The following is a 57,671-nucleotide window of genomic DNA, read 5'->3' as shown; positions in this document are numbered from 1 at the left end:
GGAGATGACCGCCGCCCACGTGCGCGCCTGCTATCAGCTGGTAAAGGAGCATGACCGCGTCGGGCGGATGGCGGACACGCAGGAGTTTGAAAACTTCGTGCTGGAGAAACGACAAATCGCGCCAGCGCTGCTGGCGCTGCTGCAGGCGGAAGCGGGGAACAAACTGACCGACCTCGGCGACCGGATTGTCATCAGTCATCTGTATATTGAACGGCGAATGGTGCCGCTCAACCTGTGGCTGGAGCAGGTTAACGGCCAGGCGCTGCGCGATGCGGTAGAAGAGTATGGGAATGCTATCCGCCAGCTGGCCGCCGCCAACATCTTTCCCGGCGATATGCTGTTTAAAAACTTCGGCGTCACCCGCCACGGCCGGGTGGTGTTCTACGACTATGATGAAATCTGCTATATGACGGAGGTGAATTTCCGCCAGATCCCGCCGCCGCGCTATCCCGAGGATGAGCTGGCCAGCGAGCCGTGGTACAGCGTCTCGCCGGGGGATGTGTTTCCGGAGGAGTTCCGCCACTGGCTGTGCGCTGACCCGCGCATCGGGCCGCTGTTTGAGGAGATGCATGCCGACCTGCTGCGTGCCGACTACTGGCGCGAACTGCAGACGCGGATTAAAAACGGTCATGTGGAGGATGTCTATGCTTACCGGCGTAAGCAGCGTTTTAGCGTGCGCTATGGCGCCGACAGTAGGCCGGATAAGGCGTTTACGCCGCCATCCGGCAAGGTGCGCCGATCTGCCTGATGGCGCTACGCTTATCAGGCCTACTTAAAATGCCCCTGCGGGGCATTTTTTTATTTAACCCCGCCGTATGCCAGCGTCACTTCCTTCGCCGCTTTGATCACCAGCGCGCCCAGCTCGGTCACCCGATCATCGGTCATGCGTGAGATGGGACCGGAGATGGAGATTGCCGCGAACGGTTCGCGGTGTTCATCATAAATGCAGGCGGCGACGCAGCGCAGGCCGAGCGCGTGCTCCTCGTCATCGAACGAGTAGCCCCGCTTGCGGGTCTGCGCTAAATCTTCCTTCAGATGCAGCGGCGAGACCAGCGTGGCATGCGTATAGGCATGCAGCCCTTTACGGTGCAGCAGGCTGGTCACCTGCTCTTCGCTTAGCTGCGAGAGGAACGCCTTCCCGGCGCCGGAGGCGTGCATCGGCAGTTTTCCGCCGATTGGCGCCGACATACGCATCAGCTGGGTGCACTGCACCTGGTCGATAATGATCGCCTGGTGGTCGCTCTGGTCAAGCACCGCCAGATTCACCGTTTCACCGGAATCCTCCATCAGCTGGCGCAGGATCGGGTGGACAATCGCCAGCAGATTGCGGCTTTGCAGAAAGCTGCTGCCGACCACGAAGGCATGCGCGCCGACGGCCCAGTGGCCCAGCTCGCCGACCTGGCGAACGAAACCCAGCTGCTGCATGGTGGTCAGCAGGCGGTGAGTGGTTGAGTTGGGCAGACCCGCCTGCTGCGCCAGCTCGGTCAGCGCGACGCTGCTGTGGGACTCGGCAATCCATTCGAGCAATTTCAGGCCGCGGGTCAGCGACTGAACCTGACCGCCAGCCTGCTGGGCGGTGGCAGCCGCGGGTTTTCTGCCGCGTTTCGCGGGAACGGGGGTAGTGGCCATCGCGGACTCCTTTTTCTGTATCGTGGAAATGATTTTCGTTTTATTTGGCGATAATGCAATCACAACCGGACTCATCGGAGGAGTGAAGCTGAACATGTCTCATATTGCCCGTTGTTGTCTTTTCCGCTCCGGTGGTTTATGCCAGTATGGTTTGTTGGCTATTTGGCCTGTGTTGAGCGTTGTCGGGAGCAAGTGTGAGCAGCAAAGTTGAGCAACTGCATCAGCAGTTAAAAGAACGTATTCTGGTTCTGGATGGGGGCATGGGCACCATGATCCAGGGCTACCGTCTGAGTGAGCAGGACTTTCGCGGTGAGCGCTTTGCTGACTGGCCGTGCGACCTGAAAGGCAACAACGACCTGCTGGTGCTCAGCAAGCCCGAGGTGATCCGCGAGATCCACGACGCCTACTTCGAGGCCGGCGCGGATATCATTGAGACCAACACCTTTAACTCGACGACCATTGCGATGGCGGATTACCAGATGGAATCCCTGTCGGCAGAGATCAACTTTGCGGCGGCGAAGCTGGCCCGCGCCAGCGCCGACGCCTGGACGGCCCGCACGCCGGAAAAACCGCGCTACGTCGCGGGCGTGCTTGGCCCAACCAACCGCACCGCCTCTATTTCGCCTGATGTGAACGATCCGGCGTTCCGCAATATTACCTTTGACCAGCTGGTGGCTGCCTATCGCGAATCCACCCGAGCGCTGGTGGAAGGCGGCGTGGATCTGATCCTGATTGAAACGGTATTTGACACCCTGAATGCCAAAGCGGCCATCTATGCGGTGAAAGAGGAGCTGGAGGCGCTGGGCGTTGACCTGCCGCTGATGATCTCCGGGACCATTACCGATGCCTCCGGCCGCACGCTGTCCGGGCAGACCACCGAAGCTTTCTATAACTCGCTGCGTCACGCCGAAGCCTTATCGTTTGGTCTGAACTGCGCCCTCGGGCCGGACGAACTGCGCCAGTACGTCCAGGAGCTGTCGCGTATCGCTGAGTGCTACGTTACCGCGCACCCGAACGCTGGCCTGCCCAATGCCTTCGGCGAATACGATCTGGATGCCGATACCATGGCGGCGCAGATCCGCGAATGGGCGGAAGCCGGTTTCCTCAATATCGTCGGCGGCTGCTGCGGCACCACGCCGGAACATATCGCCGCCATGAGCCGGGCGGTGACCGGCCTGCCGCCGCGCCAGCTGCCGGAGATCCCCGTCGCCTGCCGTCTTTCCGGCCTGGAGCCGCTGAATATCGGCGATGACAGCCTGTTCGTTAACGTCGGCGAACGTACCAACGTTACCGGCTCGGCGAAATTTAAACGCTTAATCAAAGAAGAGAAGTACAGCGAAGCGCTGGACGTCGCGCGTCAGCAGGTGGAAAGCGGCGCGCAGATCATCGATATCAACATGGACGAGGGGATGCTCGACGCCGAAGCGGCGATGGTGCGCTTCCTCAACCTGATTGCCGGCGAGCCGGACATTGCCCGCGTGCCGATCATGATCGACTCCTCCAAATGGGAGGTCATCGAAAAGGGCCTGAAATGCATTCAGGGCAAAGGCATCGTTAACTCCATCTCGATGAAAGAGGGCGTCGAACCCTTTATCCACCATGCGAAACTGGTTCGCCGCTACGGCGCCGCGGTGGTGGTGATGGCCTTTGACGAAGTGGGGCAGGCCGATACCCGCGAACGTAAAATTGAGATTTGCCGTCGCGCCTACAAAATCCTCACCGAAGAGGTCGGCTTCCCGCCAGAAGATATTATCTTTGACCCGAATATCTTCGCGGTGGCGACCGGTATCGAAGAACACAATAACTATGCCCAGGACTTTATCGGCGCCTGCGAAGACATCAAACGCGAGCTGCCGCACGCGCTGATCTCCGGTGGCGTCTCTAACGTGTCGTTCTCCTTCCGCGGCAACGACCCGGTGCGCGAGGCGATCCACGCCGTATTCCTCTACTACGCGATCCGCAACGGCATGGACATGGGCATCGTCAACGCCGGCCAGCTGGCGATTTACGACGACCTTCCCGCCGAGCTGCGCGACGCGGTGGAGGACGTGATCCTCAACCGCCGCGATGACAGCACCGAAAGATTGCTCGAGCTGGCGGAAAAATATCGCGGCAGTAAAGTTGACGACGGCGCCAATGCCCAGCAGGCGGAATGGCGCAGCTGGGAGGTGAAAAAACGCCTCGAATATTCGCTGGTGAAGGGCATTACCGAATTTATTGAACAGGACACCGAAGAAGCGCGTCAGCAGGCCGCTCGCCCGATTGAGGTGATCGAAGGGCCGCTGATGGACGGCATGAACGTGGTCGGCGATCTGTTCGGCGAAGGCAAAATGTTCCTGCCGCAGGTTGTGAAATCCGCCCGCGTCATGAAACAGGCGGTGGCCTACCTGGAGCCGTTTATTGAAGCCAGTAAAGAGCAGGGCTCCAGTAACGGCAAAATGGTGATTGCCACGGTAAAAGGCGACGTTCATGACATCGGCAAAAACATCGTCGGCGTGGTGCTGCAGTGCAATAACTACGAAATAATCGATCTTGGCGTGATGGTCCCGGCGGATAAAATTCTCAAAACCGCCAAAGAGGTGAACGCGGATCTCATCGGCCTTTCCGGGTTGATTACCCCGTCGCTCGACGAAATGGTTAACGTGGCGAAAGAGATGGAGCGCCAGGGCTTTACCATCCCGCTGCTGATCGGCGGCGCGACCACCTCTAAAGCGCATACGGCGGTGAAAATCGAGCAGAACTACAGCGGCCCGACCGTTTACGTACAGAACGCTTCGCGCACCGTCGGGGTGGTGGCTGCGCTGCTCTCGGACACGCAGCGCGATGAGTTTGTCGCCCGTACGCGCAAAGAGTATGAAACCGTGCGTATCCAGCATGGGCGTAAAAAACCGCGCACCCCGCCGGTGACCCTGGCCGCCGCACGGGAAAACGATCTGGCCTTTGACTGGGAGAGCTACACTCCGCCGGTGGCCCATCGCCTGGGGATTCAGGAGGTGGAAGCCAGTATCGAGACGCTACGCAACTACATCGACTGGACGCCGTTCTTTATGACCTGGTCGCTGGCGGGCAAATATCCGCGCATTCTGGAAGATGACGTGGTAGGGGAAGAGGCGCAGCGCCTGTTCAAAGACGCTAACGAGCTGCTGGATAAGCTGAGCGCAGAGAAAACCCTCAACCCGCGCGGCGTGGTGGGCCTGTTCCCGGCCAACCGCGTGGGCGACGATATTGAAATCTATCGCGATGAAACCCGCACCCACGTGCTGACGGTGAGCCATCACCTGCGCCAGCAGACGGAGAAGGTCGGCTTCGCCAACTACTGCCTCGCCGACTTTGTGGCGCCGAAGCTGAGCGGCAAAGCGGACTATATCGGCGCCTTCGCCGTCACCGGCGGCCTGGAAGAGGGCGCGCTGGCGGAAGCCTATGAAGCGCAGCATGATGACTATAACAAGATCATGATCAAGGCCATCGCCGATCGTCTGGCGGAAGCCTTCGCCGAGTATCTGCACGAGAAAGTGCGCAAGGTCTACTGGGGGTATGCGGCCAATGAGAACCTCAGCAATGAGGAGCTTATTCGCGAGAATTACCAGGGGATCCGTCCGGCGCCGGGGTATCCGGCCTGTCCGGAGCACACCGAAAAAGGCACCATCTGGCAGCTGCTGGACGTCGAAGCCCATACCGGCATGAAGCTCACCGAATCGTTCGCCATGTGGCCGGGGGCATCGGTTTCCGGCTGGTACTTCAGCCATCCTGACAGCAAATACTTCGCCGTGGCGCAGATCCAGCGCGACCAGGTCGAAGACTACGCGCTGCGTAAAGGGATGACCCCGGCGGAAGTCGAGCGCTGGTTAGCCCCTAATCTGGGCTATGATGCGGACTAGTCGTCATCTTTCCTTACAACAAACAAGGCGCTCTGTGAGCGCCTTGTCTCTTTATTGAGGTTAACCCCTTATACTGAGATAGGTTCCAGAACGTCGGAACACCTATAACGATAAGGAGAAGCTGATTCCGTGTTAACTCTGCTACACCTGTTGTCCGCGGTCGCTCTGCTGGTGTGGGGCACGCATATCGTGCGTACCGGGGTGATGCGCGTCTATGGCGCTCGCCTGCGTACCGTTCTCAGTAGCAGCGTAGAGAAAAAGCCGCTCGCCTTCTGCGCGGGTCTTGGCGTGACTGCGCTGGTGCAAAGCAGCAATGCCACCACCATGCTGGTGACTTCGTTTGTCGCCCAGGATTTAGTGGGCCTCACGCCGGCGCTGGTGATGGTGCTGGGGGCCGACGTCGGGACGGCGCTGATGGCGAGGGTGCTGACCTTCGACCTGTCGTGGCTGTCGCCGTTGTTGATATTTATCGGGGTGATTTTCTTCCTCGGCCGTAAGCAGACCCGCGCCGGGCAGCTGGGGCGAGTGGGGATTGGCCTTGGGCTGATCCTGTTGGCCCTGGAGCTGATTGTGCAGGCCGTCCACCCCATTACCCAGGCCAACGGCGTGCAGGTGATTTTTGCCTCGCTGACCGGGGATATTATGCTGGATGCCTTGATTGGCGCCGTATTCGCGATCATCAGCTACTCCAGCCTGGCGGCGGTGCTGCTGACCGCGACGCTGACCGCGGCAGGAGCGATCTCTTTCCCGGTGGCGCTGTGCCTGGTGATTGGCGCCAACCTGGGATCGGGGCTGTTGGCGATGCTCAACAACAGCGCGGCGAACGCGGCGGCGCGCCGGGTGGCGCTGGGCAGCCTGCTGTTTAAGCTGGTGGGAAGCCTGATCATTCTGCCGTTCGTCCATCCGCTGGCCGCGGCGATGCATAAGCTGCCGTTGGCCGAGTCCGAGCTGGTTATCTACTTCCACGTTTTTTACAACCTGCTGCGCTGCATCGCGATGGTGCCTTTTGCCGGACCGATGGCGAAGCTGTGCCAGCGCATGATCCGCGATGAACCCGAGCTGGATAACCATCTCAAACCCAAGCATCTCGACCGGTCGGCGCTGGACACCCCGGCGCTGGCGCTGGCCAATGCCGCGCGCGAGACGCTGCGCATTGGTGACGCGATGGAGCAAATGCTGGAGAGCCTGCATAAGGTGATGCATGGCGAACCGCGTCAGGAGAAAGAGCTACGCCGCATGGCGGACGATATCAACGTGCTCTACACCGCCATTAAGCTCTATCTGGCGCGAATGCCAAAGGATGAGCTGGCGGAAGAGGAGTCCCGGCGCTGGGCGGAAATTATTGAGATGTCGTTAAACCTCGAGCAGGCCTCCGATATCGTCGAGCGGATGGGCAGCGAGATCGCTGATAAATCGCTGGCGGCGCGGCGCGCCTTCTCGGTGGAAGGGTTAAAGGAGCTGGACGCCCTGTACGATCTGTTGCTCAGCAACCTGCAGCTGGCGATGTCGGTCTTCTTCTCCAGCGATGTGCCCAGCGCCCGTCGCCTGCGGCGCAGTAAACACCGGTTCCGCATTCTTAACCGCCGCTACTCGCATGCGCACGTTGACCGTCTGCATCAGCAGAACGTGCAGAGTATCGAAACCAGTACGTTGCACCTGGCGCTGCTGGGGGATATGAAGCGTCTGAACAGCCTGTTCTGCTCGGTGGCTTACAGCGTGATGGAGCAGCCGGATGAAGACGACGAAAGGGATGACTACTGAGAACTTCCCCGGCGGCGCTGCGCTAACCGGGGTTATGTGTTAGGACGTTTCGTTGAGGCAGCCCGGATAAGGCGCAACGCGCCGCTATCCGGGAAACGTTAGCCATACCAGCTCAGAAGCGGTGGCCTGCAGGCAGGGTTACCGCTGCTTCCCCCGCTTTGAACAACAGCGTCGGGTTCGGGCCGCCAAGGGTCGCGTGACCATCGGTGACCTGGATCCAGTTTCCTTCCGGTAAACCAATCACCGTTAATTCCGGCGCCACGACCAGCAGTTCGCGGATACGCTGTTCGCGGGTTTCACCCTGATGCCCGGTCGGCAACGCGTTGGTGAAGTGCGGGTTAATCTGGAGCGGGAACAGCCCCAGCGCATCAAATCCCTGCGGATCGACAATCGGCATATCGTTGGTGGTGCGAATGGTCGGGCAGGCGAGGTTTGAACCTGCGCTCCAGCCGATATACAACGCCCCGCGTTTGACGACATCGACAATCGGCGCCAGCAGCCCGCGGCTGCGGCACTCTTTCAACAGCTGGAAGGTGTTCCCGCCGCCGACGATCACCATCTCGGCGCTTTCAATGGCGGCGATAGGGTCGGCGACGCTGTGGATACCGGTTACGCTGACCGCCATCGGCGCCATAACCGCAGCCACTTTGGCCGTGTAATCATCCCAGGTTTGCGTCACGCCAGCGAAGGGGATGAATACCGCCGTCCGGCGGCCTTTGACCTGACCGGCAATCAGCGGCAGGGCGTGTTCCAGCCAGGCTTTCCCCGGCAGCGTGGAGTTACTGAGTAGCAGCAGTTCCATCTTTTCTTCCTGTTTTAAACCTATTATTGAAGCAGAAATTCTAGCATCGCCCCGATACCGGCGCGCTGATATGGCGCATGATGTGGGTAAGCGGAATGTTGTTCATGAGCCCGACGAAGCCGTTGAATAATGAATAACGCAATCCAGGTTTTTTCTCGCCCGCAAGGTAGGGTATATTTCGCTTTTACAGGAGAATCTATGCTGCCCGACTCATCAACCCGATTAAACAAATACATCAGTGAAAGCGGCATCTGCTCGCGTCGCGAAGCGGACCGCTTTATTGAACAAGGCAACGTCTTTATCAATGGCAAGCGCGCCACGATTGGCGATCAGGTGAAGCCTGGCGACCTGGTCAAAGTTAACGGACGGTTGATTGAGCCGCGCGAAGCGGATGATCTGGTGCTGATTGCGCTGAATAAGCCGGTCGGCATTGTGAGCACCACGGAAGACGGCGAGCGCGACAACATTGTCGATTTCGTCAACCACAGCAAGCGTATCTTCCCTATCGGCCGTCTGGATAAAGACTCCCAGGGGCTGATCTTCCTCACCAATCACGGCGACCTGGTGAATAAGATCCTGCGCGCCGGCAACGACCATGAAAAAGAGTATCTGGTTACGGTCGATAAGCCGGTGACCGATGAGTTCATTCGCGGCATGGGCGCGGGGGTACCGATTCTCGGGACCGTGACCAAAAAATGTAAGGTAAAGAAAGAAGCGCCGTTCGTTTTCCGCATCACTCTGGTGCAGGGGCTGAATCGCCAGATCCGTCGCATGTGCGAGCACTTTGGCTATGAAGTGACGAAGCTTGAGCGTACGCGGATTATGAACGTCAGCCTGACGGGGATCCCGCTGGGTGAGTGGCGCGATCTGACCGATGACGAGCTGATCGATCTGTTCAAGCTGATTGAAAACTCTTCTTCCGAAGCGAAGCCGAAAGCTAAGCCGAAGGCCAAAGCGGCGACCCCCGGCATCAAGCGCCCGGTGGTGAAGATGGAAAATAGCAATGATAAGGGCCGCCCGGCTGGCAACGGCAAGCGTTTCACCCAGCCGGGACGTAAAAAGAAAGGGCGTTAACGCCTGCCGCGGGTCGGCGTATTCGCCGACCAGGAAAAGGTCGCTTCCTTATCCGTCTTATAAGCCTGCTGTTTTTTCACCTGGCGGGCTTTCTTCGCTTCCGCTTCACGCTGGGCCATCAGCTTATCGATATATTCCTTTTTTACGCTGTTCGTTTCCGCATTGCTCAGCGGGCGGCCGTGCGCAATGCGCGCGCGGTCAAGCAGCGTTTTCAATTCGCGCTGTTCGCGCTCGGTCATCTCTTTTTGTGTAATACGGGGGAGTGCCATGGTGGTGCCCTCAGTCAGACCAGAGCACCCAGTGTACGGCAATGAATATTTTACTGATAGCCTGTATGGCAACTAAAGCAGGCACACGTCCGGGCCGGCGCCCGGACGTGTCACGCTCAGCGCTTGCTGGTTTTTTTGGCGATGGGCTTCCCTGACCAGTACCCGGCCAGCAGCGAACCGGACAGGTTATGCCAGACGGAGAACAGGGCTCCCGGCAGCGCCGCCAGCGGGCCGAAGTAAATTTTCCCCAGCGCGGCCGCCAGGCCGGAGTTCTGCATCCCCACCTCGATCGCCAGCGTACGGCAGGTGGATTCATCAAAACCAAACAGACGTCCGCCCCAGTAGCCGCCGAGCAGGCCGATGGTGTTATGCAGGATCACTGCGATAATCACCACCAGGCCGACGGACGCGATATGGGCCGCGGAACCCGCCACCACCGCGCTGATGATCGCCAAAATGCACACCATCGAGAAAGCGGGCAGGAACGGCTCCACCGCTTTCACCACCTTCGGCAGCAGATGATGGACAATCAGCCCCAGGGCGATGGGAATGACCACAATCTGCAGAATGCTCAGCAACATCCCCATGACGTCGACCTGAATGTGCGCGTCGACGTACAGACGGGTCAGCAGCGGCGTCGCGATGACGCCGACCAGGGTGGAGACCGAGGAGATGGTCACCGACAGGGCCACATCCCCTTTGGCCAGAAAGATCATCACGTTGGAGGCCGTCCCGCTGGCGACGCTGCCCACCAGCACCATCCCGGCGGAGAGCTCCGGCGGCATATGAAACAGCAGCGCCAGCAGCCAGGCGGCGAGCGGCATCACCAGATAGTGCAGAAATATCCCTGCGGCGACCGGCGCCGGACGCGACAGGACGCGTTTGAAATCCGCCAGCTTCAGATGTACCCCCATACCGAACATAATCAGCATCAGCAGGGTGGTAACCCACGGGCCGATCGGGGTGAAGGTGGTGGGGGTGTAATAGGCCAGAACGGAGAGCAGCAGTGCCCATAACGGGAACAGCCGCGTCAGAGTTGCGAGCATGTTGTGTTCCTTGCGATACGCAAACCGGCCGCGCCGTCCCGGTAGGGCGGCGAGCAGGTCAGCTGGTTGTGTTGATGTTGTTATAAAAAAGCCGGGTTCGAGCCCGGCTATAGGTATTGTTTATCGTGCTAAGGAATTTTATTCAAACAAATTATGATGCAACGTCTGCACCACCTTCTCCGCATCGGCGCCAGGCACCAGGAAGCAGAGGTTGTGGCTGGACGCGCCATAGCAGATCATGCGGATGTTAAACGGATCAAGGACGCCAAACACCTCTTTGCCGACGCCGCAGGCTTTCGACAGCTCGTTGCCGATCAGGGCAACCAGCGCCAGGTCTTCTTCCACTTCCACGCGACACAGCGAGGAGAGCTCGGTCAGCAGCGCCTGGGTCAGCAGGGTATCGCCCGCAGAGGTTGAGCCAGTGGTGTCCATGGTCAGGGCCACGCTCACTTCGGAGGTGGTGATCAAATCGACGGAGATGTTATGGCGCGCCAGAATACCGAACACTTCGGCGAGGAAGCCGCGGGAGTGCAGCATATTCAGGCTGTGCAGCGTCAGCAGCGTCTGGCGGCGACGCAGCGCCAGCGCGCGGAACAGCGGCGGGTTCTCGGTGGTTTTACACACCAGCGTACCGCCCGCTTTAGGTTCTTTACTGGAGCCGACAAATACCGGGATATCGCTGCGCACGGCAGGCAGCAGGGTCGCCGGGTGCAGCACTTTGGCGCCAAAGGTGGCCATTTCCGCCGCCTCTTCAAAGGCGATGACGTCGATGCGTTTCGCCGCAGGCGCGACGCGCGGGTCGGTCGTATAGATCCCGGGCACATCGGTCCAGATATCGACGCGGGTGGCATTCAGCGCTTCGCCGAGCAGAGCGGCGGTATAGTCGCTGCCGCCGCGGCCGAGGGTGGTGGTGCGGCCTTTCGCTTCGCTGCCGATAAAGCCCTGCGTCACCACCAGGCCTTCCGCCAGACGCGGCGTCAGCTGCTGCTGAGTCAGTTCGGCGACGGCGGCGATATCCGGTTCGGCGCGACCAAAGCGATCGTTAGTACGCAGTACTTTACGGGCGTCAAACCACTGCGCCTGAATTCCGCGCTCACGCAGAATCTCCACAAACAGCAGGGTGGACATCAGTTCGCCATGGCTGACCAGTTCGTCAGTCAGCGCGCTAGAGGAGGCGAGCGCGGCGGCTTCCGCCAGCGTGGTGATATTTTCCAGCAGGCGCTCAATCTCTTCGCGGATCACGTTGGGATAGCGCAAACGCTCCAGAATATTGAACTGGATCTGGCGCAGAGCGTCCAGCTGGGAAAAACGTTCGGTGGGTTCCAGCCCTTCCGCTAAGGCCACCAGAATGTTGGTCACGCCGGCAGAGGCGGAGAGCACAACAATACGGGTATTGGCATCGAGCAGCGCCACATCAATGCTGCGGTTCATCGCGTCAAAATCAGCAACGCTGGTGCCGCCAAATTTGGCGACGACTAAATCTGTCATAACAACCTCGTGTCAGGGGGCCTGACTTATTAAAACGATTCCTGAACACCGATCCTGGCAGGGGCTGGATGCCGCCGGATCGCAACAAAATGTCTTAATAAGCCAGGCCAAATTATTCAGCCATGGCACAAGGGAAGAGCGATAAACAGGGTGGCGCAGAATGATAAACAACTACGATGTCACCCAGAAGTGCTCCACCTTGTAGACCCGACTCACCGCTCTGGGCGCTGAAGTGTTCGGGTATGAAACGCCCGACTGCGAACGTTTCTGGTGACAACCCAGGGGATTCAGCCCCTGTGGCCGGTGAGGAGCGTAACCAGACGCTCTTTCACCTCGGCGTTGCTCCCCCTCACGTATTTTCGCCGGACTGGTTCCTCCAATACGGTTACCTGGGCAACGCACCTCTTCTGGCAATTACCGACGTCTTTCACCTGGCCGGGGGAATAAGGACATTATATCCCCCGCGAATACCCTTTCGCTGTAGCGTGAAATGCGCGAGCAATAGATACTTACAATACGTAAGCACTGCGGATATATAAAGGCTTAACGCCAGCTATGTCAACGCTGCGGTTATGCGGATTTTTCATGCCCCTGCGGCTAACAGAAAAAAGCCTTATGATAGCTATACTAATGGGGCTTTTTACTCCGTTTTGACCTGATTCCTGACCGGCGTCAGGGACAAGTCACAAAAATCATCACAATTTTCCGTCACCGGCGCTACAATCGACCGAAGTCACAATCTCAAATCAGAAGAGTATTGCTAATGAAAAACATCAACCCAACGCAGACCTCTGCCTGGCAGGCATTACAGAAACACTTCGACGAAATGAAAGATGTCACTATCAGCGAGCTGTTCGCCAAAGATAGCGACCGTTTTTCTAAGTTTTCCGCGACGTTCGACGATCTGATGCTGGTGGACTTCTCCAAAAACCGCATCACCGAAGAGACGCTGGCTAAACTGCAGGATCTGGCGAAAGAGACCGATCTTGCAGGCGCCATCAAGTCGATGTTCTCCGGTGAAAAGATCAACCGCACCGAAGATCGCGCGGTACTCCACGTCGCGCTGCGCAACCGCAGCAATACGCCGATTGTGGTTGATGGCAAAGATGTGATGCCGGAAGTGAACGCTGTGCTGGAGAAGATGAAAGCCTTCTCTGAAGCGATTATCTCCGGCAGCTGGAAAGGCTACACCGGCAAACCGATCACCGACGTGGTCAACATTGGTATCGGTGGCTCCGACCTCGGTCCGTTCATGGTTACCGAAGCGCTGCGTCCGTATAAAAATCACCTCAACATGCACTTTGTCTCCAACGTCGATGGCACCCACATCGCCGAAGTGCTGAAGAACGTCAACCCGGAAACCACCCTGTTCCTGGTCGCGTCCAAAACCTTCACCACTCAGGAGACCATGACCAACGCCCACAGCGCGCGCGACTGGTTCCTGGCGACCGCGGGCGACGACAAGCATGTGGCTAAACACTTCGCGGCGCTCTCCACCAACGCGAAAGCGGTTGGCGAGTTCGGCATCGACACCGCCAACATGTTCGAATTCTGGGACTGGGTTGGCGGCCGTTACTCCCTGTGGTCGGCGATTGGCCTGTCCATCATTCTCTCCGTGGGCTTCGACAACTTCGTAGAGCTGCTGTCTGGCGCGCATGCGATGGATAAACACTTCTCCACCACTCCGGCGGAGAAAAACCTGCCGGTGCTGCTGGCGCTGATCGGTATCTGGTACAACAACTTCTTCGGTGCGGAAACCGAAGCGATTCTGCCTTACGACCAGTACATGCACCGTTTTGCCGCCTACTTCCAGCAGGGCAACATGGAGTCCAATGGTAAGTATGTCGACCGTAACGGCCACGCCGTGGACTACCAGACTGGCCCGATCATCTGGGGCGAGCCGGGCACCAACGGTCAGCACGCGTTCTACCAGCTGATCCATCAGGGCACCAAAATGGTACCGTGCGATTTCATCGCCCCGGCTATCACCCACAACCCGCTCTCCGATCATCATCCGAAGCTGCTGTCCAACTTCTTCGCCCAGACCGAGGCCCTGGCCTTCGGTAAATCCCGTGAAGTGGTGGAGCAGGAATATCGCGATCAGGGTAAAGATCCGGCGACCCTGGAGCACGTGGTGCCGTTCAAAGTGTTCGAAGGCAACCGCCCGACTAACTCTATCCTGCTGCGTGAGATCACCCCGTTCAGCCTCGGGGCGCTGATTGCTCTGTACGAGCACAAAATCTTCACCCAGGGCGCGATCCTTAACATCTTCACTTTCGACCAGTGGGGCGTTGAGCTGGGCAAACAGCTGGCTAACCGCATCCTGCCGGAGCTGAAAGACGGCAGCGAAGTCAGCAGCCACGACAGCTCCACTAACGGTCTGATTAACCGTTATAAAGCCTGGCGCGCATAACGCTTGCGCCGTTAAGACGAAATGCCGACCTTATGGTCGGCATTTTTTTTACAGCCGCCGCAGCAGGCGGGCTGGATTCCCCGCCCACACGCCTTTCTCGGTGATGGACTTCGTCACCACGCTGCCCGCGCCAATCACCACGCCGTCGCAGATGTTGACGGCCAGAATCGTGGCGCCGCTACCGATCGACACGTCATCGCCAATCTCAATCCGCCCCCAGCTGGCGCGGTCGGCGTTTGGTTTGCCGTCGCGAAACAGGTCGTTGGCGAACATCACCCCGTGACCGATAAAACAGCGCCGGCCAATGGTGACGTACTCGCAGATAAAGGTATGCGACTGGATTTTACTCTCCGCGCCGATGCGGGTATTCCCCTGGATCTCAACGAACGGTCCAACGAAGACGTTATCACCCAGCGTGCAGTCGTACAGGTTGGCGGGCTGGTAAATAACGACATTTTTCCCACAGACGACGTTACGTACGCCGGTATCACGAAGCTCAGGCATAGTTCCTCTCACAGCGGTTTGGCCAGAATATGCAAGGTGCTTTGCTGGCTGGCGGAATGGAAAGTCGTGTCTCTGATGTGCTGCATCCCCTGGCGTTCGTAAAAACGGCGCGCGGCGGGATTCGCGGCGAGTACTTCCAGCCACAGCCAGCGTTCGCCGGCCGTTTTTGCTCGCGTCTCGATGGCGTGAAAAATCTGCTCGCCGTAGCGGTGGCCAGTCTCCCCCGGCATCAGGTAGAGCTTATGCAGCAGCGTACCCATCGTGCCATCTTCAGCCATTCGCTGCTGAAAGCTATATTTAGCGAAACCAACGGGGGAAGCGGCTTCGGCGATGAGCCAATGATGGTTGGCATCGGTAAGACTCCGACGTAGCGCATCTTCGGCATATTCTTGCTTAAGAAATAACGCCAGTTCATCGGCATTGCGCCAGAGATGGGCGAAGTGGTGCTGGTAACTGGCATAACCCATCGCGCTCAGTTGTGGCGCGTCCTCGGGCAATGCCTTTCGGATAGTTAACATGCTGCGTTCCTCGGGTCGTTCAGTGGCTATAGTGCCTGTAATATGAACAACGTGGAACGACAAAAATCGGTGGGGAAGGGGCTGGAGGTTCTTCCTCCAGCCGGAGGGATTAACGGGCGAAAGCGATCGCTTCGATTTCGACGCCAGCGTCTTTCGGTAACCTGGCCACTTCCACGCAGGAGCGCGCCGGAAAGGCCGCCTGATGTTCGGTAAAGAAGGCCTCGTAGGCGGCATTAATGGCGGCAAAATCCGCCAGGTCTTTCACAAACACCGTGGTTTTGACGATCTGACCAACGGTGAGGCCGGCGGCTTCGACGATGGCTTTCACGTTCTCCAGCGACTGGCGCGTCTGTTCGGCAATGTCGTCGGGCATGGTGCCGTCCTGCGGATTAATGGGCAGCTGGCCGGAGGTGAGGGTCATCGCGCCGAGATTGACGCCCTGAACGTACGGAGCAATCGCGGCGGGCGCGTCAGCGGTAGTAATAATCATGTGGTTACCCCTTCAAACAGTTACAGAAAATAATTCAACAGCACCAGCGAGCCGACGCCGCTCACCACCACCCACACCAGACCTAAACGGAAGCTGGCGAGCGTACAGATAATGGCGGCGATCACCTTCGGATTTTTTAAGTCGAACTCCATGCTGGAATTCACGCTCAGGATCTGAATGGTGATGATGGCCGGCAGGACGGTGACCGGCACGAAGCGCAATGTTTTGGTCACCCGCTCAGACATCTGGATCTTGCCGGCCAGGCCGATAAACGAGAAACGAATAAGAAAAGTGACCGCGGCCATGCCCAGCGTCAAGGCGATAAAATAGCTATTACTCATTTTCCAGCGCCTCCACTAACGGCATGTCGGATTCGGTTGTTGCCATCTGCTTGCGCTCTTCCGCCAGGTCGACGCACAGGCCGGCAAGGACGCCGAGCACGGAGGCGACGACGATACCCAGCGAGTAGGGCAGGACCACTAACAGCACGCCGGAAACGGCGGCCACTACCGCGGCGACGGTGCAGGCCTGGCTTTTAATTTGCGGCACCACGATGGCGATAAAGGCGGCGACCATGGCGAAATCGAGACCGTATTTCTCAATGTGGGGAAACGAGGCGCCGACCAGCGCGCCAAGAAAATCGGCCAGCACCCAAATCGCCCAGAAGGTGACCATCGCCGAACCATAAAACAGATATTTTTCCTTTTTATTTCCTTCCATCTCTTTGACGGTAGTGGCATACACCTCGTCGGTGAGCGCATAGGACATAAAGCATTTTTTAAAGAATGAGGCTTCGCGCACGGTGCCGGAAATAGAGGCGCTATACAGCACATGGCGAAGATTAATAATTAATGTGGTGAAAATAATCACGCCGAGCGTGGCCCCGGTTTTTAACATATTCAGTGCCAGCATTTGCGCCGAACCGGCAATCACAATCGCCGACCACGCGGTACTTTGCCAGACGCTCATGCCGGCGCTGACGCTTAATGCGCCAACAATGAACGAGAAAGGAAAGTCCCCGATGCACAGGGGCATAATGGCGCTGGCGCCGCGTAATATGACTTTTTTATTCATCGTAAAATACCTGTTGGTGCAGGCAATAAATCATTATTGCGTAGGGTACAAAAGGGCTGGTCTTATTTGCTGACCATAATGCGAATGATCTCTTTATCGGTTTGCGCCATAGGCTTAATCACGAGGCGGCACAGGTTATTAATCGACTGTTCGACGTCGGCGCAGACAATGCCGTCGTTGGCGCTGGCGCAGCGGTTTTGCATCGCCATCAACACAGATTTAAAGGCGCTGGAAACCACCGAGGAGACCTTCATCGCGCAGCTGTTGGAAGCGCCATCGCAAATCATGCCGGTAACATCGCTAATCATATTGATGATGGCGGTGTTGATGGTTTCGATATTGCGGGTAAACAGCCATGCCATACCGGCGGCGGCGCCCATGGCGGCGGTGGAGGCCGCGCACAGTGCGGACAGGCGGGTATAGCGCGAATGGATGGAAATGGCCGTCAGATGCGAGAGCGCCAGCGCGCGAGCGAGCGTCTCTTCATCGGCATTCAGATGCTCGGCGACGGTAACTACCGGCATGGTCGCTGCGATCCCCTGGTTGCCAGAGCCGAAGTTCGACATGGCGACCACCGGGGCTCCGCCCATACGCGCATCGGAAGCTGCGACGGTGTTGATAATGACCTCGCTCATTAAGTCATTACTTAACAAACCATTTTTAACGGCTTCAGAGAATGTTCCGTTAATATTCAACCCATACTTTTTCGATTTGCCTTCTGCAGCCAGTGCGCTATTGAGGCGGGCGGCTTCCAGAATAAACGTAATATTCTCAACCGGGGTGGAGATAATAAAGTCATACGCTTCCTGGAGAGAGAAAGTTGGCAGTTCAGTCTGCGCTGTGGCGCTATTTTCCCCGGCGTGTAATGGCTGCTGTTCGCCATTAATATATAACTCGACCACATTGGTATGCGTGCCTTTTACCACGACGCGACAGGTCTGGTCACCGGCGCTGAGGGTGAGATCGAGATGAATAAAGTCAGGCGTATCCTGGACGTCAATAGTAACGTGGCCGGCATCCACCAGCGCTTGTGCCTGTTCCACATGCTGTGAAGTAATGCCTGCCAGGGTCTGTAATCCCTTATCGGCATCGCCACCAAAGGCGCCGATGGCGGCGGCCAGCGCGACGCCATTAACTGTCGTGCCGGGAATCGTGACGCCCGTGGCGTTTTTATACAGGTTGGCAGAAATAAAACCGCTAATTTTTTCGCAGGGTGTCGCTAAATGTTTCGCGGCGTAAGCGGTGGTAAATGAAATAGCAACAGGTTCCGTACAACCTAATGCTGGTGCGACTTCTCGCTGTAGCCAGCGAATAAAAAGTGAGGATGCTTGGTCAGACATTATTATGATTCCTGGACGTAAGATGATGAGGAAATATGCTAAGGGAATCGGCAGAAAAAAACTTTCTCAAATAACCCTTTATTTATTAAGGTCTGGAGAAAAATTTTATTTTTAGCCTTATCTAAACATGCAGGCCTGTATGTAAATTAAGTTATTGATTAACAATGACTGTGCAGGGATAGTTTTATACAAAAAAAGGGGATTCAGTTATGTCGATCACACGCCGTTAAGGAGGGTATTTTTCTCTTTTGCCGAAATCCTGTCCTGAGGGCGCAAACGTGTAAAGCCCACGCGGTGAGGGGTAACTGTAGATCTGGATCACACTTTTGCGCTATACCGGACGCAACAAGGACTGATTATGAGGTGTGAATATGTCGTCGGTTTATCGCCCACTGGTGAATTTTATCGCCACTGCGATGCAAACGGTTTTGAATCTGGGGCTGCTGTGCCTGGGGATTATCCTGATCGTCTTCCTCGGTAAAGAGACGCTACATCTGGCCGATGTCCTCTTTACCCCGGAGCCGACCAGTAAGTACCGGCTGGTGGAAGGACTGGTGGTCTACTTTCTCTACTTCGAATTTATCGCGCTGATCGTCAAGTATTTTCAGTCGGGGTTCCACTTCCCGCTGCGCTATTTCGTCTATATCGGCATCACCGCGATTGTGCGTTTGATCATCATCGATCATGAATCGCCGATGGCGGTGCTCATATACTCCGCCGCGATCCTGATCCTGGTGATTACGCTCTGGCTGTGTAACTCCAATCGCCTGAAACGCGAATAAAAAAAAGCGGCCTCCAGGGCCGCTGACCAACAGTCACAAATAGAATTTATGTAGGGTCCAGTTGAGGATAGCAGTGGCATTGGCCTTACTTTTTCAGCTGAGGGCGACGGCGACAATACCCGGTTGGGGTCGTGTATTGCGGCTAGACCGTCGGCCCCCATCTGAAATTTGGGGCCGGTGTTACAAAAAAAACTTAACCTTTCACCCCACCCGCCGTCAGGCCGTTCACCAGCCAGCGCTGCGCCAGCAGGAACACTACCGTGATTGGGATGGCGGAGAGTACCGCCGCGGCGGCAAAATCGCCCCACAGATAGTTCTGCGGGTTGAGATACTGTTGCATGCCTACCGCCAGGGTATAGCTGTTCACATCGCGCAGCAGCAGCGAGGCGACCGGCACTTCGGTGATGGCGGCGATGAACGACAGAATAAAGACCACCGCCAGAATCGGCACCGACAGCGGCAGCAGCACGAGGCGGAACGCCTGCCATGGGGTCGCGCCATCCAGCGCCGCCGCTTCTTCCAGCGAGCCATCGATGGTTTCGAAGTAGCCTTTAATCGTCCAGACGTGCAGGGCGATACCGCCCATGTAGGCAAAGATCACGCCGCCGTGGGTGTTGAGGCCGACGAACGGGATGTACTGGCCCAGGCGGTCAAACAACGCGTACAGGGCAACCAGCGACAGCACCGCCGGGAACATCTGGAAAATCAACATCCCTTTCAGCAGGGTCGCTTTCCCCGGGAAGCGCATACGGGCAAAAGCGTAGGCACAGGTGGTGGAGAGGGCGACGATACCGATCGCGGTAATCCCGGCGACCTTAATCGAGTTCCACAGCCACAGCAGGACCGGGAACGGCGGCGGCGTGACGCGGCCATCCGCGTGTTCGACGCTGAAGCCTAACGCCAGACGCCAGTGTTCCCAGGAGATGGTATCCGGGATCAGGCTGCCGGTGGCGAAGTTGCCTTCGCGCAGCGAGATGGCGATAACCATCAGCAGCGGAAACATAATCGCGGCGATAAAAATCAGTAGCAGGAGATGCGTGGTAAATAAACGTAGCTTCTGCGATTTGGGTTGGACCATAGCCATTATCGTTATCTCCCTTAATCAAACTTCATGCGTGTGGCTTTCAGGTTCACAATCGCTAACGCGCCAACCAGCAGGAAGATAAGCGTTGCGATAGCCGCCGCCAGGCCGAAGTCCTGACCGCCGCCGCCTTCAAAGGCGATACGGTAGGTGTAGCTCACCAGCAGGTCGGTATAACCGGCCGGGGTGGTGGTGCCGAGACGGTCCGGACCGCCGTTGGTCAACAGTTGAATCAGGACGAAGTTGTTAAAGTTAAAGGCGAAGCTGGCGATCATCAGCGGCGTCAGCGGCTTAATCAGCAGCGGGAAGGTAATTTTAAAGAAGTTCTGGAACGGGCCGGCGCCATCCATTGCCGACGCTTCGTACAGATCGTCCGGAATCGCCTTCAGCAGCCCCATGCACAGGATCATCATGTACGGGTAGCCCAGCCAGGTGTTGACGATGATGATCATGGTGCGCGCGGTGGTCGGGTCGCTAAACCACGCCGGTTTAATGCCGAACAGCGCGCTGAGCATCATGTTGATTTCACCAAAGCTCTGGTTGAACAGGCCTTTGAAAATCAGAATCGAAATAAATGACGGTACGGCATACGGCAGAATCAGCAGGACACGGTAAATCGCTTTGCCTTTCAGCGCTTCCCACTGCACCAGGCAGGCGAGGATCATCCCCACCGCGACGGTCAGCACCACGGTCAGAACCGAGAACACCACCGTCCAGACGAAGATGGCGAAGAACGGTTTCTGGATGCCTTCATCGTGGAAGACGCGGGTAAAGTTATCCCAGCCGATAGTCACGGTGTAGCCCGGGCTCAGCTTTTCTGTGCCCCAGCTACCGTCGGCGTTGATTGCCTGGTAGAAACCAACGTCGTTGTTCGGGCGGTATTTGACGTGGGTTTGATTGTTGGTCAGCTCGCCGTTTTCGCCAAGCGTATACAGCGGTTGGGTGCCGGAGAACTGGCGCAGCGAGCTCATGATCACTTTGCTGTCATCAGGCAGTACGGCGGTCAGCTGGTTCAGCGCGGTGCGGTTCTGGGTAATGACGCGCAGGTTGGCGCGCTCGCCTTCCGGCAGGGCGTCAGTTTCTTTTAACGCCAGCTTCTGCTCGCCGCCGAATTTAAAGGCATCGGAAAGGTAGTTTTTACCGCTCTCGCCATCGGTCAGGGCCAGCTTCCACTCGTCGCCTGCCGGGATCAGCGTGAAGTTATAGGCTTTGCCGGCCTGGAAGGAGCGATCCATCAGCACCTGCTGCGCGCGCTCAAAGGTCAGCTGGTTGGTGCTGCTGTAGTTGGTGAACGCGATAGCGATAGTACAGATCAGCGGAAACAGGACAAACAGGCCCATGCCGGCGAGGCCGGGATAGACATAGCGCCAGGCATAGGCCTTGCGATTAGCGAAAATATACAGGCCAACTGAGCTTAAAATCAGCGTCATGATGGCGAACAGGTACTCCCCCTGGGCGTACATCAAAACAACAAGGTAACCCACCAGCAGGCACAGTAAGCCAATCACAGACCATGTGAGTTGCGGACTTTGCCACCAGTGTCTCTTTTTAACGGCATCCATGGGGATCATCCTCTACAGCGTTAAACATCTGTCGGCGTCAGTGCCTGATGGCGCTGCGCTTATCCGGCCTACGGATTGTGTAGGCCGGATAAGGCATTCATGCCGCCATCCGGCACGTACGCTACAGCATTACTTAGTGATACGGCTCTGGGCATCCTTCAGCGCAGCATCGACAGTCTGACGACCGCTGGCGGCGTTGATAACCGCGGTACGAACGGCATACCAGAAGGCAGACATCTGCGGGATGTTAGGCATAATTTCGCCTTTCTGGGCGTTCGCCATGGTGGCAGCGATGCGCGGATCTTTTTCCAGTTTTTCCTGGAAGGATTTCAGCGCCACCGCACCCAGCGGTTTGTCGTTGTTAACGGATTCCAGACCCTGATCGGTCATCAGGTAGTTTTCGAGGAACTCTTTCGCCAGCTCTTTGTTCGGGCTGGCGGCGTTGATCCCCGCGCTCAGCACGCCAACGAACGGTTTCGATGGTTTGCCTTTAAAAGTCGGCAGCAGGGTCACGCCGTAGTTAACCTTGCTCTTATCGATGTTAGACCACGCCCACGGACCGTTGATGGTCATCGCGGTTTCACCTTTGTTGAAGGCCGCTTCCGCGATGGAGTAATCGGTATCGGCATTCATGTGCTTGTTCTTGATCAGGTCAACCAGGAAGGTCAGGCCCGCTTTCGCGCCTGCGCTGTCCACGCCGACGTCTTTCACATCGTACTTGCCGTTTTCAAACTTGAACGCGTATCCGCCGTCGGCAGCGATCAGCGGCCAGGTGAAGTACGGTTCCTGCAGGTTGAACATCAGCGCGCTCTTACCTTTCGCTTTCAGTTCTTTATCCAGCGCCGGGATCTCTTCCCAGGTCTTCGGCGGGTTCGGCACCAGGTCTTTGTTGTAAATCAGGGACAGCGCTTCCACCGCGATCGGGTAGGCGATCAGTTTGCCGTTATAGCGAACGGCATCCCAGGTGAACGGATAGAGTTTGTCCTGGAACGCTTTGTCCGGGGTGATTTCCGCCAGCAGGCCGGACTGCGCGTAGCCGCCGAAACGGTCATGCGCCCAGAAGATGATGTCCGGGCCGTCGCCGGTCGCCGCAACCTGCGGGAATTTCTCTTCCAGCTTGTCCGGGTGTTCTACAGAAACTTTAATGCCGGTGTCTTTTTCAAACTTTTTACCCACTTCAGCGAGGCCGTTGTAGCCTTTGTCGCCGTTAATCCAGATAACCAGCTTACCTTCTTCAATTTTCGCGAGGGCAGAGGCGGAAAACATCATCGTGGTCAGTGCCGACAGCGCGAGGATGCGAGCGCCAGTTTTGATTTTCATATACCCGTCCTTTTTGGTGTTGTACTCGTGGATACACTTCGGTGGCTTAACGATGATGAGTTTCCTTTTTTAACAACCCCTTTCCATCCTCCCCAGGTCTACGCCCCACCCGCTGGTTGTGTGATCTCCATTGCAAAAACGGCCGTATTGCGTCCTAGAGCACAGAAAAAAGCGCCCAATTTTGTCGCCTCCATCACGAAATCACCCGCTGCCCGCCATCCCCCGCGGCGAGAGCCAATCTCTCATCCTCCCATCTCCTCCCCCATAAAAAAGCCGGGGGGTGGAGGATTTGCCCGGCTAATGAATGCCGCATAGTCGACCCATCTTGAATGTGACTGTTAGTGACAGGTTGTAACGAAGGGAGAAGGGCATGGCGAGCGTACAGCTGCGAAATGTAACGAAAGCCTGGGGTGACGTGGTGGTATCGAAAGATATCAATCTCGATATCCACGAAGGGGAATTCGTCGTGTTTGTCGGGCCATCGGGCTGCGGCAAATCTACCCTGCTGCGTATGATTGCCGGGTTAGAAACTATTACCAGCGGGGACCTGTTTATCGGTGACACCCGCATGAACGAGATCCCACCGGCAGAACGCGGCGTTGGGATGGTATTCCAGTCTTATGCGCTCTATCCCCACCTTTCCGTTGCGGAAAATATGTCGTTTGGCCTGAAGCTGGCCGGCGCGAAAAAAGATCTGATTAACCAGCGGGTGACCCAGGTGGCGGAAGTGCTGCAGCTGGCCCATCTGCTGGAGCGTAAACCGAAAGCCCTCTCCGGCGGTCAGCGCCAGCGTGTGGCGATTGGCCGTACGCTGGTGGCTGAGCCGAGCGTCTTCCTGCTGGATGAGCCGCTCTCCAACCTCGATGCCGCCCTGCGCGTTCAGATGCGTATCGAAATCTCCCGTCTGCATAAGCGACTGGGCCGCACCATGATCTATGTGACCCACGATCAGGTGGAAGCGATGACCCTCGCGGACAAGATCGTGGTCCTCGACGCCGGCCGTGTGGCGCAGGTCGGGAAACCGCTGGAACTCTATCACTATCCGGCTGACCGCTTCGTCGCCGGCTTTATCGGTTCACCGAAGATGAACTTCCTGCCGGTCAAAGTCACCGCGACGGCTATCGATCAGGTGCAGGTTGAACTGCCAAACCGTCAGCAAATCTGGCTACCGGTGGACAGCGCCAACGTTCAGGCGGGCGCCAACATGTCCTTAGGTATCCGCCCGGAGCATTTACTGCCCAGCGATATCGCCGATGTGACCCTCGAAGGCGAGGTTCAGGTTGTCGAGCAGTTAGGTCACGAAACGCAAATTCATATCCAGATCCCCGCCATCCGTCAAAACCTGGTCTACCGCCAGAACGACGTGGTGTTGGTAGAAGAGGGAGCCACATTCGCTATCGGTTTGCCGCCAGAACGTTGCCATTTATTCCGTGAGGATGGCACCGCTTGTCGTCGGCTGCATAAAGAGCCGGGCGTGTAAGGCTTCCCATTAAAAAAAGGCGCGAACCCGGCTGGCGGTACACCGGCGAAGCGTGCAAAGAAAAGCAATGATCTCAGGAGATAGAATGATGATTACTCTGCGCAAACTTCCACTGGCGGTCGCCGTCGCGGCAGGCGTTATGTCTGCTCAGGCGCTGGCTGTCGATTTCCATGGCTACGCGCGTTCCGGCATTGGCTGGACCGGCAGCGGCGGCGAGCAACAGTGCTTCAAAGCGACCGGCGCTCAAAGTAAATACCGTCTTGGTAACGAATGTGAAACCTATGCGGAACTGAAGCTGGGCCAGGAGCTGTGGAAGGAAGGAGATAAGAGTTTTTATTTCGATACTAACGTTGCCTATTCCGTGAATCAGGAAGATGACTGGGAAAGCACCTCTCCGGCGTTCCGTGAAGCCAACATCCAGGGTAAAAACCTGATCGACTGGCTGCCGGGCTCCACGCTGTGGGCGGGTAAACGCTTCTATCAGCGTCATGACGTTCACATGATCGACTTCTACTACTGGGATATCTCCGGCCCGGGTGCAGGTCTGGAAAACGTTGACCTTGGCTTCGGTAAGCTCTCTCTGGCCGCTACCCGTAACTCAGAAAGCGGCGGTTCTTATACTTTCTCCAGCGATGACACCAAGAAATATGCTGCGAAAACTGCCAACGACGTCTTTGACATCCGTCTGGCGGGCCTGGAAACCAACCCGGGCGGCGTGCTGGAGTTAGGCGTCGATTACGGCCGTGCGAACCCGCAGGATGACTATCGCCTGGAAGACGGCGCGTCGAAAGACGGCTGGATGTGGACCGGTGAACATACTCAGTCCATCTGGGGCGGCTTCAACAAGTTTGTGGTTCAGTACGCCACTGACGCAATGACCTCCTGGAACAGCGGCCACTCTCAAGGGACCAGCATCGATAACAACGGCAGCATGATCCGCGTTCTGGATCACGGCGCGATGGACTTCAACGATGACTGGGGCCTGATGTACGTTGCGATGTACCAGGACGTGGATCTGGACAGCAAAAACGGCTCCACCTGGTACACCGTGGGTGTTCGTCCGATGTACAAATGGACGCCGATCATGAGCACCCAGCTGGAAATCGGTTACGACAACGTGAAATCCCAGCGTACCAGCGAAAACAACAACCAGTACAAAATCACTCTGGCTCAACAGTGGCAGGCAGGCAACAGCGTCTGGTCTCGTCCGGCTATCCGTATCTTCGCAACCTACGCGAAGTGGGATGAAAACTGGGGCTACAGCAACACCTCTGGTCTGCAGACGAAAGACAGCAGCGGAAGCGGCGCTTTCACCTCCAGCCGCGGTGACGACAGCGAAGTTACCTTCGGTGCCCAGATGGAAGTGTGGTGGTAATACCGTCCGCAGGACGGGTGTAACCTGGGAGGGGCATCGGCCCCTCCTGACTATTCAGGGTTAGCGCGCTATTGCCTGGCTACCGCTAAACCGATGCTATCCAAGGTGAGAAGAATGAAAATGAAGAAAACTCTCGTCGCTCTGTGTTTATCCGCAGGGATGTTGGCATGCGTGCCGGGGATGAGCCTTGCCGATGTTAACTTTGTACCGCAGAACACCAGCGCCGCGCCGTCTATTCCAGCCAGCGCGCTGCAGCAACTGATCTGGACGCCTGCCGATCAATCGAAGACGCAGAGCGTAGATTTAACCACCGGCGGTCAACGCCTGGATGTTCCAGGGATCGTCGGACCGGTCGCCGCCTGGAGCGTGCCGGCCAATATCGGTGAGCTGACCCTGACCCTCGACAGCGAACTGAACAAACATAAGCAGATTTTTGCGCCGAACGTGCTGATTCTCGACCAGAACATGACGCCAGCGGCGTTCTTTCCCAGCAACTACTTTACCTATCAGCAGCCGGGCGTGATGACTGCCGATCGCCTGGGCGGTGTGATGCGCCTGACCCCGGCGCTGGGCCAGCAGAAGCTCTATGTGCTGGTGTTTACCACTGAGAAAGATCTCCAGCAGACCACCACCCTGCTGGATCCGGCGAAGGCCTATGCCAAAGGCGCAGGCAATGCGGCGCCGGACATCCCGGATCCGATCGCCAAACATACCACCGATGGCGTGCTGAAGCTGAAAGTGAAAACCAACAGCACCTCCAGCGTGCTGGTGGGGCCGCTGTTCGGCTCCTCCGGCCCGGGCCCGGTCACCGTCGGTAACACCGCGGCGCCGGTAGCTGCGCCAGCCGCCGCAGCCGCTGCGGCGCCGGCCGCCAAAAGCGAACCGATGCTCAGCGATACCGAGACCTACTTCAACAACGGTATTAAGCAGGCGGTGAAACAAGGTGACATCGACAAAGCCCTGAAATTGATGAACGAAGCTGAGCGCCTCGGCTCCAAATCCGCTCGTTCCACCTTTATCAGCAGTGTAAAAGGCAAGGGGTAATCGTCTCCCCACAATGCTGATGTTTAGGCACAGCCTTTAGGTGCATCCTCCGGGATGCACCTTTTTTTGCACGCGCGGCGGTCTGTTGCATGGCTGTTGCGTGAATGATCGTATATTGACGTTTGCCCGCCACCAACCGCCTATTCTGCGATACAATGCTCTCACGTTATGTACCGGAGAATCAGGCATGTCCCATCCTGCGCTTACGCGACTGCGTGCGCTGCGCTATTTTGCCGTTATGCCGCCCCTGGCGCCGCCCCTGAGTGACTGGCTGCTGCTGGAGGACTCAATGACCCAGCGTTTTGAGCAACAAGGAAAGCAGGTCACCGTCACCCTGGTTAACGAAGGGTATATCGGGCGTGAGGCGCTGGCTGACGAAGCGGCGCTGTTGCCCGACGAGCCGCGCTACTGGCTGCGGGAGATTATACTCAATGCCGATGGCGAGCCCTGGCTGGCCGGACGCACGGTGGTGCCGGAGTCGACGCTGTGTGGGCCGGAGCTGGCGCTACAGCAGCTCGGGCAGACCCCGCTGGGCCGATACCTGTTCACGTCGTCGACGTTAACCCGCGATTTTATTGAAATTGGTCGCGATGCAGCGCTGTGGGGGCGTCGTTCCCGTCTGCGGCTGAGCGGCAAACCCCTGCTGCTGACCGAGCTGTTTTTGCCTGCGTCGCCGTTGTACTAAGAGGAAGAAAAAATGGAGTGGAGTCTGTCGCAGAATAAGCTGTTGGCGTTTCATCGCCTGATGCGCACTGACAAACCGATCGGCGCCTTGCTGCTGCTGTGGCCGACGCTGTGGGCGCTGTGGGTGGCCTCGCCGGGCGTCCCGCCGCTGTGGATCCTGGCGGTGTTCGTCGCCGGCGTCTGGCTGATGCGCGCCGCCGGCTGCGTGGTGAATGACTATGCCGATCGAAAATTTGATGGTCACGTAAAGCGTACCGCCCGCCGTCCGCTGCCGAGCGGCGACGTCACCGAGAAAGAGGCGCGAACGCTGTTTATCGTTCTGGTGCTGCTCTCCTTCCTGCTGGTGCTCACCCTCAACACCATGACGATTTTGCTGTCGGTGGCGGCGCTGGCGCTGGCGTGGGTCTATCCGTTTATGAAGCGCTACACCCATCTGCCGCAGGTGGTGCTGGGGGCGGCCTTTGGCTGGTCGATCCCAATGGCCTTCTCGGCCGTCAGCGAATCGCTGCCGCTGAGCTGCTGGCTGATGTTCCTCGCCAACATTCTGTGGGCGGTGGCCTACGATACCCAGTATGCGATGGTGGATCGCGATGACGACGTCAAGATCGGCATTAAATCGACGGCGATCCTGTTCGGCGAAAACGATCGTCTGATTATCGGTATCCTGCAGGTGGCCGTGCTGGCGCTGATGGGCGCGGTAGGCTGGCTGAACGGGCTGGGCTGGGAATACTACTGGTCGCTGTTCGTAGCGGCGGGTCTGTTTGGCTGGCAGCAGAAGCTTATCTTCAATCGCGACCGCGATAACTGCTTTAAAGCGTTTATGAACAATAACTACGTCGGGCTGGTGCTGTTCCTCGGCCTGGCGATGAGCTACCTGTAAAATCCCTGGCCCCATCCCCCCGGTTTGCCGGGGGGCGAGGAGGACAGCAAACGCCGCGTTACGCGTCGTCCTGCGTGACGCTTTCGATCGTCAGACGTACATCCGACGTAATCAAATCCGCCAGCATCCGATAGACCTTCAGGGTCTCTTCCGGCTCGGCATCGCCCGTATCGCTGATATAGCCTTCATCGCGCAGGGTCAGCACCAGGGTACTGAATACCGCTTTATCGAAGAACTCCGGCGCGTTGATGCCATGCAGCACCGACAGGCGCTGAGCCACGGTACGGCTCTCTTTCTCCAGCGAGCTGCGGTTGATAGACGGGTTAGCGCTCAGCAGCCAGAAGGTAATGGCGTAGCGCTGCAGCGTCTCGCGGGCGCCTGCGGCCAACAGCTGCAGAGAGCGAGAGTGCGACGGGTTGAGGCTCATCACATCGCCATCGATGACGATCAGCTCCTGACGCAGCATCTCGGCAATCAGCGCATCCATCACTCCGGCCAGCTCCGCTTTCTCCCAGCGCAGGAACAGCTCGGCTTTGAGGAACGGATAGAGCGTTTCCACATGGCGCAGCACTTCGGCGCGGCTGAGATGACGATGCTGAGTCACCAGGGCGGCTAACAGCGACGGCATCACCAGCATATGGGCGATGTTGTTGCGATAGTAGGTCATCAGCACCGCCTGCTCGCGCGGCAGAATGATGATGTCGCCAATGGTGTCTTTCTCGACTTCGAACTTGTTCATCTGCAGCGCGTGGTCGATAAGCTCGCTGGCCGAAGCGGACGGCGCGGTGGCATCCGGCGAATAGGGCACATTGCGCAGCAGCGCGAGGTAACACTCCAGCTGCTGGGTGAGCTGCTCACGGGTCAGCGAACGCTGGCGGGAGGCCAGCAGCGCCGTACAGCAGAGGTTCATGGCGTTGGCCGCGCCGGCGTTGTTGATGCGTACCATCAGGTCAGCGGCGATGTTATTCACCGTCGGCGTCAGCCAGGAAGGGCGGACCGCTTCGATCGGGTCAATCGCTTCCCGCCACTCCGGCACATGGTGGTTCAGATAGGTCATCAGCGGCAGCGGTTCGCCGAAGTTAACGTAGCCCTGGCCAAGATTGCGCAGCTTGCTTAAGCCGCGCACCATCTGCGGCAGACTCTCTTTCTCTTTGGTGGCGCCGCGCAGCTCTTTGGCATAGGTCCCTACCTCCATCACGTGCTCGTAGCCGATGTAAATTGGCACCAGGGTGATCGGCCGGGTGCCGCCGCGCAGCATCGCCTGGATGGTCATCGACAGCGTACCGGTCTTCGGATCGAGCAGACGGCCGGTACGGGAGCGGCCGCCTTCGACGAAATACTCTACGGAATAGCCGCGGCTGAACAGTTCGCCAAGGTACTCGCGGAACACCGTGGAGTAGAGCTTATTGCCCTTAAAGGTGCGGCGAATAAAGAACGCGCCGAGGCGGCGGAAGATTGGCCCGGCTGGCCAGAAGTTAAGGTTGATACCCGCCGCGATATGCGGTGGCACCAGCCCCTGGTGGTACAGGACGTAAGAGAGCAGCAGATAGTCCATGTGGCTGCGGTGGCAGGGGACATAGACAATCTCATGGCCATCGTGCGCCAGCTGGCGTACGCGCTCGGCGTTATGCACGTTGATGCCCTGGTACAGGCGGTTCCAGGTGAAGCCGAGAATGCGGTCGGTCAGGCGGATCATCTCGTAAGAGAAGTTCGCGGCAATCTCTTCCATCAGCGCAATCGCGTTCTGCTGGGCCTTCTCGTGGGAAATTTTCTTGCTGCGCGCTTCGTCTTCCACCGCCCGGGCAATGGCCTTCGACGCCAGCAGCTTGTTAAACAGATCCTGGCGGGCCGGCAGACGCGGGCCGACGGCGGCCAGGCGCTGGCGGGCAAAATGCATCCGCGCGACGCGAGCCAGTTTCTGGGCGATGATCTTATCGGTACCGTGCTCATCCGCCATGCGGCGCAGCGATACGGAAGGCGAGAAGCGCACGAAGCTGTCGCGGCCGAGCCAGGAGACGGCGAAAAATTTCTGAATGCCGTTAAGCATCCGCAGCGGCGGATTAACTTCCCCTTTCTCACGACCCGGCGAGCGGCCGAACATCACCGACACCGGCACCATTTGCACATCGAGATCCGGATGGTTGCGGTGCAGATCGAGGTAGTCATGGAACAGCTTGATGGACTCTTCTTTTGGCGTGTAGTAGGTGAATACGCGCGGCCCGCCGTGGATGAATACGTAGCGCGGCAGCAGGGCGCCGTCGATTTCCAGCGGTTCAAGCGGGTCAGGTAAATCATGCGCCAGACATTGGGCGCGCAGCGTCAGCAGGTCCGCCTTGGAGTTATAGGGCAGGACGTACATGACCGGACGCGAGGTATCGAGTCCTAATTCCTGAGCAGGCTCTGCCGGAATAGACTTGCTTTTTACCAGCACCCGTAATGGTAAATTCAGTAATTTATAGTAAATTCGTTGCCAGCCGGACATAAACGATGTGAAGCCTCTGGTTAATCATGCAAATGCGCGGCAAGAATAACAGAAAGCGGGCAAAATTTCCGTTACCGCGCGGCAAACGCGTACACTCATCGACGTCATTTACATAAAAAGGTTTTGTGATGGCCAATAATACCACCGGGTTAACCCGAATCATTAAGGCGGCAGGTTACTCCTGGAAAGGATTTCGCGCGGCGTGGATCAACGAGGCCGCGTTTCGTCAGGAAGGTGTCGCCGCCATCGTGGCCGTCGCGATAGCCTGCTGGCTGGACGTCGACGCCATCACCCGCGTATTGCTGATTGGCTCGGTCCTGCTAGTGATGATAGTCGAAATTCTCAACAGCGCGATTGAGGCGGTCGTGGACCGTATTGGCTCGGATTATCACGAGCTTTCAGGGCGCGCCAAAGACATGGGGTCGGCGGCGGTCCTGCTGGCGATAATCATCGCGCTGATCACCTGGGGAACGCTGCTGTGGAGCCATTATCACTAACGTTCTTCGCTAACCCTCGCAAAATATAAACAATCTGCCGATTTTTGTGTGCCATGTGGTTCCAAAATCACCGTTAGCTGTATATACTCACAGCATAACTGTATATACACCCAGGGGGCGGAATGAAAGCGTTAACGACCAGGCAGCAAGAGGTGTTTGATCTCATTCGGGATCATATCAGCCAGACGGGCATGCCGCCGACGCGTGCGGAGATTGCTCAGCGCTTGGGGTTCCGTTCCCCAAACGCGGCGGAAGAACACCTGAAAGCGCTGGCGCGTAAAGGCGCAATCGAGATCGTCTCCGGCGCCTCGCGCGGTATCCGCCTGCTGACGGAAGAAGAGCACGGCCTGCCGCTGATCGGCCGCGTCGCCGCCGGTGAGCCGTTGCTGGCGCAGCAGCATATTGAAGGCCACTATCAGGTCGACCCGTCGATGTTCAAGCCCAACGCCGATTTTCTGCTGCGCGTCAGCGGGATGTCGATGAAAGACATCGGTATTCTGGATGGCGATCTGCTGGCGGTCCACAAAACCCAGGATGTGCGTAACGGCCAGGTGGTGGTAGCGCGCATTGACGATGAAGTGACGGTGAAGCGCCTGAAAAAGCAGGGCAACGTCGTCGAACTGTTGCCAGAAAACAGCGAATTTACCCCTATCGTTGTCGATCTGCGTCAGCAGAGTTTTACCATTGAGGGTCTGGCCGTTGGCGTGATCCGTAATGGAGAATGGCTGTAACGCCTGCCCCTGCGCAGCGTCATCTGATGCATGACGCTGCGACGTTTGTCCTCAATCAGGTCTCCGAACATGCTGCTCAACGCTGCCGATAAAGCGCTGTGGCGCCTTGCACTCCCCATGATTTTCTCCAATATCACCGTCCCGCTGCTGGGGCTGGTGGATACCGCGGTGATCGGCCACCTTGACAGCCCGGTATACCTCGGCGGCGTCGCGGTCGGAGCGACGGCCACCAGTTTCCTGTTTATGCTGCTGCTGTTTCTTCGCATGAGCACCACCGGGCTGACCGCTCAGGCCTGGGGGGCCAAAGATCCGCTGCGACTGGCGCGGGCGCTGGTGCAGCCGCTGGCTCTGGCGCTGGGCGCCGGGGTGTTGATTATCCTGTTTCGCCTGCCGTTGATTAACCTCGCCCTGCATATCGTCGGCGGCAGCGAGGCGGTTCTCGAGCAGGCGAGACGGTTTCTCGATATCCGCTGGCTCAGCGCTCCCGCGTCGCTGGCCAACCTTGTGCTGCTCGGCTGGCTGCTGGGGGTCCAGTACGCCCGGGCGCCGGTGATTTTGCTGGTGGTCGGTAATCTGTTGAATATTGTGCTCGACCTGTGGCTGGTGATGGGCCTGCGGATGAACGTCCAGGGGGCGGCGCTGGCCACGGTCACCGCGGAGTACGCCACTCTCATTATCGGCCTGATGATGGCGAAGCGGGTGCTAACGCTGCGCGGCGTGTCGCTGGCGATGCTGAAAAACGCCTGGCGCGGCGACATGCGCCGTCTGCTGGCGTTGAATCGCGACATCATGCTGCGCTCCCTGCTGCTGCAGCTGTGCTTTGGCGCGCTGACCGTCTACGGCGCCCGTCTGGGCAGCGATATCGTGGCGGTCAACGCCGTACTAATGACCATGCTGACCTTTACCGCCTACGCGCTGGATGGCTTTGCCTATGCCGTGGAGGCCCACTCCGGCCAGGCCTACGGCGCGCGCGACGGCAGCCAGCTGCTGGAGGTGTGGCGGGCGGCCTGCCGGCAGTCCGGTATGGTGGCGCTGGCGTTTGCCCTGGTTTACAGCCTGGCGGGGGAGTACATCATCGCGCTGTTAACCTCGCTGCCTTCCCTGCAGCAGCTGGCCGATCGCTATCTGATCTGGCAGACCATCCTGCCGGTGGTCGGGGTCTGGTGCTATCTGCTGGACGGCATGTTTATCGGCGCGACGCGCGGCGCGGAGATGCGGAACAGTATGGCGGTCGCCGCGGCCGGCTTCGCCGTGACGCTGCTTACGGTCCCGGCGCTCGGCAATCACGGCCTGTGGCTGGCGCTGGCGGTGTTTCTCGCGCTGCGAGGCCTGTCGCTGGCGCTGATCTGGCGCCGCCACTGGCGACGCGGCACCTGGTTTAGTTAGCCCTTTCTCTAGCTCGCCATTATCGGTGAACGTCCTTCGGTCGCGCCAGGTTTGCCGGAGCGACTCAGTAGCCCGGCGAGCGTAGCGCGTGCCGGGAAAACCACCTTCAGCGTTTCCAATGAGGGCTATGGTTAAAAATTCCGAATAACGAATCGGCGCCAGCATTCTCATCTATAGTTAATACCATGTCCGGCACAAAACGGGCTGTAAACCCACCGAATGATGAGGACGTTATCATGAATAAAGACGAAATCGGCGGTAACTGGAAACAGTTGAAAGGTAAAGCCAAGGAACAGTGGGGCAAACTTACCGATGACGATATGACCGTAATCGAAGGGAAGCGCGACCAGCTGGTCGGCAAAATTCAGGAGCGTTACGGCTATGAGAAAGATCAGGCTGAGAAAGAAGTCTCAGACTGGGAGCATAAGAACGACTATCGCTGGTAGCGTTCCGTGATCCGAAGAATGAAGCATTTGTGTTAGTGCCTGTCTAAATGGCGCAGGGACGCGCCGTTAACCCTTTTTCCCGCTGCGGCTGCCGCTCAGCGGGCTTTCTTTTTGAGTTGAATCGTATGATCGTGCTGGCAGTGTCCCGGCGTGCTGCAGGCTTCCACTTCCACGCAGCTCGCGCAAAGGCCATGAGCTTCAATCACGTTGTGGCGCAGGGCGAAGCCCATTCTGGCCGCCAGCGTGTGCATGATATCTTCCACCCCTTCAGCCGCCTCTTCCTTCACCACGCCGCAGCGGTCGCAGATAAACATGGCCGAGCTGTGGGTTGGCTGGTCAAAGAGATGACACAGCACATAGCTGTTGGTCGATTCCACCTTGTGGACAAAACCCTGCTCGAGTAAAAACTCCAGCGCGCGGTAGACCGTCGGCGGCTTTGCCTGCGGCTCTTTCTCACGCAGCAGATCCAGCAGGTCGTAGGCGCTGATTGCCCCTTGCTGCAGGCTCATCAGGCGCAACACTTCCAGACGCTGTGGGGTCAGGCGTACGCCGCGTTGCGCACACAGCTTTTCAGCATGCGCTAACATCTCTTGCGAAGGGGACTTATCCATGAGCATCCTCAGGTTGCGTGAAATTGAATCTGTTACTTTATCACGTTCCGCGGAAAACGCCGAGACCCGACGGGTGATGCGGGTCATACTTCAGATTGTCGGCGCCAGTCCACTCCCTGGCGCTGGCCGCTGACGCTCGTGGAGGCTGCGCCTTAGCCGGTCGCTAAAACCGTCATGCCCGATTTAATCGCAACACGCCTGACCCAGGGTATGCTATATCTGAAGTGTCTCATTTTCGGGAGAAAACGATGAAACGACCTGATTGCATTCGCCACTGGCGCGAACTGGAAGGGCCCGACGATGCCACTTATCCCGACAGCCCGGAGCGTTTTTCCATTGGCGCGCCGCTGGGGCGCGGTTTACGCCTCAACCGGCTGGGGATCCACCACGAGAGACTGCCGCCCGGGCGGCGCACCTCTTACCCGCACGCGGAGAGCGATGAGGAAGAGTTCATCTATGTGCTGGAGGGCTATCCGGAAGTGTGGATAAACGGCTATCTCTGGAAGCTGGAGCCGGGCGATAGCGTGGGTTTCCCCGCCGGCACCGGCGTTTGCCACACCTTTCTCAATAACACCGGGCAGGAGGTTCGTCTGTTGGTGGTGGGTGAGGCCAACAAAAAGTACAACCGAATTTACTACCCGCTCAATCCCGGCTATGCCGCGACGCGCCAGGATCGCTGGGTTGATCATCCGCCGCAGTTCTTTGGCCCACATGACGGCAAACCGCGGATAAAGTAATCGACACCGGGAAGGGGCGAAGCGCGGCGCACTACGCGCCTGTGGTTTATCTTTATGCTATAGTAGCGCCCCTTTTTACCCGGATGCTTATTTATTCGCCATGATGCCTGAATTAACGTCACCTGTTTTTCCTGCTCACCGCTTCTCCATCGCGCCGATGCTCGACTGGACTGACCGGCATTGCCGCTACTTCCTGCGGCTGCTGTCGCGGCATACGCTGCTGTATACCGAAATGGTGACCACCGGGGCGATTATTCACGGCAAAGGGGACTATCTGGCCTATAGCGAAGAAGAACACCCGGTTGCTCTGCAGCTCGGCGGCAGCGATCCGCAGGCCCTGGCGCAGTGCGCGAAGCTGGCCGAGGCGCGCGGCTATGATGAGATCAATCTCAACGTCGGCTGCCCCTCCGATCGGGTGCAGAACGGGATGTTTGGCGCCTGTCTGATGGGGAATGCCCAGCTGGTGGCCGACTGTATCAAAGCGATACGCGATGTGGTGTCGATCCCGGTCACGGTGAAGACCCGTATCGGCATCGACGACCAGGATAGCTATGAATTCCTTTGCGATTTCATTGAGACGGTCTCCGGCAAGGGCGAATGTGAGATGTTTATTATTCACGCCCGCAAAGCCTGGCTCTCCGGTCTGAGCCCGAAAGAGAACCGCGAGATCCCGCCGCTGGATTACCCCCGCGTCTGGCAGCTGAAGCGCGACTTCCCCCATCTGACGATGGCGATTAACGGCGGCATCAAATCGCTGGATGAAGTCAGAGCACAGCTTGAGCATATGGATGGGGTGATGGTCGGGCGTGAGGCCTATCAGAATCCGGGCATTCTGGCTTCGGTCGACCGGGAGATTTTCGGCGTCGCCGGCGCGGATGCCGATCCCGTGGCCGTCGTGCGGGCCATGTACCCGTATATTGAGCGCGAGCTCAGCAAGGGTACTTATCTGGGCCATATCACCCGTCATATGCTGGGACTGTTTCAAGGTATCCCGGGCGCCCGCCAGTGGCGTCGCTACCTGAGCGAGAATGCGCATAAAGCCGGCGCCGACATTGCGGTGCTGGAGCAGGCCCTGAAGCTGGTGGCCGATAAGCGTTAGTTTCTCACCAAAACCTGGTGAAATTGACCACGCCCCGCACACCATTGCGGGGCGTTTTCTTTTAAATTCAGTTGGTTATTGTTGGCATGTTTTTTGTAATACCTGCAGAGCGACATATTAATGACTGTGGGGAGAGAGCCATGCTGGAACTGTTATTTGTCATCGGATTTTTTGTCATGCTGCTGGTCACCGGCGTATCGCTGTTGGGGATTATCGCCGCCATCGTGGTGGCTACGGCGCTGATGTTCGTCGGCGGTTTGTTTGCTTTAATGATTAAATTGCTGCCGTGGCTGCTGTTGGCTGTGGTGGTGGTGTGGGTTATTCGGGCACTGAAAACCCCGGACGGAAACGCTTTTCGCGACAATAACCGTTGGCGTTACTAAGGTATTGAGGGGTATGTCACAACCTGAACAATTTTGCACAGAACCGCGTAGGCATTACTGCGCAAATCTGTCACTATTAGCGCGTTAACGAATTCATCGCGCTGTACCCTACATACAGCCGAACTAAAAAAAAGTAAGGGCTTCCCAGGTGGAAGCCCTAAACTTTTGTCCCTTTGTCCGCTTACGGCAGCAGCAGACTCGACCCCTGTGTCACCCGGCTCTCCAGAACTTCATGCGCTCGTCGCGCTTCGGTCAGCGGATAGGTCTGACTCTCGGGCACGTCCACTTTAATCACGCCGCTGGCGATCAGCGAAAACAGCTCACTGCAGGCTTCCGCCAGCTCTTCCCGGTTGGTGATATAGCCCTGTAGCGATGGGCGGGTGACATACAGAGAACCTTTCTGGTTCAGGATCCCCAGATTAACGCCGGTTACCGGGCCGGAAGAGTTGCCAAAGCTGACCATCAGGCCGCGGCGTTGCAGACAGTCCAGAGAGGCTTCCCAGGTATCTTTCCCTACCGAGTCATAGACCACGGCGACTTTCTTACCGTCGGTGAGCGCTTTGAGCCGCTCCGCGATAGGTTCTTCGCGATAGTTAATCACCTGCCAGGCGCCCGCCGCTTTGGCGCGCTGCGCCTTCTGCGCGCTGCCGACGGTGCCGATAAGTTTCGCCCCCAGCGCTTTCGCCCACTGACAGGCTATCAGCCCCACGCCGCCGGCGGCCGCGTGAAACAGGAACATCTCATCAGGCTTAATTTCATAGGTTTTGCGCAGCAGATACCAGACCGTTAATCCCTTGAGGAACGACGCGGCGGCCTGTTCGAAAGAGATGGCGTCCGGGAGGACCGCCGCTTTGTCGGCCAGCACATTGTGCACCGTGCTGTAGGCGCCGAGCGCCGACTGGGCGTACACCACCCGATCGCCTACCTTAATGTGCGATACCCCGTGGCCAACTTTACTGACGACGCCGGCCGCTTCGGTGCCGAGGCCGCTCGGCAGCGAGGGCGGCGGATAGAGGCCGCCACGAACATAGGTGTCGATATAATTGATACCGATGGCTTTGTTTTCGACCTGAATTTCATGCTCAGCGGGATCGCGGGGCGTGAATTCAACCGCCTGAAGCACCTCCGGCCCCCCGTGTTTTGAAAATTCGATGCGTGTTGCCATGTTCGCTCCTGTGTTGTTCTGAGATTATCCAGTAAGCTTAACAGCCTGCGGCGGCGGCGACGGATTTTCTTACCCGCCTCAGGCCAGTCACGCTGAATGGGTTCTTTAGCGGCAATGGCTTTCTCGCTATACTGTCACGCTCTTTTCCGTATCGGTGAAACGTTAGGCTATGGCAGGAAATAAACCCTTCAACAAACCACAGACAGAAACCCGCGAACGCGATCCGCAGCTCGCCGGGCTGAAAGTCCCGCCGCACTCGATTGAAGCGGAGCAGTCGGTGTTGGGCGGTTTAATGCTGGATAACGAGCGCTGGGACGACGTCGCCGAACGCGTCGTTGCCGACGACTTTTATACCCGTCCGCATCGTCATATCTTTACCGAGATGGCGCGCCTGCAGGAGTCGGGCAGCCCGATTGACCTGATCACCCTCGCGGAGTCGCTGGAGCGTCAGGGACAGCTGGACAGCGTGGGCGGCTTCGCCTATCTGGCTGAACTGTCCAAAAATACCCCCAGCGCGGCAAACATCAGCGCCTATGCCGACATCGTGCGCGAACGCGCGGTCGTGCGCGAGATGATCTCGGTGGCCAATGAAATCGCCGAGGCCGGCTTCGACCCGCAGGGGCGAACCAGCGAAGATCTGCTCGACCTCGCCGAGTCCCGCGTCTTTAAAATCGCTGAAAGCCGGGCCAATAAAGACGAAGGGCCGAAAAACATCGCCGATGTCCTCGACGCCACCGTCGCCCGTATCGAACAGCTGTTCCAGCAGCCCCACGACGGCGTTACCGGGGTCAACACCGGCTACGACGACCTCAACAAAAAGACCGCCGGCCTGCAGCCGTCGGATCTGATTATCGTCGCCGCCCGTCCGTCGATGGGTAAAACGACCTTCGCCATGAACCTCGTGGAAAACGCAGCGATGCTGCAGGACAAGCCGGTACTCATCTTCAGTCTCGAGATGCCCTCGGAACAGATTATGATGCGTTCTCTGGCCTCGCTGTCGCGCGTCGATCAGACCCGCATTCGTACCGGTCAGCTGGACGATGAGGACTGGGCGCGGATCTCCGGCACCATGGGCATTCTGCTGGAAAAACGTAACATCTATATCGATGACTCCTCCGGCCTGACGCCGACGGAAGTGCGTTCCCGCGCGCGGCGTATCGCTCGCGAGCACGGCGGCATCGGGCTGATTATGATCGACTACCTGCAGCTGATGCGCGTGCCGTCGCTCTCCGACAACCGTACCCTCGAGATCGCCGAAATCTCCCGCTCGCTGAAGGCGCTGGCCAAAGAGCTGCAGGTGCCGGTGGTGGCGCTGTCGCAGCTGAACCGCTCGCTGGAGCAACGTGCCGATAAACGCCCGGTCAACTCTGACCTGCGTGAGTCCGGTTCTATCGAACAGGATGCCGACTTAATCATGTTCATTTACCGTGATGAGGTCTATCACGAGAACAGCGATCTGAAGGGCATCGCGGAAATTATCATTGGTAAACAACGTAACGGCCCGATCGGCACCGTGCGACTGACCTTCAACGGCCAGTGGTCGCGTTTCGATAATTATGCTGGCCCTCAGTATGATGATGAGTAATCCTTCCTCCTTCTTTAATTAAGGAATTCAAATGCAAGCGGCAACTGTAGTTATCAACCGCCGCGCTCTGCGACACAACCTGCAACGTCTGCGTGAACTGGCGCCTGCCAGCAAACTGGTTGCGGTGGTGAAAGCGAACGCCTACGGACACGGTCTTGTTGAGACCGCGCGAACGCTGACCGACGCCGACGCTTTTGGCGTCGCCCGCCTGGAAGAGGCGCTGCGCCTGCGAGCGGGGGGGATCGCCCAGCCGATCCTCCTGCTGGAAGGCTTTTTTGCGGCGGAAGACCTGGCGGTGATCGCCGCTCAGCGTCTGCATACGGCGGTGCATAGCCCCGAACAGCTGGCGGCGCTGGAGCAAGCCGACCTCCCCGAGCCGGTGACCGTGTGGATGAAACTGGATACCGGTATGCATCGCTTAGGGGTGCGCCCGGAGGAAGCTGAGGCGTTTTATCAGCGTCTGAGCCAGTGCAAAAACGTCCGCCAGCCGGTCAACGTGGTGAGCCACTTCGCCCGCGCCGATGAGCCGACCTGCGGCGCCACCGAACGGCAGCTGGATATCTTCACCACCTTTACCGAAGGCAAGCCGGGATGGCGCTCTATTGCCGCCTCGGGTGGCATCCTGCTGTGGCCGCAGTCGCATTATGACTGGGTGCGTCCGGGCATTATCCTGTATGGCGTGTCGCCGCTGGACGATCGCTCCACCGGGAAAGATTTTGGCTGTCAGCCGGTGATGACCCTGACGTCCAGCCTGATTGCCGTGCGCGAGCATAAAGCAGGGGAGCCCGTCGGCTACGGCGGCACCTGGGTCAGCGAACGCGACACTCGGCTCGGCGTGGTCGCGATGGGCTATGGCGACGGTTATCCGCGCGCCGCGCCGTCGGGCACCCCAGTGCTGGTCAATGGCCGCGAAGTGCCGATTGTCGGCCGGGTGGCGATGGATATGATCTGTGTTGACCTCGGCCCGCAGGCCGAGGATAAAGCCGGCGACGCGGTGGTGCTGTGGGGAGAGGGACTCCCGGTAGAGCGCATCGCCGAGATAACGAAAGTGAGCGCTTACGAACTTATTACGCGACTGACCTCCCGCGTAGCCATGAAATACCTCGACTGAGCCTCGTTCGTACCGGATAGCTCAGACGCTGGTCCGGTACGCAATCGGTATAGCCGCAGACAAAAAAGCGGTTTATACCGCTGCGCAGTCACTTTCCCCTCAACATCCTCTCGACCTGCCGTCATATCCGGTTTATTGTGTAAGAACCTGCCCTATGTAAACCTGGAGATACATCGCGTGTTTCAAAAAGTTGACGCCTACGCCGGCGACCCAATTCTTTCTCTGATGGAACGCTTCAAAGAAGACCCGCGAAGCGACAAAGTCAACCTGAGTATCGGGCTGTATTACAACGATGACGGCATTATCCCGCAGCTGCAGGCGGTGGCGGAAGCGGAAGCGCGCCTGAACGCCGAGCCGCACGGCGCCTCGCTGTATCTGCCGATGGAAGGGCTGAGCGGCTACCGCCAGGTGATTGCCCCGCTGCTGTTTGGCGCAGAGCATAGCGCGCTTAAGCAAAACCGCATCGCCTCCATTCAGACGGTCGGCGGTTCGGGCGCGCTGAAGGTCGGGGCCGACTTCCTCAAACGCTACTTTCCTGAGTCTCATGTCTGGGTCAGTGACCCGACCTGGGAAAACCACATCGCCATATTTGAAGGGGCTGGCTTCGAAGTAAGTACTTACCCCTGGTTTGATAAAGCCACCAACGGCGTGCGCTTTGAAGCGCTGCTGGCGACGCTGCAAACGCTGCCGGCGCGCGACATTGTGCTGCTGCACCCCTGCTGCCACAACCCGACCGGCGCCGACCTGACGCCGGAACAGTGGGATCGTGTGGTGGAGATCCTGAAAGCGCGTCAGCTGATCCCGTTCCTCGACATTGCCTACCAGGGCTTTGGCGCAGGGCTGGAAGAGGATGCCTACGCCATTCGCGCCATCGCCAGCGCCGGGATGCCGATGCTGGTCAGCAACTCTTTCTCCAAAATTTTCTCCCTGTACGGGGAGCGCGTCGGCGGCCTGTCGGTGGTCTGTGAAGACAGTGAAACCGCAGGCCGCGTGCTGGGCCAGCTGAAGGCCACCGTGCGCCGCAACTACTCCAGCCCGCCGAGCTTTGGCGCGCAGGTGGTGGCGACGGTGCTGAACGATGCCGGGCTGAAAGCCACCTGGCAGGCGGAAGTGGACGCCATGCGCGCGCATATCCTGACCATGCGTCAGGCGCTGGTCGACGCGCTGCAGCAGGTTGCTCCGGGCAGCAAAGTGGATTATCTGCTCAAGCAGCGCGGGATGTTCAGCTACACCGGCTTCAGCGCGGCGCAGGTGGATCGCCTGCGCGACGAGTTTGGCGTCTACCTGATTGCCAGCGGACGTATGTGCGTGGCGGGGTTAAACTCACGTAATGTTCAGCAGGTAGCGAAAGCCTTTGCCGCGGTAATGTAAGCCGCTCTCCAGCAGGTTGTCTCTGCCGGTCAACGGGCAGAGGCAACCCCCTCTGATTGTGATCATCCTCTTTTTCTATGACATCAGCGCGAAAAAGGCTTTTCATCCCTGTCGCCTGCGGGTAAGGTCGGGACGTTACTAAGCATGCACATTATTGAAAACAATAATGATTGATCGATTTAGGGATAAATATGCGCAAACTTACTCTCGCCCTTGCGGCGGCCTCTCTCCTGTTCACGCTGAACAGCGCCGTCGTGGCGCGCGCCTCCACGCCGCAGCCGCTGTGGGTCGGTACCAACGTGGCCCAGCTGGCCGAGCAGGCGCCGATCCACTGGGTTTCGGTGGCGCAAATTGAGAACAGCCTGCTGGGGCGCCCGCCGATGGCCGTCGGTTTTGATATCGATGACACCGTCCTCTTCTCCAGTCCCGGTTTCTGGCGCGGGCAAAAAACCTTCTCCCCCGGCAGTGAGGATTACCTGAAAAACCCGCAGTTCTGGGAAAAAATGAACAACGGCTGGGACGAATTCAGCATGCCAAAAGAGGTGGCGCGCCAGCTGATTGCCATGCATGTGAAGCGTGGCGACAGCATCTGGTTCGTCACCGGCCGCAGCCAGACCAAAACAGAAACCGTTTCTAAAACCCTGCAGGATGATTTCCTCATCCCGGCCGCCAATATGAACCCGGTGATTTTCGCTGGCGATAAGCCGGGTCAGAACACCAAGACCCAGTGGCTGCAGGCGAAGCAGATAAAGGTTTTCTATGGCGACTCGGATAACGACATTACCGCTGCCCGCGAGGCGGGCGCCCGCGGGATCCGCGTGCTGCGCGCCGCCAACTCCTCCTACAAGCCGCTGCCGATGGCCGGCGCGCTGGGCGAAGAAGTGATCGTCAATTCCGAATACTGATGGGCGCCTGAACGGGATAAACGGCAGCGGTGACGCTGCCGTTTTTTTATGCAAAATCCGGGGTGGAAGGTTTTACCTTTTCACGTATTGCTGCACACTTAGAGGGATTCATTCGCAAAAAGGAGTCGATGATGTGGTATCAGCAAACCCTGACGCTTGGGCCCAAATCCCGTGGTTTTCATCTGGTCACCGACGAAATCCTCGGCCAGATCCGCGGGCTGTCCGGGATGAAGGTCGGCCTGCTACACCTCCTGCTCCAGCATACTTCCGCTTCCCTGACGCTCAACGAAAACTGCGATCCCACCGTCCGGTATGACATGGAGCAGTATTTTCTCAACGCCGTGCCGGACAATGCGCCGTACGAACATGATTATGAAGGCCCTGACGATATGCCGTCGCACATCAAATCATCGATGCTTGGCGTGTCGCTGATGCTGCCGGTCGAGGACGGACGCGTCAGGCTGGGGACCTGGCAGGGCATCTGGCTGGGGGAGCATCGGATACACGGCGGTTCGCGGCACATCGTTGCGACGCTCATGGGGGAATAAAAGATGACAATTTCGGAGTTATTGCAGTACTGCATGGCGAAGCCGGGAGCAGAGCAGAGCGTCCACAGCGACTGGAAAGCCACGCAGATTAAGGTCTCGGACGTGCTGTTTGCCATGGTGAAGGAGGTCGAAGACCAGCGGCCGGCGGTTGCGTTGAAGGCGAGTCCGGAGCTGGCGGAGCTCCTGCGGCAGCAGCATCGCGACGTCCGGCCCAGCAAGCATCTCAATAAAGCGCACTGGAGCACCGTCTTTCTGGATGGCTCGCTGCCGGATTCGCAAATCTACTACCTGGTCGATGCGTCTTACCAGCAGGCGGTGAAAATGCTGCCGGAGCCGGTCCGGCAGCAGCTTTCCCGCTAATTATTTCAGCATCGGCTTCAGGAAGCGCGCGGTGTGCGAGGCTTCGCACTCAGCGACGGTTTCCGGCGTACCGGAAACCAGAATTTCGCCGCCGCCGCTGCCGCCTTCCGGGCCGAGATCGACAATCCAGTCGGCAGTTTTTATCACGTCGAGGTTGTGCTCAATCACCACGATGGTATTGCCCTGATCGCGCAGCTGGTGCAACACTTCCAGCAGCTGCTGGATATCGGCGAAGTGCAGACCGGTGGTTGGCTCATCGAGGATATACAGCGTCTGGCCGGTACCGCGCTTGGACAGCTCGCGCGCCAGCTTCACGCGCTGCGCCTCGCCGCCGGACAGCGTCGTCGCCGACTGGCCGAGACGGATATAGGTCAGGCCGACATCCATCAGGGTTTGCAGCTTACGCGCCAGCGCCGGTACGGCATCAAAGAACTCGCGCGCTTCTTCAATGGTCATATCCAGCACTTCGTGGATGGTTTTGCCTTTGTACTTAATCTCCAGCGTTTCGCGGTTATAGCGCTTACCTTTGCACTGGTCGCACGGTACGTAGATATCCGGCAGGAAGTGCATTTCGACCTTGATCACTCCGTCGCCCTGGCAGGCTTCGCAGCGACCGCCGCGGACGTTAAAACTGAAACGACCCGGCGTATAGCCGCGGGAACGTGATTCCGGCACCCCGGCGAAGAGCTCGCGCACCGGCGTAAACACCCCGGTATAGGTCGCGGGATTGGAGCGCGGCGTACGGCCGATCGGGCTCTGGTCGATATCGATGACTTTATCGAAGTGCTCCAGCCCCTGAATATCGCGATACGGCGCCGGTTCGGCGATGGTCGCCCCGTTAAGCTGACGCTGGGCAATCGGAAACAGGGTATCGTTGATCAGCGTTGATTTACCCGAGCCGGAGACGCCGGTAATGCAGGTAAACAGGCCCACCGGCAGAGTCAGCGTCACGTCTTTCAGGTTGTTGCCGCGCGCGCCGGTCAGTTTGAGGACTTTCTCCGGATCGGCGGGCACGCGCTGCTTCGGCACTTCAATTTTGCGCTTGCCGCTCATGAACTGGCCGGTCAGGGATTCCGGGACGGCCATAATGGCCTCCAGCGGCCCTTCCGCCACCACCTGGCCGCCGTGGACTCCGGCCCCAGGGCCGATATCGATCACATGGTCGGCGGCGCGAATGGCGTCTTCGTCATGCTCAACGACGATCACCGTGTTGCCCAAATTACGCAGGTGAATCAGGGTCCCGAGCAGGCGCTCGTTATCGCGCTGGTGCAGGCCGATGGAGGGCTCATCCAGGACGTACATCACGCCAACCAGTCCAGCGCCAATCTGGCTCGCCAGGCGGATACGCTGGGCCTCGCCGCCGGAGAGCGTTTCCGCCGAACGGGAGAGCGTCAGGTAGTTGAGGCCGACGTTGACGAGGAACTTCAGGCGATCGCCAATCTCTTTCAGCACTTTTTCGGCGATTTTCGCCCGCTGGCCGGAGAGTTTCAGATTGTTGAAGAAGTCCATCGCGTGGCCGATGCTCATATCGGAAATGGTCGGCAGCGGGGTGTTTTCCACAAACACGTGGCGCGCCTCGCGGCGCAGACGCGTACCGTCGCAGCTGGCGCACGGGCGATTGCTGATGAACTTCGCCAGCTCTTCGCGCACCGCGCTGGATTCCGTCTCTTTGTAGCGGCGCTCCATGTTATGCAGCACGCCTTCGAACGGATGGCGGCGTACCGAGGTGTCGCCGCGGTCGTTCATGTATTTGAATTCAATATTCTCTTTACCGGAACCGTACAGGACCACTTTCTGCACGCTGGCGCTGAGAGTGCCCCACGGCGCTTCGACGTCGAACTTGTAGTGCTCCGCCAGCGACTTCAGCATCTGGAAGTAGTAGAAGTTACGCCGATCCCAGCCGCGGATGGCGCCGCCCGCCAGCGACAGCTCCGGATTTTGCACCACGCGATCGGGATCGAAATATTGCTGCACGCCGAGGCCGTCGCAGGTCGGGCAGGCGCCCGCCGGGTTGTTGAAGGAGAACAGGCGCGGCTCCAGCTCGCGCATGCTGTAGCCGCAGATCGGGCAGGCGAAGTTGGCGGAAAACAGCAGTTCTTCCGCTTTCTCATCATCCATATTGGCCACGATGGCGGTACCGCCGGAGAGCTCCAGCGCGGTTTCAAACGACTCGGCCAGACGTTGCGCCAGATCGTCGCGCACCTTGAAGCGGTCGATGACCACCTCGATGGTGTGTTTCTTCTGCAGCTCCAGCTTCGGCGGATCCGAGAGATCGCAGACTTCGCCGTCTATCCGTGCGCGGATATAGCCCTGGCTGGCGAGGTTTTCCAGGGTTTTGGTGTGCTCGCCCTTACGCTCTTTAATAATGGGCGCCAGCAGCATCAGACGCAGGCCTTCCGGCTGGGCGAGGACGTTATCGACCATCTGGCTGACGGTCTGCGCCGCCAGCGGCACGTCGTGGTCCGGACAGCGCGGCTCGCCGACGCGGGCGTACAGCAGACGCAGGTAGTCGTGAATTTCGGTAATAGTACCCACCGTCGAGCGGGGGTTGTGAGAGGTTGATTTCTGTTCGATGGAAATCGCCGGCGACAGCCCTTCGATATGGTCGACGTCCGGCTTCTCCATCAGCGACAGGAACTGTCGCGCATAGGCGGAGAGCGATTCGACGTAGCGACGCTGGCCTTCGGCATACAGGGTGTCGAAAGCCAGTGAAGATTTGCCAGACCCGGAAAGCCCGGTGACGACAATGAGTTTGTCGCGCGGGATAACGAGGTTGATGTTTTTGAGATTATGGGTGCGGGCGCCCCGAACTTCGATCTTATCCATTCACCTTTCCCGGTAGGTAGATACACGGATTGCCTGGTTTGCTTGAAGGACAAACGGCAGAAACGGCTAATTATGACACAATTTAACCTGTCTGAATATACAGTATTGGAATGGCGCTGCGGGAAGCGTGTGAAAATTTGCATAGCGGCGGCATGTTTTCTGGAATTGGCTTAGCAGCTATCAAATTGTCCCTTTGTGGTGTTAGAATTCCCGGTTTACACTTATACAAAACGTATTATTCAGGAGATTCGATCATGGCCAGCAGAGGCGTAAACAAGGTGATTCTCGTCGGTAATCTGGGGCAGGACCCGGAAGTACGCTACATGCCAAGTGGCGGCGCAGTCGCCAACTTCACGCTGGCAACTTCCGAATCCTGGCGTGACAAGCAGACCGGCGAAATGAAAGAGCAGACTGAATGGCACCGCGTTGTGCTGTTCGGCAAACTGGCGGAAGTCGCTGGTGAGTACCTGCGTAAAGGCTCTCAGGTGTACATTGAAGGCCAGCTGCGTACCCGCAAGTGGACCGATCAATCCGGTCAGGACAAATACACCACTGAAGTGGTGGTGAACGTTGGCGGCACCATGCAGATGCTGGGCGGCCGTCAGGGCGGCGGCGCACCGGCAGGTGGCGGCCAGCAGCAGGGCGGTTGGGGTCAGCCTCAGCAGCCGCAGGGCGGCAACCAGTTCAGCGGCGGCGCGCAGTCCCGTCCGCAGCAGCAGGCTCCGGCAGCGCCTTCCAACGAACCGCCGATGGACTTCGACGACGATATCCCGTTCTAAGGCTTGCCTTAGACGCAATATCCGCGTAGTTAAAACAGAAAGCCCCGGTTTCGACGGGGCTTTTTTTATGATTATTCCACCGCCGCCTCAGGAGTCGTTTTGACCACTGATCGCGGATCGCGAGCGCTTCAGGCTGCGGGCACCTGAGCGGTTGCGGGCGTCGCCACGCCTGGCTGCGGTGCGGCGGGCTGTGTCGCTGGCCTCTGCCGCGGCGCGGCCGTCGCTTTCTGTTTGCGGGCCATGTCATCGACGATCAGCCGATAGGCGATGTAATACTTATAGATATTGCTGACGTAGGTCACCGTTTCCGCGCCGATTTTTTCTGCCGCCAGATTTTCGACATTACCGAACCAGACGTTTGGATCAAACCCGCGCTGTTTGGTCATGGTGCGCAGGCGGGCGATACGCGCTGGACCGGCGTTGTAGGAAGCAAAGGTAAATAGCGCTTTATCCAGCCGGGTCATGGGCTCATCAGCATAGTATCGATCTATCATCCAGCGCATATATTTCACGCCAGCATGAATGTTGGGATCCAGCTGTTTAATATCACCCACCTTCAGCTCTCTTCCGGTGCTGGGCATCACCTGCATCACCCCGACGGCGCCGACGTGGCTTCGAACCGACTGGTTCAGCCGCGACTCCTGGTATCCCTGGGCCGCCATCAGCAGCCAGTCGACATCGTAGCGATCGCCATATTTGCGGAAGACGTCCACCATGGCGAGGAACTTGCGCCGTTCCTGACTCGCTGCGGCATTTTTGACATATTTAGCGTTTTTCAGGTAACGCAGCAGGAGAGTATTGCCCAGCGTGGTGCCCTGACGATTCTTTTTCACAAAGTTGTTCAGCAGCGCCAGCAGCTGCGGACTGTCCTGGCGTACCGCCCACGCAATGTTGCCGCCGTCGCGCAGCACCACGTTGTCATGGACCTGGATTTTCGGAAACACCTGTTTCCAGAAAACAGCTTTATGCTGATCGACGACGATCAACGGCACCAGCCCGGCGTTGAGCATTTCCAGCAGATCTTCATCCTCCAGCGCTTCCGGCGCCGCTTCCAGGGTAACCGGCGGTCTTGACTCACTGGCAAATCGGGCGTTCAGCGCTTGCAGACTGTCGTAATAGCTGGAGGAGCGGCGAACAAAGACCGTTTGACCGGAAAGCTGCTCCAGGCTGTCGACCTTTGGCGACGCCGGGCCGGAGATCAGCAACTCTTTGACGCCGCTGTAGAGCGGCTGAGCGAAAGCGGCCTGGGCTTCCCGCGACGGAGTGATGGTCAGGTTGGCGGCGACGATATCCCCTTTACCTTCATTGAGCGCGGTGAAGAGATTATCCCGGCTGACCGGCACGAAAACGATATGTAGCTTCAGGTGGCGCTGTTTCAGCTTTTTATCCCTGGCCAGCTGTTTATTCAGATCGTTTTCCAGCGCCATGAAAATGTCGTGCGTCGCTCCGCGTTGGGTTCCCTTATCAATAAAAAAGAAGGTCTTGCTGTAGGTGGTTAATACCCGGATGGTGCGCCGATCAAGCATGCCAGGCAGATCGCCTTTCCACGGCTGCAGCATGTCGTCGATATGGATCGACAGCGTGTTATCTTCGGTTGCCACCGGCGGCGCTTTTTCCGCCTCCGCCGCAAGCAGGATAGGGGCGAATAACAGCGTCGCGAGGCAGGTGAGCCAGGCGATAAACAGGCGTGATAGCAAGTTGGCGTTCATGGAGGAACACTCCGCAGGGGGATGTGTTTATTTTAGCAGAACGGCCGCCGTTAGCCGGGCACGACAAGGGCGTAAAAAACATAACGATGCTGACAAATCATTTTCTCCCATTTTATCGCTTACTATTAATGTGCTTTTATCTTTACTTTAACTATGGAGATAATATGGCGGAAATGTGTTTTTTTAATGATAAATAGAAAGTAATGATAATGTTTTTATTTTATGCTTCCTCATCTGTTTTGTATTAACCTTTTGATTATTAGTGTTTATTTTATTTTTATCCGATATTGATTATTATCACCTTGATAATGAATCTCATTTTTATTACCGTAGCACAGCACATTACTCTTATTATTCGCTGTCTGGATTACGCTATCAAAGAATAGCGCGAAGCGCTTTTTCTCTAATGATGAAACAGGGCACTTAATTTTATTATGCCTCATGCTGTTTTCTTATTCCCATGACTATCGGGAAGGGGCTGACCTACGCCAAAATCTGGCGAGGCGCTGAGGCGAGTATTTTATCCCCTTGTTTTTTCAATTGGGGAAGGCGTTATGCCCGACAGCAACAGAAAACAGGGCATATTCTATGAAATACACGTCTCACTTCCCGCTGGGGATCGTCATTCCTTTGCTCGCCTGTAGCGTGCAGCTGCAGGCGGCAGAGAATATTACTGAACAATCGACTCGTGACGAGAGCACCCCAACGGCCGAAAACCAGGAGGAAACGATGGTGGTGACCGCTGCCAGGCAGAACCTGCAGGCGCCGGGCGTGTCGACCATTACCGCAGAGGAGATTCGCAAACATCCCCCCGCCCGCGATGTGTCGGAGTTAATTCGCACGCAACCCGGGGTCAACCTGACCGGTAACTCCACTAGCGGTCAGCGCGGCAACAACCGGCAAATTGATATCCGTGGCATGGGGCCAGAGAATACGCTGGTGCTGGTCGATGGAAAACCGGTCACCAGCCGTAACTCGGTACGATATGGCTGGCGCGGCGATCGTGATTCCCGTGGCGATACCAACTGGGTGCCGGCAGAGATGATCGATCATATCGATGTGATCCGCGGCCCGGCGGCGGCGCGCTATGGTAATGGCGCGATGGGCGGGGTCGTCAACATCGTAACCAAACCGACCACGCCTGAATGGCATGGGTCGTGGAATACCTATATCAATGCTCCGCAGCACCGTAAAGAAGGGTCGACGAAACGTACCAACTTTAGCCTCAATGGTCCGCTGTCAGACAGTGTTAGCTTCAATCTCTGGGGTAATCTGAGTAAAACCCAGGCCGATGCTCAGGACATTAACGCCGGGCATGAAGCTGAGCGTACCGGTTCCTACGCGGGCTCTTATCCAGCCGGACGTGAAGGGGTAGTGAACAAAGATATTCACAGTAAGCTGCGCTGGGAATTCGCCCCGATGCAGGCCCTGGAGTTTGAGGCCGGCTACAGCCGCCAGGGCAACCTCTATGCCGGCGACACACAAAACACCAATACCAGTACGCTGGTGAAGAGTATGTACGGGAAAGAGACTAACCGTCTCTACCGGCAAACTTATGGCGTGACATGGACCGGCGGCTGGGATAATGGCGTGACCAGCAACAGCTATGCCCAGTACGAACACACCCGCAACTCGCGAATGAATGAAGGGCTGGCGGGCGGTACGGAAGGGATCTTCTCCAGTAGCGAGTTTTCAGATATCGATCTGGCCGATGTTCTGCTACATAGCGAAGTGAATATTCCGTTTACGCTGGGGGTCGATCAGAATCTGACGCTGGGCACCGAATGGAACCAGCAGCGGATGAAAGACGGCGTGTCGACAGCCCAGGCGCTCTCTTACGGGGCGATCGACGGTGTATCGGCTACCGATCGTAGCCCGTACTCCAGCGCTGAGATTTTCTCGCTGTTTACCGAAGATAATATGGCGCTAACGGACAGTACCATGCTGACACCCGCTCTGCGCTTCGATCACCACAGCATCGTCGGTAATAACTGGAGCCCGTCGCTGAATCTGTCCCAGGAACTGACGGATGACTGGACGCTTAAGCTGGGCATTGCCCGCGCTTACAAGGCGCCTAACCTCTACCAGTTGAACCCGAACTATATTCTCTACAGCAATGGTCAAGGCTGTTACGCCAGTAGTTCCGCCTGCTATCTGATGGGAAATAGCGACCTGAAAGCGGAGACCAGCGTCAATAAAGAGATCGGTATTGAGTACAAGCATGATGGCTATCAGGCGGGAATTACCTGGTTCCGTAACGACTATCACAACAAGATTGAGTCAGGGTATGCGGCGGTGGGCACTGCCAGCAACGGTACCACCAATATCTATCAGTGGGAAAACGTACCAAAAGCGTTAGTGGAAGGCCTGGAAGGAACGCTGAATCTTCCAGTGGGGGAGACGATTAACTGGAGCAATAACCTGACATGGATGCTGCAGAGCAAGAATAAGACGACAGGCGACCGGCTGTCAGTGATCCCGCAGTTTACCCTGAACTCGACTTTGAGCTGGCAGGTTCGTGAAGATCTCTCTCTGCAGAGCACCTTTACCTGGTATGGCCGTCAGAAACCAAAACGCTTTAATTATAAGGGCGAGGCGGTCAGCGGCAGCGAACTAAACGAAGTCAGCCCATACAGCATTGTCGGCCTCAGCGCGACCTGGGATGTGAACAAAAATCTGAGCTTCACCAGTGGGATAGATAACCTGTTTGATATCCGCCACTATCGGGCAGGGAATGCGCAAACGACTGGAAACGCGACGACGGGGGCTTACCTTTATGGTGCGGGTGCTGAGACCTATAACGAGTCGGGGCGAACCTTCTTTATGAGCGTAAATACTCATTTCTAATGGTGCTGAGGAGAATGAAACCGGGTGCAGCGCGGCCCGGTTTTTTTATTTCAGATGAGAGCGGCGGAGACAATTATAAATGGTGACAAAATCTTCACGCCCTCTACATTATTAGCTCAAAATATCCTTTTATACTGATTTCCGTCGCGCAAGGTCGTTGATCCCGACCGGGCTCGATAATAGCATCCTGCTATTTCCCTTCTGCAATACCCCCTGTCCCCCTTCCATTCCCAACCGCAGCGATACGGAGGAGGGGGACCTTCCTTATTTTTGTCGCGTGACCCGGTGACGATATTGGGTGGGTGTGAGCGCATGATATTTTTTGAAGGTACGATTAAACGCACTGAGATCGTCATAACCAACCATAATACAAATATCGACAATACGGTAACCAGGCGTCGTCAGCAATAAACGGCGACAGAGCGACATACGCTGTTGGCGGATATACTCCATCGGCGAACGATCAAAATAATAACGGAAGAGCCGAAATAAATGCCAGGGAGAATAACCAGAAATATCGCTCAGATCGTCGACGGTTAGTTTCTTATCCAGATTATTATCGATCCAAAGGATCAGGTCGTTTAGTACCGATTGCTGGAGCGTTTTGCTACGCATGATTGAGGCCAATCCCAAAAACGAATGGCTCCTCAATGAGGAGCCCCGGGTTTATTGAACGGTGAGCTCGCCGCGGCGAACCTGATAATTTTTTTGGTTATCAGGGCCAATATAGTCGCTGGCGGGTTTTGCCACCTGCAGATAACCAAACGCGGTTGATTGCTCTGCATGATAATTTTCGCCGTCATTCACGTCGCCGCGCCCGTTATAACGGGCAATCGCTGGGAAGGGATACACCGGACGCGTTGCGATAACGGCTGGAGTGGCGTCAGCGTAAGGCTGACTGATTTTCTGCACGCCGTGAAACTGCGTTTGCGCATCTGGTTTTTCTGTCATCGGCGGCAGCCTGGCGGCGGCTGACGCCCGTTTTCCGGCCATAAGCTCTTGCGGCGCGATGCCTTCCTCGGTCCAGCGCATCAGCGGGGTAAGGAGATCAATTTGATCGTAACCTTCGCCATTACCGCAATGTGCTACCCCAGGCAGCAGGAATAACCGCAGGAAGGTATCCGTTGCGGCATGGCCCATCTCTGCTTCTACGCCGCGGTAATAGGCGATAGAAAAGGCTGGGCTGACGGAGTCATCGGCCAGACCGTGCCACAGGATAAGCTTGCCGCCGCGCTGTTGATAGGCATGAAGATTGGTATTTGCCGCGTTATAGAGCGGTGCCAGTTGAGCGACGGCGTCAAAATTCTGCTGATTAAGTGGGAAATCCCGCATCGAATGGATCTTCTGTTTTCCTCCCGGCAGGAGCACGGATTGCAGAGCCGGTAGTACCATCATTTCCGACATTGAGTGGCCGGTCGGCATCTCCGGCACCGGCCAGCGTAGCTCGGAGCCCAGCGGAAGACCGCCAGCGACGAACTGGGCGCTGTGGCTGTCGTAAGCGCCGCGGTAGAGCTTTTTCACTACCTCAATCTCTTCCTGTGTCAGGCAGGCGGAACGGTCCTGAGCGTTGGCAGGACAGCGGGGGAGCCAAGTCTCAGAGAACTGACAGGCATACGGGTTTTGCAGGATGCCGTCCTGCACGCCGGAAAGCGTCGGGCAGTGAGACAGTATGGCCTGGTGAATCAAAGGTAAGCGATCTTTCAACAAGACAGCGGTACCGTCGGGACGCTGATTGGCGGCCACATTCCAGCCGTGGAAGAAGGAATTCTGAAACTGGAAAAAGGCCGCAGGCGCGCCAGCGCTGATACCGTCAAAATCCTGCGGAAAGCGCTGTGCTTCCATCAATGCTTCGCGACCGCCGTCTGAGCAGCCCATAAAGTACGCGTATTTTGGCGGCTGGCGGTAAAGCATCTGAATCACTGCTTTGCTCAGCACTGCGGTCAGGTGGTTGGCGCGCCAGGCAAAATCGATGCGCTTTTGCGGATCCTCGGCCCATGAAGCATCCATCATACTGCCATGGTGCCCCATATCGGTTGCTGCCACCACGAACTCGCCGTTCATTGCCGGCAGGCAGCCGCTGGCATTCGACAGACTCAGGTTAATGCTCCCGCACAGTCCGCCGCAGCCGACCTGCAAGAAACGTTGACTCCAGCGCTGGGTCGGCAGGGCAATCTGCACGCCAATCTGGGGGGCGATAGTGGCGCTCACCTTGCACCAGCTTCCCTGCGCGGAGGTTTGCATTTCAGTGTGGTTGATAGTGACCTTTGCGCCAACGGCGGCGCTGAAGTCGGTAGCGCTCAGCGCATCGCATGTCAGCGCGGGGAGAACAATCGGCAGACTGGAGGCAGCCTGCGCTGGCGAAGCGAACGATAACCCAAAGAGGGTGCAGATAATGATGGGTAAGATCGTTTTAAGTAAGCGTGACATACGCAATTCCCTGTAATTGATGATGGGAGGCGGCAGGATGGTGAAGCCTATTCCTCACCTTCCCTGGCGAGGCGCCACTGCTTGGCTATTGTAGATAACGATAGACTTTCCTTGATGCCTTGATAAGGCGTCCCTACTGTATTCTGCTATTTTGAGGAAAATATGGAGATTTTCGCCATTGTCATCTGGCGGTAAATACATGAAAGAATGTTGTGATGTCGATTGCATAATTTATTCAATTTCTCTTCATTATATCTGCTGGCTTTAAGAATATGATTGTGCCTGTTCCTGGTGATTCCAGAGAACAACATTCCTAACGAGATCCTTCCCCCTTTCCATTAGCAAGAAAGGGGGCTTTTTCAATAAAAACCGTTCAGGCAAATCTAAATATAGCTCTGGTGTTGGCCATTAGAACCACGGAGTTCAGGGAAAGTTCCATCCTTAAATATATTTTTAAAGATGATTTAACATCCTTTTTTTCTCCATTTTGTCGCCATAATTGCATGTAATTCTGCGCCTCGCTCAGGTTAATTCTGTCGCATATCTTAGATACGCAACCTGAACAAATAAGCTCAACGCCAGCAGATAACTGCTATTGCTCATTATCTCGTAGACGACACATTCATGTTAAAAAAGACTCATATCATCAGCGGATTATTGATTACCCCTTTAACGTTGTACGCCGCAACATCATATCAAGTTGATGATATTCGTTTTGAAGGGCTGCAGCGCGTGACCGTCGGGGCGGCGCTATTAAGTATGCCGTTGCACGCGGGAGAAACGGTGACGCCAGAGGAAGTCAGCGAGGCGGTGCGCGCGCTGTATGCGAGCGGCAATTTCGAGAATGTGCAGATCCTGCGCGATGGGAAAACGCTGGTGGTGCAGGTTAAGGAGAGGCCCACTATTGCCAGCATCAGTTTTTCCGGGAATAAGTCGGTGAAGGATGATGCGTTAACGGAGAATCTCACCGCGACAGGTATTTTTGCAGGTAGCGCACTGGATAGAAATTCGCTCAGCGAAATAGAAAAGGGGTTGCAGGATTTCTATTACAGCGCGGGGAAATACAGTGCGCAGGTTCACGCTGTGGTGACCCCGTTACCGCGTAATCGCGTTGACTTAACGTTCGTCTTTCAGGAAGGCGTATCGGCGAAAATCGCACAAATAAACATTATCGGTAATCAGGCGTTTCGAGAAGAGACGCTCCTGGACCAGCTTCAGCTACGCGATAATGTGCCGTGGTGGAACGTGGTAGCGGATAAAAAATACCAGAAACAGAAGCTGGAAGCCGATCTGGAAACGCTGCGCAGTTTTTATCTCGATCGCGGCTATGCGCGCTTTGCTATCCAGTCCACGCAGGTCAGTATGACGCCAGATAAAAAATCCTTGTATATCACCATCACCCTCAATGAAGGCGAACGTTATCGGGTCGACCGAACTCAGGTGACAGGCGACCTGGCGCAGCATGGACCGGAGATCGAGGCCCTTGCCCAGCCGCTGGCGGGGGCATGGTATAGCGGGGCGCAAGTCACCACGATTGAAAATGAGATCAAAAAGCGTTTCGGCAAGTATGGTTATGCCTGGCCGCAAGTGACGACCACGCCGGAAATCGATGATGCGCATCACCGTATGACGCTGCATATTCAGGTCGACGCGGGTCGCCGCTACTCGGTACGCCAGATCCGCTTTTCCGGTAACGACACCTCCCGGGACGCGGTGCTGCGTCGTGAAATGCGTCAAATGGAAGGGGCGTGGCTCAACAACGAAAAAGTCGAGCAAGGGAAAGTACGTCTTGACCGAACGGGTTTTTTTGAGAACGTTGAACAGCAGATCGTTCCGGTTAGTGGGACGGCGGATCAGGTCGATGTGGTCTACAAGGTGAAGGAGCGCAACACCGGCTCATTTAACGTGGGCCTGGGATTTGGAACGGACAGCGGCGTGAGCTATCAGCTTGGCGTGACTCAGGATAACTGGCTGGGAACGGGCAACAGCGTTAGCTTCAACGGGACGCGCAACAGCTATCAGTCTTATCTTGAACTGGGGGCGACGAATCCGTGGTTTACCGTCGATGGCATTAGCCTGGGCGGAAAGATTTTTTATAACAGCTATGATGCTTCCGATGCGGACGCCGGGAGCTATAACCAGCAGAGCTACGGCTTAGGCAGTACGCTGGGGTTTCCAATTAGCGAAAATAACTCCCTGAACCTGGGACTGGATTATGTTCATAATCGGCTGACTAATATGGATCCGGAGCTGTCGACCTGGCGCTACCTCAGTTCTCGCGGAATCGAGCCCAGCGTGGTGACGAAAGATGGCGACAGCGGCGCGAAATATAGCGCCAACGATTATTTTGTGAGTATTGGATGGGGTTACAACGACCTCGACCGCGGCTTTTTCCCGCGAGCGGGAAACAAAAGCAGCCTTAGCGGAAAACTGACCCTCCCCGGCTCGGATAACAGTTATTACAAACTCTCCTTTGACACTGCCCAGTATCTGCCACTGAACGAGAATAAGCGCTGGATCTGGATGGAACGCCTGCGCGCAGGCTATGCCGGCGGGTTAGACGGCAAAAGTGTGCCGTTCTACGATAACTTTTACGCTGGCGGTTCGTCGACAGTGCGCGGCTTCTCATCTAACACCATCGGGCCTAAAGCGGCCTATTACCGTTGTAACGAGAGCGAAAGCAGCTATAGCGCCTGCCCGCTGGACTCCTCATCTGATGCGGTCGGCGGGAATGCCATGGCGGTGCTGAACAGCGAATTTATCATTCCAACCCCCTTTGTGAATGACAAATATGCCGATAGTCTGCGAACCTCGCTGTTTGTTGATGCGGGGACGGTCTGGAGCACCTCCTGGCAAAACACCGCGCAGACGCAGGCGGCAGGGATCCCTGACTACGGCGATCCGAGTCATATTCGTCTCTCCGCTGGGATTGCCGTGCAGTGGATGTCTCCTCTCGGTCCACTGGTCTTCTCATGGGCAGAGCCATTTAAAAAGTATGATGGCGATAAAGCAGAGCAGTTTCAGTTTAATATCGGCAAAACCTGGTAAGGCCCCAGCGGGGCTTATTAGACCGGCGTGGCAATATTCTGTAGACGGTACCCCGACATACGGATTGAGCTAAGGAAGGTGCGAACAAGTTCCTGATATGAGATCATCATATTCATCCGGAGCG

Annotated in this window: 48 protein-coding genes and 1 riboswitch (1 of these 49 running past the window's edge); of the genes, 27 read left to right on the top strand and 21 right to left on the bottom strand. The window is 57.3% G+C overall.

The features are described 5' to 3' along the window. Positions 1 to 748, top strand: the 3' portion of a protein-coding gene (gene aceK, locus ABLV54_RS16020; protein WP_023291610.1) for a bifunctional isocitrate dehydrogenase kinase/phosphatase. 1,037 nt of this gene lie to the left of the window's left edge; only the last 748 of its 1,785 coding nucleotides appear in the window; its start codon lies beyond the left edge, outside the window; its stop codon occupies positions 746 to 748. Positions 749 to 798: 50 nt separating this feature from the next. Here aceK and iclR read toward each other — a convergent pair whose 3' ends face one another. Continuing rightward, positions 799 to 1,629: a glyoxylate bypass operon transcriptional repressor IclR gene (gene iclR / locus ABLV54_RS16015; RefSeq protein ID WP_004206826.1), complete on the bottom strand. Its 831-nt coding sequence runs from the start codon at positions 1,627 to 1,629 to the stop codon at positions 799 to 801. Between the two features lie 194 nt (positions 1,630 to 1,823). Between iclR and metH the strand changes: the two genes are divergently transcribed. Both metH and ABLV54_RS16005 read left to right on the top strand, forming a co-directional pair. Next, positions 1,824 to 5,507, top strand: coding sequence for a methionine synthase (gene metH / locus ABLV54_RS16010; RefSeq protein ID WP_348814193.1), 3,684 nt, complete (start codon positions 1,824 to 1,826; stop codon positions 5,505 to 5,507). Positions 5,508 to 5,636: 129 nt separating this feature from the next. Further along, on the top strand, positions 5,637 to 7,268 hold the full coding sequence (locus ABLV54_RS16005; protein ID WP_348814192.1) for a Na/Pi cotransporter family protein: 1,632 nt from the start codon (positions 5,637 to 5,639) through the stop codon (positions 7,266 to 7,268). 112 nt (positions 7,269 to 7,380) lie between these two features. Here the strand turns inward: ABLV54_RS16005 and pepE are convergent, their stop codons facing one another. Further along, the gene (pepE, locus tag ABLV54_RS16000; RefSeq protein ID WP_048336442.1) at positions 7,381 to 8,070 is read right to left on the bottom strand and encodes a dipeptidase PepE; all 690 of its coding nucleotides are present in this window, start codon (positions 8,068 to 8,070) and stop codon (positions 7,381 to 7,383) included. A 198-nt stretch (positions 8,071 to 8,268) separates the two neighbouring features. On the opposite strand from pepE, the gene rluF reads away from it, so the two are divergent. Beyond that, positions 8,269 to 9,144, top strand: coding sequence for a 23S rRNA pseudouridine(2604) synthase RluF (gene rluF / locus ABLV54_RS15995; protein ID WP_023291614.1), 876 nt, complete (start codon positions 8,269 to 8,271; stop codon positions 9,142 to 9,144). Here the strand turns inward: rluF and ABLV54_RS15990 are convergent. From ABLV54_RS15990 to lysC, 3 genes are all read right to left on the bottom strand, one after another. Further along, complete coding sequence (locus tag ABLV54_RS15990; protein WP_004177859.1) at positions 9,141 to 9,413, bottom strand: DUF3811 domain-containing protein; 273 nt, start codon at positions 9,411 to 9,413, stop codon at positions 9,141 to 9,143. The two genes, rluF and ABLV54_RS15990, sit on opposite strands and share 4 nt — an antisense overlap. A 116-nt stretch (positions 9,414 to 9,529) precedes the next feature. After that, complete coding sequence (gene panS, locus ABLV54_RS15985) at positions 9,530 to 10,459, bottom strand: ketopantoate/pantoate/pantothenate transporter PanS (RefSeq protein WP_023291615.1); 930 nt, start codon at positions 10,457 to 10,459, stop codon at positions 9,530 to 9,532. Between the two features lie 138 nt (positions 10,460 to 10,597). After that, positions 10,598 to 11,947 carry a lysine-sensitive aspartokinase 3 gene (lysC, locus tag ABLV54_RS15980; protein ID WP_017900129.1) on the bottom strand — a complete coding sequence of 450 codons (1,350 nt, stop codon included), beginning with the start codon at positions 11,945 to 11,947 and terminating at the stop codon, positions 10,598 to 10,600. 179 nt (positions 11,948 to 12,126) lie between these two features. Then, a riboswitch (Lysine riboswitch) is annotated at positions 12,127 to 12,362 on the bottom strand. A gap of 348 nt (positions 12,363 to 12,710) precedes the next feature. On the opposite strand from lysC, the gene pgi reads away from it, so the two are divergent. Continuing rightward, positions 12,711 to 14,360 (top strand): glucose-6-phosphate isomerase, encoded by a 1,650-nt coding sequence (pgi, locus tag ABLV54_RS15975; RefSeq protein ID WP_023291617.1) that lies wholly within the window; start codon positions 12,711 to 12,713, stop codon positions 14,358 to 14,360. 48 nt (positions 14,361 to 14,408) lie between these two features. Here pgi and ABLV54_RS15970 read toward each other — a convergent pair whose 3' ends face one another. The 6 genes from ABLV54_RS15970 to ABLV54_RS15945 form a co-directional block, all read right to left on the bottom strand. After that, entirely contained in the window at positions 14,409 to 14,864 is a 456-nt protein-coding gene (locus ABLV54_RS15970) for an acyltransferase (RefSeq protein WP_023291618.1), read from the bottom strand. Between the two features lie 8 nt (positions 14,865 to 14,872). Further along, positions 14,873 to 15,382, bottom strand: coding sequence for a GNAT family N-acetyltransferase (locus ABLV54_RS15965; RefSeq protein WP_050533631.1), 510 nt, complete (start codon positions 15,380 to 15,382; stop codon positions 14,873 to 14,875). 109 nt (positions 15,383 to 15,491) lie between these two features. Continuing rightward, a complete protein-coding gene (locus ABLV54_RS15960) occupies positions 15,492 to 15,872 on the bottom strand; it encodes a Rid family detoxifying hydrolase (protein WP_348814191.1) in 381 nt (126 codons plus the stop codon). A 20-nt stretch (positions 15,873 to 15,892) separates the two neighbouring features. Then, complete coding sequence (locus ABLV54_RS15955) at positions 15,893 to 16,213, bottom strand: AzlD domain-containing protein (RefSeq protein ID WP_004206276.1); 321 nt, start codon at positions 16,211 to 16,213, stop codon at positions 15,893 to 15,895. Beyond that, a complete protein-coding gene (locus ABLV54_RS15950) occupies positions 16,206 to 16,946 on the bottom strand; it encodes an AzlC family ABC transporter permease (protein ID WP_023291621.1) in 741 nt (246 codons plus the stop codon). Before ABLV54_RS15950 ends, ABLV54_RS15955 begins: the two co-directional genes overlap by 8 nt. 62 nt (positions 16,947 to 17,008) lie before the next feature. Then, on the bottom strand, positions 17,009 to 18,286 hold the full coding sequence (locus ABLV54_RS15945) for an L-serine ammonia-lyase, iron-sulfur-dependent, subunit alpha (RefSeq protein WP_023291622.1): 1,278 nt from the start codon (positions 18,284 to 18,286) through the stop codon (positions 17,009 to 17,011). Positions 18,287 to 18,657: 371 nt separating this feature from the next. Here ABLV54_RS15945 and psiE point away from each other — a divergent pair, with 371 nt between their 5' ends. Then, positions 18,658 to 19,068: a phosphate-starvation-inducible protein PsiE gene (psiE, locus tag ABLV54_RS15940; protein ID WP_004206282.1), complete on the top strand. Its 411-nt coding sequence runs from the start codon at positions 18,658 to 18,660 to the stop codon at positions 19,066 to 19,068. Between the two features lie 193 nt (positions 19,069 to 19,261). Here psiE and malG read toward each other — a convergent pair whose 3' ends face one another. The 3 genes from malG to malE all read right to left on the bottom strand — a co-directional run bounded on the left by malG (position 19,262) and on the right by malE (position 23,031). Then, positions 19,262 to 20,152 carry a maltose ABC transporter permease MalG gene (malG, locus tag ABLV54_RS15935; protein ID WP_002884725.1) on the bottom strand — a complete coding sequence of 297 codons (891 nt, stop codon included), beginning with the start codon at positions 20,150 to 20,152 and terminating at the stop codon, positions 19,262 to 19,264. Between the two features lie 14 nt (positions 20,153 to 20,166). Further along, the gene (gene malF, locus ABLV54_RS15930; protein WP_023291623.1) at positions 20,167 to 21,711 is read right to left on the bottom strand and encodes a maltose ABC transporter permease MalF; all 1,545 of its coding nucleotides are present in this window, start codon (positions 21,709 to 21,711) and stop codon (positions 20,167 to 20,169) included. A 129-nt stretch (positions 21,712 to 21,840) separates the two neighbouring features. Continuing rightward, positions 21,841 to 23,031, bottom strand: coding sequence for a maltose/maltodextrin ABC transporter substrate-binding protein MalE (malE, locus tag ABLV54_RS15925; RefSeq protein WP_004206285.1), 1,191 nt, complete (start codon positions 23,029 to 23,031; stop codon positions 21,841 to 21,843). 370 nt (positions 23,032 to 23,401) lie between these two features. Here malE and malK point away from each other — a divergent pair, with 370 nt between their 5' ends. The 5 genes from malK to ubiA all read left to right on the top strand — a co-directional run bounded on the left by malK (position 23,402) and on the right by ubiA (position 28,494). Next, the gene (malK, locus tag ABLV54_RS15920; RefSeq protein WP_002884743.1) at positions 23,402 to 24,511 is read left to right on the top strand and encodes a maltose/maltodextrin ABC transporter ATP-binding protein MalK; all 1,110 of its coding nucleotides are present in this window, start codon (positions 23,402 to 23,404) and stop codon (positions 24,509 to 24,511) included. Between the two features lie 85 nt (positions 24,512 to 24,596). Continuing rightward, on the top strand, positions 24,597 to 25,886 hold the full coding sequence (locus ABLV54_RS15915; protein ID WP_002884747.1) for a maltoporin: 1,290 nt from the start codon (positions 24,597 to 24,599) through the stop codon (positions 25,884 to 25,886). A 114-nt stretch (positions 25,887 to 26,000) separates the two neighbouring features. Next, positions 26,001 to 26,930, top strand: coding sequence for a maltose operon protein MalM (gene malM, locus ABLV54_RS15910; protein WP_008807310.1), 930 nt, complete (start codon positions 26,001 to 26,003; stop codon positions 26,928 to 26,930). Between the two features lie 187 nt (positions 26,931 to 27,117). Beyond that, complete coding sequence (ubiC, locus tag ABLV54_RS15905) at positions 27,118 to 27,615, top strand: chorismate lyase (RefSeq protein WP_017900123.1); 498 nt, start codon at positions 27,118 to 27,120, stop codon at positions 27,613 to 27,615. A gap of 12 nt (positions 27,616 to 27,627) precedes the next feature. Then, positions 27,628 to 28,494: a 4-hydroxybenzoate octaprenyltransferase gene (gene ubiA, locus ABLV54_RS15900; protein ID WP_002884808.1), complete on the top strand. Its 867-nt coding sequence runs from the start codon at positions 27,628 to 27,630 to the stop codon at positions 28,492 to 28,494. A gap of 58 nt (positions 28,495 to 28,552) precedes the next feature. Here the strand turns inward: ubiA and plsB are convergent, their stop codons facing one another. Further along, positions 28,553 to 30,976 (bottom strand): glycerol-3-phosphate 1-O-acyltransferase PlsB, encoded by a 2,424-nt coding sequence (gene plsB / locus ABLV54_RS15895; protein ID WP_017900122.1) that lies wholly within the window; start codon positions 30,974 to 30,976, stop codon positions 28,553 to 28,555. 128 nt (positions 30,977 to 31,104) lie between these two features. Here plsB and ABLV54_RS15890 point away from each other — a divergent pair, with 128 nt between their 5' ends. The 4 genes from ABLV54_RS15890 to ABLV54_RS15875 all read left to right on the top strand — a co-directional run bounded on the left by ABLV54_RS15890 (position 31,105) and on the right by ABLV54_RS15875 (position 34,036). Continuing rightward, a complete protein-coding gene (locus ABLV54_RS15890) occupies positions 31,105 to 31,473 on the top strand; it encodes a diacylglycerol kinase (protein WP_004206290.1) in 369 nt (122 codons plus the stop codon). A gap of 122 nt (positions 31,474 to 31,595) precedes the next feature. Further along, a complete protein-coding gene (gene lexA, locus ABLV54_RS15885) occupies positions 31,596 to 32,204 on the top strand; it encodes a transcriptional repressor LexA (RefSeq protein ID WP_004206291.1) in 609 nt (202 codons plus the stop codon). Positions 32,205 to 32,273: 69 nt separating this feature from the next. After that, positions 32,274 to 33,590, top strand: a complete 1,317-nt coding sequence (gene dinF, locus ABLV54_RS15880) for an MATE family efflux transporter DinF (RefSeq protein WP_044525128.1) — start codon at positions 32,274 to 32,276, stop codon at positions 33,588 to 33,590. A 236-nt stretch (positions 33,591 to 33,826) separates the two neighbouring features. Further along, positions 33,827 to 34,036, top strand: a complete 210-nt coding sequence (locus ABLV54_RS15875; protein WP_023291626.1) for a CsbD family protein — start codon at positions 33,827 to 33,829, stop codon at positions 34,034 to 34,036. Positions 34,037 to 34,131: 95 nt separating this feature from the next. Here the strand turns inward: ABLV54_RS15875 and zur are convergent, their stop codons facing one another. Continuing rightward, entirely contained in the window at positions 34,132 to 34,647 is a 516-nt protein-coding gene (gene zur, locus ABLV54_RS15870; RefSeq protein ID WP_023291627.1) for a zinc uptake transcriptional repressor Zur, read from the bottom strand. A 248-nt stretch (positions 34,648 to 34,895) separates the two neighbouring features. Between zur and ABLV54_RS15865 the strand changes: the two genes are divergently transcribed. The 3 genes from ABLV54_RS15865 (at position 34,896) to pspG (ending at position 36,866) form a co-directional block, all read left to right on the top strand. Continuing rightward, positions 34,896 to 35,384, top strand: a complete 489-nt coding sequence (locus ABLV54_RS15865; protein ID WP_050533632.1) for a cupin domain-containing protein — start codon at positions 34,896 to 34,898, stop codon at positions 35,382 to 35,384. Between the two features lie 100 nt (positions 35,385 to 35,484). Next, positions 35,485 to 36,483 carry a tRNA dihydrouridine(20/20a) synthase DusA gene (gene dusA / locus ABLV54_RS15860; protein ID WP_348814190.1) on the top strand — a complete coding sequence of 333 codons (999 nt, stop codon included), beginning with the start codon at positions 35,485 to 35,487 and terminating at the stop codon, positions 36,481 to 36,483. A gap of 140 nt (positions 36,484 to 36,623) precedes the next feature. Then, positions 36,624 to 36,866, top strand: a complete 243-nt coding sequence (gene pspG, locus ABLV54_RS15855) for an envelope stress response protein PspG (protein ID WP_004206297.1) — start codon at positions 36,624 to 36,626, stop codon at positions 36,864 to 36,866. A gap of 181 nt (positions 36,867 to 37,047) precedes the next feature. Here the strand turns inward: pspG and ABLV54_RS15850 are convergent, their stop codons facing one another. Beyond that, positions 37,048 to 38,031 carry a quinone oxidoreductase gene (locus ABLV54_RS15850; protein ID WP_023291630.1) on the bottom strand — a complete coding sequence of 328 codons (984 nt, stop codon included), beginning with the start codon at positions 38,029 to 38,031 and terminating at the stop codon, positions 37,048 to 37,050. 169 nt (positions 38,032 to 38,200) lie between these two features. On the opposite strand from ABLV54_RS15850, the gene dnaB reads away from it, so the two are divergent. The 6 genes from dnaB to ABLV54_RS15820 all read left to right on the top strand — a co-directional run bounded on the left by dnaB (position 38,201) and on the right by ABLV54_RS15820 (position 43,911). Further along, positions 38,201 to 39,616 (top strand): replicative DNA helicase, encoded by a 1,416-nt coding sequence (gene dnaB, locus ABLV54_RS15845; protein WP_002884942.1) that lies wholly within the window; start codon positions 38,201 to 38,203, stop codon positions 39,614 to 39,616. Positions 39,617 to 39,647: 31 nt separating this feature from the next. Then, positions 39,648 to 40,727 carry an alanine racemase gene (gene alr / locus ABLV54_RS15840; RefSeq protein WP_050533634.1) on the top strand — a complete coding sequence of 360 codons (1,080 nt, stop codon included), beginning with the start codon at positions 39,648 to 39,650 and terminating at the stop codon, positions 40,725 to 40,727. Between the two features lie 177 nt (positions 40,728 to 40,904). After that, positions 40,905 to 42,098 carry an aromatic amino acid transaminase gene (gene tyrB / locus ABLV54_RS15835; RefSeq protein ID WP_047718372.1) on the top strand — a complete coding sequence of 398 codons (1,194 nt, stop codon included), beginning with the start codon at positions 40,905 to 40,907 and terminating at the stop codon, positions 42,096 to 42,098. Between the two features lie 191 nt (positions 42,099 to 42,289). Beyond that, positions 42,290 to 43,003 (top strand): acid phosphatase AphA, encoded by a 714-nt coding sequence (gene aphA / locus ABLV54_RS15830; protein ID WP_004151745.1) that lies wholly within the window; start codon positions 42,290 to 42,292, stop codon positions 43,001 to 43,003. Positions 43,004 to 43,134: 131 nt separating this feature from the next. Next, positions 43,135 to 43,551 carry a secondary thiamine-phosphate synthase enzyme YjbQ gene (locus ABLV54_RS15825; RefSeq protein ID WP_048296434.1) on the top strand — a complete coding sequence of 139 codons (417 nt, stop codon included), beginning with the start codon at positions 43,135 to 43,137 and terminating at the stop codon, positions 43,549 to 43,551. A gap of 3 nt (positions 43,552 to 43,554) precedes the next feature. Next, positions 43,555 to 43,911, top strand: coding sequence for an MmcQ/YjbR family DNA-binding protein (locus ABLV54_RS15820; RefSeq protein ID WP_023291634.1), 357 nt, complete (start codon positions 43,555 to 43,557; stop codon positions 43,909 to 43,911). Here the strand turns inward: ABLV54_RS15820 and uvrA are convergent, their stop codons facing one another. After that, the gene (gene uvrA, locus ABLV54_RS15815) at positions 43,912 to 46,737 is read right to left on the bottom strand and encodes an excinuclease ABC subunit UvrA (RefSeq protein WP_023291635.1); all 2,826 of its coding nucleotides are present in this window, start codon (positions 46,735 to 46,737) and stop codon (positions 43,912 to 43,914) included. A 254-nt stretch (positions 46,738 to 46,991) separates the two neighbouring features. Here uvrA and ssb1 point away from each other — a divergent pair, with 254 nt between their 5' ends. Further along, positions 46,992 to 47,516, top strand: a complete 525-nt coding sequence (gene ssb1, locus ABLV54_RS15810; protein WP_004151744.1) for a single-stranded DNA-binding protein SSB1 — start codon at positions 46,992 to 46,994, stop codon at positions 47,514 to 47,516. A gap of 128 nt (positions 47,517 to 47,644) precedes the next feature. On the opposite strand, the gene ABLV54_RS15805 is transcribed toward ssb1, so the two are convergent. Next, positions 47,645 to 49,225: a lytic transglycosylase F gene (locus tag ABLV54_RS15805; protein WP_032454565.1), complete on the bottom strand. Its 1,581-nt coding sequence runs from the start codon at positions 49,223 to 49,225 to the stop codon at positions 47,645 to 47,647. A 588-nt stretch (positions 49,226 to 49,813) separates the two neighbouring features. On the opposite strand from ABLV54_RS15805, the gene ABLV54_RS15800 reads away from it, so the two are divergent. Next, entirely contained in the window at positions 49,814 to 52,072 is a 2,259-nt protein-coding gene (locus ABLV54_RS15800; RefSeq protein WP_044525132.1) for a TonB-dependent siderophore receptor, read from the top strand. A 264-nt stretch (positions 52,073 to 52,336) separates the two neighbouring features. Here ABLV54_RS15800 and ABLV54_RS15795 read toward each other — a convergent pair whose 3' ends face one another. Beyond that, positions 52,337 to 52,705, bottom strand: a complete 369-nt coding sequence (locus tag ABLV54_RS15795; protein WP_048296437.1) for a helix-turn-helix transcriptional regulator — start codon at positions 52,703 to 52,705, stop codon at positions 52,337 to 52,339. 33 nt (positions 52,706 to 52,738) lie between these two features. Continuing rightward, a complete protein-coding gene (locus tag ABLV54_RS15790) occupies positions 52,739 to 54,499 on the bottom strand; it encodes a tannase/feruloyl esterase family alpha/beta hydrolase (RefSeq protein WP_044525134.1) in 1,761 nt (586 codons plus the stop codon). 624 nt (positions 54,500 to 55,123) lie between these two features. On the opposite strand from ABLV54_RS15790, the gene bamA reads away from it, so the two are divergent. Next, positions 55,124 to 57,547, top strand: a complete 2,424-nt coding sequence (bamA, locus tag ABLV54_RS15785; RefSeq protein ID WP_050533636.1) for an outer membrane protein assembly factor BamA — start codon at positions 55,124 to 55,126, stop codon at positions 57,545 to 57,547. Positions 57,548 to 57,671 lie beyond the last annotated feature (124 nt).

The sequence above is a fragment of the Klebsiella sp. JB_Kp042 genome, assembly GCF_040065275.1.
GTDB lineage: Bacteria > Pseudomonadota > Gammaproteobacteria > Enterobacterales > Enterobacteriaceae > Klebsiella > Klebsiella quasipneumoniae.
This window is presented reverse-complemented; position numbering and strand designations above follow the sequence as displayed.

Coding starts and splice junctions, on each gene's coding strand:
- bamA (WP_050533636.1), top strand. CDS start 55,124: ATGTTAAAAAAGACTCATATCATCAGCGGATTATTGATTACCCCTTTA.
- aphA (WP_004151745.1), top strand. CDS start 42,290: ATGCGCAAACTTACTCTCGCCCTTGCGGCGGCCTCTCTCCTGTTCACG.
- panS (WP_023291615.1), bottom strand. CDS start 10,459: ATGCTCGCAACTCTGACGCGGCTGTTCCCGTTATGGGCACTGCTGCTC.
- ABLV54_RS15800 (WP_044525132.1), top strand. CDS start 49,814: ATGAAATACACGTCTCACTTCCCGCTGGGGATCGTCATTCCTTTGCTC.
- ABLV54_RS15850 (WP_023291630.1), bottom strand. CDS start 38,031: ATGGCAACACGCATCGAATTTTCAAAACACGGGGGGCCGGAGGTGCTT.
- ABLV54_RS15965 (WP_050533631.1), bottom strand. CDS start 15,382: ATGTTAACTATCCGAAAGGCATTGCCCGAGGACGCGCCACAACTGAGC.
- ABLV54_RS15875 (WP_023291626.1), top strand. CDS start 33,827: ATGAATAAAGACGAAATCGGCGGTAACTGGAAACAGTTGAAAGGTAAA.
- malG (WP_002884725.1), bottom strand. CDS start 20,152: ATGGCTATGGTCCAACCCAAATCGCAGAAGCTACGTTTATTTACCACG.
- ABLV54_RS15805 (WP_032454565.1), bottom strand. CDS start 49,225: ATGAACGCCAACTTGCTATCACGCCTGTTTATCGCCTGGCTCACCTGC.
- alr (WP_050533634.1), top strand. CDS start 39,648: ATGCAAGCGGCAACTGTAGTTATCAACCGCCGCGCTCTGCGACACAAC.
- dnaB (WP_002884942.1), top strand. CDS start 38,201: ATGGCAGGAAATAAACCCTTCAACAAACCACAGACAGAAACCCGCGAA.
- ABLV54_RS15955 (WP_004206276.1), bottom strand. CDS start 16,213: ATGAGTAATAGCTATTTTATCGCCTTGACGCTGGGCATGGCCGCGGTC.
- ABLV54_RS15990 (WP_004177859.1), bottom strand. CDS start 9,413: ATGGCACTCCCCCGTATTACACAAAAAGAGATGACCGAGCGCGAACAG.
- ABLV54_RS15825 (WP_048296434.1), top strand. CDS start 43,135: ATGTGGTATCAGCAAACCCTGACGCTTGGGCCCAAATCCCGTGGTTTT.
- ABLV54_RS15950 (WP_023291621.1), bottom strand. CDS start 16,946: ATGAATAAAAAAGTCATATTACGCGGCGCCAGCGCCATTATGCCCCTG.
- ssb1 (WP_004151744.1), top strand. CDS start 46,992: ATGGCCAGCAGAGGCGTAAACAAGGTGATTCTCGTCGGTAATCTGGGG.
- ABLV54_RS15915 (WP_002884747.1), top strand. CDS start 24,597: ATGATGATTACTCTGCGCAAACTTCCACTGGCGGTCGCCGTCGCGGCA.
- ABLV54_RS15790 (WP_044525134.1), bottom strand. CDS start 54,499: ATGTCACGCTTACTTAAAACGATCTTACCCATCATTATCTGCACCCTC.
- ABLV54_RS15945 (WP_023291622.1), bottom strand. CDS start 18,286: ATGTCTGACCAAGCATCCTCACTTTTTATTCGCTGGCTACAGCGAGAA.
- malM (WP_008807310.1), top strand. CDS start 26,001: ATGAAAATGAAGAAAACTCTCGTCGCTCTGTGTTTATCCGCAGGGATG.
- zur (WP_023291627.1), bottom strand. CDS start 34,647: ATGGATAAGTCCCCTTCGCAAGAGATGTTAGCGCATGCTGAAAAGCTG.
- ABLV54_RS15865 (WP_050533632.1), top strand. CDS start 34,896: ATGAAACGACCTGATTGCATTCGCCACTGGCGCGAACTGGAAGGGCCC.
- uvrA (WP_023291635.1), bottom strand. CDS start 46,737: ATGGATAAGATCGAAGTTCGGGGCGCCCGCACCCATAATCTCAAAAAC.
- lexA (WP_004206291.1), top strand. CDS start 31,596: ATGAAAGCGTTAACGACCAGGCAGCAAGAGGTGTTTGATCTCATTCGG.
- pspG (WP_004206297.1), top strand. CDS start 36,624: ATGCTGGAACTGTTATTTGTCATCGGATTTTTTGTCATGCTGCTGGTC.
- rluF (WP_023291614.1), top strand. CDS start 8,269: ATGCTGCCCGACTCATCAACCCGATTAAACAAATACATCAGTGAAAGC.
- pgi (WP_023291617.1), top strand. CDS start 12,711: ATGAAAAACATCAACCCAACGCAGACCTCTGCCTGGCAGGCATTACAG.
- malF (WP_023291623.1), bottom strand. CDS start 21,711: ATGGATGCCGTTAAAAAGAGACACTGGTGGCAAAGTCCGCAACTCACA.
- ubiA (WP_002884808.1), top strand. CDS start 27,628: ATGGAGTGGAGTCTGTCGCAGAATAAGCTGTTGGCGTTTCATCGCCTG.
- iclR (WP_004206826.1), bottom strand. CDS start 1,629: ATGGCCACTACCCCCGTTCCCGCGAAACGCGGCAGAAAACCCGCGGCT.
- malE (WP_004206285.1), bottom strand. CDS start 23,031: ATGAAAATCAAAACTGGCGCTCGCATCCTCGCGCTGTCGGCACTGACC.
- malK (WP_002884743.1), top strand. CDS start 23,402: ATGGCGAGCGTACAGCTGCGAAATGTAACGAAAGCCTGGGGTGACGTG.
- psiE (WP_004206282.1), top strand. CDS start 18,658: ATGTCGTCGGTTTATCGCCCACTGGTGAATTTTATCGCCACTGCGATG.
- ABLV54_RS15960 (WP_348814191.1), bottom strand. CDS start 15,872: ATGATTATTACTACCGCTGACGCGCCCGCCGCGATTGCTCCGTACGTT.
- dinF (WP_044525128.1), top strand. CDS start 32,274: ATGCTGCTCAACGCTGCCGATAAAGCGCTGTGGCGCCTTGCACTCCCC.
- pepE (WP_048336442.1), bottom strand. CDS start 8,070: ATGGAACTGCTGCTACTCAGTAACTCCACGCTGCCGGGGAAAGCCTGG.
- ubiC (WP_017900123.1), top strand. CDS start 27,118: ATGTCCCATCCTGCGCTTACGCGACTGCGTGCGCTGCGCTATTTTGCC.
- ABLV54_RS15820 (WP_023291634.1), top strand. CDS start 43,555: ATGACAATTTCGGAGTTATTGCAGTACTGCATGGCGAAGCCGGGAGCA.
- ABLV54_RS15890 (WP_004206290.1), top strand. CDS start 31,105: ATGGCCAATAATACCACCGGGTTAACCCGAATCATTAAGGCGGCAGGT.
- plsB (WP_017900122.1), bottom strand. CDS start 30,976: ATGTCCGGCTGGCAACGAATTTACTATAAATTACTGAATTTACCATTA.
- dusA (WP_348814190.1), top strand. CDS start 35,485: ATGATGCCTGAATTAACGTCACCTGTTTTTCCTGCTCACCGCTTCTCC.
- ABLV54_RS15970 (WP_023291618.1), bottom strand. CDS start 14,864: ATGCCTGAGCTTCGTGATACCGGCGTACGTAACGTCGTCTGTGGGAAA.
- lysC (WP_017900129.1), bottom strand. CDS start 11,947: ATGACAGATTTAGTCGTCGCCAAATTTGGCGGCACCAGCGTTGCTGAT.